52 protein-coding genes and 1 riboswitch are annotated in these 53656 nt (G+C 70.8%); of the genes, 27 read left to right on the top strand and 25 right to left on the bottom strand.

What is annotated here, in order from left to right; translation table 11 throughout:
• Positions 1 to 602 precede the first annotated feature (602 nt).
• Together ACGFW6_RS43845 and ACGFW6_RS43840 are read left to right on the top strand one after the other, a co-directional pair.
• The gene (locus ACGFW6_RS43845) at positions 603 to 1166 is read left to right on the top strand and encodes a dihydrofolate reductase family protein (RefSeq protein WP_393523023.1); all 564 of its coding nucleotides are present in this window, start codon (positions 603 to 605) and stop codon (positions 1164 to 1166) included.
• Positions 1167 to 1325: 159 nt separating this feature from the next.
• Positions 1326 to 1958: a response regulator gene (locus ACGFW6_RS43840; protein ID WP_393523028.1), complete on the top strand. Its 633-nt coding sequence runs from the start codon at positions 1326 to 1328 to the stop codon at positions 1956 to 1958.
• A gap of 57 nt (positions 1959 to 2015) precedes the next feature.
• Here ACGFW6_RS43840 and ACGFW6_RS43835 read toward each other — a convergent pair whose 3' ends face one another.
• Genes ACGFW6_RS43835 through ACGFW6_RS43825 form a run of 3 tightly spaced genes read right to left on the bottom strand, consistent with a single transcriptional unit; the run spans position 2016 to position 4913 of the window.
• Positions 2016 to 2855: a hypothetical protein gene (locus tag ACGFW6_RS43835; RefSeq protein ID WP_393523020.1), complete on the bottom strand. Its 840-nt coding sequence runs from the start codon at positions 2853 to 2855 to the stop codon at positions 2016 to 2018.
• A complete protein-coding gene (locus ACGFW6_RS43830) occupies positions 2852 to 3394 on the bottom strand; it encodes a SigE family RNA polymerase sigma factor (protein ID WP_393523018.1) in 543 nt (180 codons plus the stop codon). Before ACGFW6_RS43830 ends, ACGFW6_RS43835 begins: the two co-directional genes overlap by 4 nt.
• 52 nt (positions 3395 to 3446) lie before the next feature.
• Positions 3447 to 4913, bottom strand: a complete 1467-nt coding sequence (locus ACGFW6_RS43825; RefSeq protein WP_393523015.1) for an MFS transporter — start codon at positions 4911 to 4913, stop codon at positions 3447 to 3449.
• A gap of 210 nt (positions 4914 to 5123) precedes the next feature.
• Here ACGFW6_RS43825 and ACGFW6_RS43820 point away from each other — a divergent pair, with 210 nt between their 5' ends.
• From ACGFW6_RS43820 to ACGFW6_RS43800, 5 genes are all read left to right on the top strand, one after another.
• A complete protein-coding gene (locus tag ACGFW6_RS43820) occupies positions 5124 to 6866 on the top strand; it encodes an MFS transporter (RefSeq protein ID WP_393523013.1) in 1743 nt (580 codons plus the stop codon).
• 125 nt (positions 6867 to 6991) lie between these two features.
• Positions 6992 to 7642, top strand: coding sequence for a class I SAM-dependent methyltransferase (locus ACGFW6_RS43815; RefSeq protein ID WP_393523010.1), 651 nt, complete (start codon positions 6992 to 6994; stop codon positions 7640 to 7642).
• Positions 7643 to 7706: 64 nt separating this feature from the next.
• Positions 7707 to 8654, top strand: a complete 948-nt coding sequence (locus tag ACGFW6_RS43810; RefSeq protein WP_393523008.1) for an N-acetylmuramoyl-L-alanine amidase — start codon at positions 7707 to 7709, stop codon at positions 8652 to 8654.
• A gap of 164 nt (positions 8655 to 8818) precedes the next feature.
• A complete protein-coding gene (locus ACGFW6_RS43805; RefSeq protein WP_393523005.1) occupies positions 8819 to 9595 on the top strand; it encodes a hypothetical protein in 777 nt (258 codons plus the stop codon).
• Positions 9596 to 9696: 101 nt separating this feature from the next.
• The gene (locus ACGFW6_RS43800) at positions 9697 to 10707 is read left to right on the top strand and encodes an LLM class F420-dependent oxidoreductase (RefSeq protein ID WP_393523002.1); all 1011 of its coding nucleotides are present in this window, start codon (positions 9697 to 9699) and stop codon (positions 10705 to 10707) included.
• Positions 10708 to 10722: 15 nt separating this feature from the next.
• Here ACGFW6_RS43800 and ACGFW6_RS43795 read toward each other — a convergent pair whose 3' ends face one another.
• From ACGFW6_RS43795 to ACGFW6_RS43785, 3 genes are read right to left on the bottom strand one after another with little or no spacing between them, the layout of a single operon-like run.
• Positions 10723 to 11496 carry a hypothetical protein gene (locus ACGFW6_RS43795; RefSeq protein ID WP_393523000.1) on the bottom strand — a complete coding sequence of 258 codons (774 nt, stop codon included), beginning with the start codon at positions 11494 to 11496 and terminating at the stop codon, positions 10723 to 10725.
• A complete protein-coding gene (locus ACGFW6_RS43790; RefSeq protein ID WP_393522997.1) occupies positions 11483 to 13045 on the bottom strand; it encodes a substrate-binding domain-containing protein in 1563 nt (520 codons plus the stop codon). Before ACGFW6_RS43790 ends, ACGFW6_RS43795 begins: the two co-directional genes overlap by 14 nt.
• Positions 13042 to 14379 (bottom strand): hypothetical protein, encoded by a 1338-nt coding sequence (locus ACGFW6_RS43785; protein WP_393522994.1) that lies wholly within the window; start codon positions 14377 to 14379, stop codon positions 13042 to 13044. Before ACGFW6_RS43785 ends, ACGFW6_RS43790 begins: the two co-directional genes overlap by 4 nt.
• Before the next feature lie 159 nt (positions 14380 to 14538).
• On the opposite strand from ACGFW6_RS43785, the gene ACGFW6_RS43780 reads away from it, so the two are divergent.
• Positions 14539 to 14826 (top strand): hypothetical protein, encoded by a 288-nt coding sequence (locus ACGFW6_RS43780; protein ID WP_393522991.1) that lies wholly within the window; start codon positions 14539 to 14541, stop codon positions 14824 to 14826.
• Positions 14827 to 14840: 14 nt separating this feature from the next.
• On the opposite strand, the gene ACGFW6_RS43775 is transcribed toward ACGFW6_RS43780, so the two are convergent.
• Genes ACGFW6_RS43775 through ACGFW6_RS43765 form a run of 3 tightly spaced genes read right to left on the bottom strand, consistent with a single transcriptional unit; the run spans position 14841 to position 18105 of the window.
• Positions 14841 to 15911, bottom strand: coding sequence for a prenyltransferase (locus tag ACGFW6_RS43775; RefSeq protein ID WP_393522988.1), 1071 nt, complete (start codon positions 15909 to 15911; stop codon positions 14841 to 14843).
• Positions 15908 to 16669 (bottom strand): class I SAM-dependent methyltransferase, encoded by a 762-nt coding sequence (locus ACGFW6_RS43770; RefSeq protein ID WP_393522985.1) that lies wholly within the window; start codon positions 16667 to 16669, stop codon positions 15908 to 15910. Before ACGFW6_RS43770 ends, ACGFW6_RS43775 begins: the two co-directional genes overlap by 4 nt.
• Positions 16663 to 18105 carry a glycosyltransferase family 4 protein gene (locus ACGFW6_RS43765; protein ID WP_393522982.1) on the bottom strand — a complete coding sequence of 481 codons (1443 nt, stop codon included), beginning with the start codon at positions 18103 to 18105 and terminating at the stop codon, positions 16663 to 16665. The genes ACGFW6_RS43770 and ACGFW6_RS43765 overlap by 7 nt, the downstream gene beginning before the upstream one ends.
• Before the next feature lie 210 nt (positions 18106 to 18315).
• On the opposite strand from ACGFW6_RS43765, the gene ACGFW6_RS43760 reads away from it, so the two are divergent.
• Entirely contained in the window at positions 18316 to 18936 is a 621-nt protein-coding gene (locus tag ACGFW6_RS43760) for a TetR family transcriptional regulator (protein WP_393522980.1), read from the top strand.
• A gap of 297 nt (positions 18937 to 19233) precedes the next feature.
• Here ACGFW6_RS43760 and ACGFW6_RS43755 read toward each other — a convergent pair whose 3' ends face one another.
• Together ACGFW6_RS43755 and ACGFW6_RS43750 are read right to left on the bottom strand one after the other, a co-directional pair.
• The gene (locus ACGFW6_RS43755) at positions 19234 to 19467 is read right to left on the bottom strand and encodes a ferredoxin (protein ID WP_093745839.1); all 234 of its coding nucleotides are present in this window, start codon (positions 19465 to 19467) and stop codon (positions 19234 to 19236) included.
• Between the two features lie 3 nt (positions 19468 to 19470).
• Positions 19471 to 20928, bottom strand: a complete 1458-nt coding sequence (locus tag ACGFW6_RS43750; RefSeq protein ID WP_393522977.1) for an aldehyde dehydrogenase — start codon at positions 20926 to 20928, stop codon at positions 19471 to 19473.
• A 175-nt stretch (positions 20929 to 21103) separates the two neighbouring features.
• Here ACGFW6_RS43750 and ACGFW6_RS43745 point away from each other — a divergent pair, with 175 nt between their 5' ends.
• Both ACGFW6_RS43745 and ACGFW6_RS43740 read left to right on the top strand, forming a co-directional pair.
• Positions 21104 to 22168, top strand: coding sequence for an MBL fold metallo-hydrolase (locus ACGFW6_RS43745; RefSeq protein WP_393522974.1), 1065 nt, complete (start codon positions 21104 to 21106; stop codon positions 22166 to 22168).
• A 53-nt stretch (positions 22169 to 22221) separates the two neighbouring features.
• Complete coding sequence (locus ACGFW6_RS43740; protein ID WP_393522972.1) at positions 22222 to 22698, top strand: nuclear transport factor 2 family protein; 477 nt, start codon at positions 22222 to 22224, stop codon at positions 22696 to 22698.
• Here ACGFW6_RS43740 and ACGFW6_RS43735 read toward each other — a convergent pair.
• Positions 22695 to 23360, bottom strand: coding sequence for a phosphotransferase (locus ACGFW6_RS43735; RefSeq protein WP_393523026.1), 666 nt, complete (start codon positions 23358 to 23360; stop codon positions 22695 to 22697). The two genes, ACGFW6_RS43740 and ACGFW6_RS43735, sit on opposite strands and share 4 nt — an antisense overlap.
• A gap of 71 nt (positions 23361 to 23431) precedes the next feature.
• Positions 23432 to 23563, top strand: a riboswitch (cobalamin riboswitch).
• Between the two features lie 115 nt (positions 23564 to 23678).
• On the opposite strand from ACGFW6_RS43735, the gene ACGFW6_RS43730 reads away from it, so the two are divergent.
• From ACGFW6_RS43730 to ACGFW6_RS43685, 10 genes are all read left to right on the top strand, one after another.
• A complete protein-coding gene (locus tag ACGFW6_RS43730; RefSeq protein ID WP_393522969.1) occupies positions 23679 to 24923 on the top strand; it encodes a prenyltransferase/squalene oxidase repeat-containing protein in 1245 nt (414 codons plus the stop codon).
• Positions 24920 to 25585 (top strand): SCO2322 family protein, encoded by a 666-nt coding sequence (locus ACGFW6_RS43725; protein WP_393522966.1) that lies wholly within the window; start codon positions 24920 to 24922, stop codon positions 25583 to 25585. The genes ACGFW6_RS43730 and ACGFW6_RS43725 overlap by 4 nt, the downstream gene beginning before the upstream one ends.
• A complete protein-coding gene (locus tag ACGFW6_RS43720; RefSeq protein ID WP_393522964.1) occupies positions 25578 to 26825 on the top strand; it encodes an energy-coupling factor transporter transmembrane component T in 1248 nt (415 codons plus the stop codon). Before ACGFW6_RS43725 ends, ACGFW6_RS43720 begins: the two co-directional genes overlap by 8 nt.
• Positions 26822 to 28621 carry an ABC transporter ATP-binding protein gene (locus ACGFW6_RS43715; protein WP_393522961.1) on the top strand — a complete coding sequence of 600 codons (1800 nt, stop codon included), beginning with the start codon at positions 26822 to 26824 and terminating at the stop codon, positions 28619 to 28621. Before ACGFW6_RS43720 ends, ACGFW6_RS43715 begins: the two co-directional genes overlap by 4 nt.
• Positions 28618 to 29454 (top strand): ECF transporter S component, encoded by an 837-nt coding sequence (locus tag ACGFW6_RS43710; RefSeq protein WP_393522958.1) that lies wholly within the window; start codon positions 28618 to 28620, stop codon positions 29452 to 29454. The genes ACGFW6_RS43715 and ACGFW6_RS43710 overlap by 4 nt, the downstream gene beginning before the upstream one ends.
• Before the next feature lie 335 nt (positions 29455 to 29789).
• On the top strand, positions 29790 to 30206 hold the full coding sequence (locus ACGFW6_RS43705) for a transglycosylase SLT domain-containing protein (protein WP_393522955.1): 417 nt from the start codon (positions 29790 to 29792) through the stop codon (positions 30204 to 30206).
• A 429-nt stretch (positions 30207 to 30635) separates the two neighbouring features.
• Complete coding sequence (locus tag ACGFW6_RS43700; RefSeq protein ID WP_393522952.1) at positions 30636 to 31418, top strand: SDR family NAD(P)-dependent oxidoreductase; 783 nt, start codon at positions 30636 to 30638, stop codon at positions 31416 to 31418.
• A 27-nt stretch (positions 31419 to 31445) separates the two neighbouring features.
• Positions 31446 to 32687, top strand: a complete 1242-nt coding sequence (locus tag ACGFW6_RS43695) for a PAS domain-containing sensor histidine kinase (protein WP_393522950.1) — start codon at positions 31446 to 31448, stop codon at positions 32685 to 32687.
• Complete coding sequence (locus tag ACGFW6_RS43690) at positions 32688 to 33182, top strand: hypothetical protein (protein ID WP_393522948.1); 495 nt, start codon at positions 32688 to 32690, stop codon at positions 33180 to 33182.
• Positions 33169 to 33981 carry a hypothetical protein gene (locus ACGFW6_RS43685; RefSeq protein ID WP_393522945.1) on the top strand — a complete coding sequence of 271 codons (813 nt, stop codon included), beginning with the start codon at positions 33169 to 33171 and terminating at the stop codon, positions 33979 to 33981. Before ACGFW6_RS43690 ends, ACGFW6_RS43685 begins: the two co-directional genes overlap by 14 nt.
• Here ACGFW6_RS43685 and ACGFW6_RS43680 read toward each other — a convergent pair.
• Positions 33957 to 34607: a 2OG-Fe(II) oxygenase gene (locus ACGFW6_RS43680; protein WP_393522942.1), complete on the bottom strand. Its 651-nt coding sequence runs from the start codon at positions 34605 to 34607 to the stop codon at positions 33957 to 33959. The two genes, ACGFW6_RS43685 and ACGFW6_RS43680, sit on opposite strands and share 25 nt — an antisense overlap.
• Before the next feature lie 271 nt (positions 34608 to 34878).
• Positions 34879 to 36114, bottom strand: a complete 1236-nt coding sequence (locus ACGFW6_RS43675; RefSeq protein WP_393522940.1) for a cytochrome P450 — start codon at positions 36112 to 36114, stop codon at positions 34879 to 34881.
• A 250-nt stretch (positions 36115 to 36364) separates the two neighbouring features.
• On the opposite strand from ACGFW6_RS43675, the gene ACGFW6_RS43670 reads away from it, so the two are divergent.
• On the top strand, positions 36365 to 37534 hold the full coding sequence (locus ACGFW6_RS43670; RefSeq protein WP_126902369.1) for a steroid 3-ketoacyl-CoA thiolase: 1170 nt from the start codon (positions 36365 to 36367) through the stop codon (positions 37532 to 37534).
• Between the two features lie 196 nt (positions 37535 to 37730).
• Here the strand turns inward: ACGFW6_RS43670 and ACGFW6_RS43665 are convergent, their stop codons facing one another.
• From ACGFW6_RS43665 to ACGFW6_RS43635, 7 genes are all read right to left on the bottom strand, one after another.
• Positions 37731 to 39128: a tryptophanase gene (locus ACGFW6_RS43665; protein ID WP_393522936.1), complete on the bottom strand. Its 1398-nt coding sequence runs from the start codon at positions 39126 to 39128 to the stop codon at positions 37731 to 37733.
• Between the two features lie 57 nt (positions 39129 to 39185).
• Positions 39186 to 40322: a tryptophan dimethylallyltransferase family protein gene (locus ACGFW6_RS43660; RefSeq protein WP_393522933.1), complete on the bottom strand. Its 1137-nt coding sequence runs from the start codon at positions 40320 to 40322 to the stop codon at positions 39186 to 39188.
• A 303-nt stretch (positions 40323 to 40625) separates the two neighbouring features.
• Entirely contained in the window at positions 40626 to 41960 is a 1335-nt protein-coding gene (locus ACGFW6_RS43655; RefSeq protein WP_393522931.1) for a cytochrome P450, read from the bottom strand.
• Positions 41957 to 42562 carry an ATP/GTP-binding protein gene (locus tag ACGFW6_RS43650; RefSeq protein ID WP_393522929.1) on the bottom strand — a complete coding sequence of 202 codons (606 nt, stop codon included), beginning with the start codon at positions 42560 to 42562 and terminating at the stop codon, positions 41957 to 41959. The genes ACGFW6_RS43655 and ACGFW6_RS43650 overlap by 4 nt, the downstream gene beginning before the upstream one ends.
• On the bottom strand, positions 42537 to 42914 hold the full coding sequence (locus tag ACGFW6_RS43645) for a DUF742 domain-containing protein (protein ID WP_030949424.1): 378 nt from the start codon (positions 42912 to 42914) through the stop codon (positions 42537 to 42539). The genes ACGFW6_RS43650 and ACGFW6_RS43645 overlap by 26 nt, the downstream gene beginning before the upstream one ends.
• Entirely contained in the window at positions 42911 to 43312 is a 402-nt protein-coding gene (locus ACGFW6_RS43640) for a roadblock/LC7 domain-containing protein (RefSeq protein WP_393522926.1), read from the bottom strand. Before ACGFW6_RS43640 ends, ACGFW6_RS43645 begins: the two co-directional genes overlap by 4 nt.
• On the bottom strand, positions 43309 to 44466 hold the full coding sequence (locus ACGFW6_RS43635) for an ATP-binding protein (protein ID WP_393522923.1): 1158 nt from the start codon (positions 44464 to 44466) through the stop codon (positions 43309 to 43311). Before ACGFW6_RS43635 ends, ACGFW6_RS43640 begins: the two co-directional genes overlap by 4 nt.
• Before the next feature lie 321 nt (positions 44467 to 44787).
• Here ACGFW6_RS43635 and ACGFW6_RS43630 point away from each other — a divergent pair, with 321 nt between their 5' ends.
• Positions 44788 to 46422, top strand: a complete 1635-nt coding sequence (locus ACGFW6_RS43630; protein WP_393522920.1) for a hypothetical protein — start codon at positions 44788 to 44790, stop codon at positions 46420 to 46422.
• Here ACGFW6_RS43630 and ACGFW6_RS43625 read toward each other — a convergent pair.
• Positions 46376 to 48430, bottom strand: coding sequence for a bifunctional glycosyltransferase 87/phosphatase PAP2 family protein (locus ACGFW6_RS43625; RefSeq protein WP_393522918.1), 2055 nt, complete (start codon positions 48428 to 48430; stop codon positions 46376 to 46378). The genes ACGFW6_RS43630 and ACGFW6_RS43625 overlap by 47 nt on opposite strands.
• A gap of 297 nt (positions 48431 to 48727) precedes the next feature.
• On the opposite strand from ACGFW6_RS43625, the gene ACGFW6_RS43620 reads away from it, so the two are divergent.
• Both ACGFW6_RS43620 and ACGFW6_RS43615 read left to right on the top strand, forming a co-directional pair.
• On the top strand, positions 48728 to 49852 hold the full coding sequence (locus ACGFW6_RS43620; RefSeq protein WP_393522915.1) for a DUF2330 domain-containing protein: 1125 nt from the start codon (positions 48728 to 48730) through the stop codon (positions 49850 to 49852).
• Between the two features lie 94 nt (positions 49853 to 49946).
• Positions 49947 to 50618: an O-methyltransferase gene (locus ACGFW6_RS43615; protein ID WP_393522912.1), complete on the top strand. Its 672-nt coding sequence runs from the start codon at positions 49947 to 49949 to the stop codon at positions 50616 to 50618.
• Between the two features lie 12 nt (positions 50619 to 50630).
• On the opposite strand, the gene ACGFW6_RS43610 is transcribed toward ACGFW6_RS43615, so the two are convergent.
• Entirely contained in the window at positions 50631 to 51023 is a 393-nt protein-coding gene (locus tag ACGFW6_RS43610) for a hypothetical protein (RefSeq protein ID WP_393522909.1), read from the bottom strand.
• 97 nt (positions 51024 to 51120) lie between these two features.
• Here ACGFW6_RS43610 and ACGFW6_RS43605 point away from each other — a divergent pair, with 97 nt between their 5' ends.
• Positions 51121 to 51576 carry a DUF1992 domain-containing protein gene (locus ACGFW6_RS43605; RefSeq protein WP_393522906.1) on the top strand — a complete coding sequence of 152 codons (456 nt, stop codon included), beginning with the start codon at positions 51121 to 51123 and terminating at the stop codon, positions 51574 to 51576.
• Here ACGFW6_RS43605 and ACGFW6_RS43600 read toward each other — a convergent pair.
• Together ACGFW6_RS43600 and ACGFW6_RS43595 are read right to left on the bottom strand one after the other, a co-directional pair.
• Positions 51565 to 51969, bottom strand: a complete 405-nt coding sequence (locus tag ACGFW6_RS43600; protein ID WP_393522903.1) for a hypothetical protein — start codon at positions 51967 to 51969, stop codon at positions 51565 to 51567. The genes ACGFW6_RS43605 and ACGFW6_RS43600 overlap by 12 nt on opposite strands.
• A gap of 5 nt (positions 51970 to 51974) precedes the next feature.
• Entirely contained in the window at positions 51975 to 52622 is a 648-nt protein-coding gene (locus ACGFW6_RS43595) for a hypothetical protein (protein WP_393522900.1), read from the bottom strand.
• Positions 52623 to 52741: 119 nt separating this feature from the next.
• Here ACGFW6_RS43595 and ACGFW6_RS43590 point away from each other — a divergent pair, with 119 nt between their 5' ends.
• Positions 52742 to 53389: a dihydrofolate reductase family protein gene (locus tag ACGFW6_RS43590; RefSeq protein ID WP_393522898.1), complete on the top strand. Its 648-nt coding sequence runs from the start codon at positions 52742 to 52744 to the stop codon at positions 53387 to 53389.
• Positions 53390 to 53656 lie beyond the last annotated feature (267 nt).

Below are 53656 nucleotides of genomic sequence, written 5' to 3'. Positions count from 1 at the left end.
CCGGGGGGAGGTGGGGTCAGCCGGTGGGAGGGAGGACCCAGCCGGTGGGAGGGAGGGCCCAGCCGGCGGGAGGGAGGGCCCAGCCGGTGGGAGGTATGGCCGAGCCCGTGGGGTGGGCGGGTGCGGCGGCGGGTGGGGCGGCGGGTGCGGCGGCGGGTGCGGGTTGTGGGGGCTGGGCGCGCAGTTCCCCGCGCCCCTGGAGGTGGGTCGCCCGGCTGCCTGCTTCGGCGGTCCCCGGCGTACGCGGGTGGCATCCCGCGCCGCCTTGAGATCTCGCCGGCGACGGCATTTCCTCGACGGAACGACGAGTCCGCGCGCCCCTGGAGGTGGGTCACCCAGCTGCCTGCTTCGGCGGTCCCCGGCGTACGCGGGTGGCATCCCGCGCCGCCTTGAGGTCTCGCCGGCCGTGGCATTTCCTCGACGGCACGACAAGTCCGCGCGCCCCTGGCGGCGGGTCGCCCGGCACTTCCTCGTCGGCACGACGAGTCCGCGGCCGAGACACCGCGCACGAGGACTCCATGCGAGTTCAGTTCGCGCACCGATGAGTTTCCCGCGCCGCGCCGGTCTGTACGCGTGAGACCGACTCGCGGAAGGCTGGCGCCATGCGGAAACTGATCTACGGCATGAACGTGTCTCTGGACGGCTACATCGCCGCGCCCGGCGACGACATCGGCTGGAGCGTGCCGAGCGACGAGCTGTTCCAGTTCTGGTCCGACCAGTTGCAGGCGACCGACCTGACGCTGTACGGGCGCAAGCTGTGGCAGACGATGAGCTCCCACTGGCCGACCGGCGACCAGCAGCCGGGCGCCACCCCGGCGGAGATCGAGTTCGCGCGCCGCTGGCGGGACATGTCGAAGGCGGTGTTCTCCTCGACGATCGACAAGGTCGACTGGAACACCCGCCTGGTCACCGGCGACGCGGTCGCCGAGATCACCCGGCTCAAGGCCGAGGACGGCGGCCCGATGGACATCGGCGGCGCGACGCTCGCCGGTGCGGCCATGCGGGCCGGGCTCATCGACGAGTACGTGCTGGCCACAGCGCCGGTCCTGGTGGGCGGCGGCACGCCGTTCTTCGCCGCGCTGGACAGCTGGGTGAACCTGAACCTGGTGGAGACGCGGACGCTTCCCGGCGGTGTGATCCTGACCAGGTACGAGACGAGGCGCTGAGCGCCCGTCACGCGACGCGACCGCCTGCCGGGTGTTCGACGCCGGCGCCGTTTCGCAGATCCGGGGCCCGGCAACCACCGCCGATTCCGGCGGCGACGTGCGTGCGGATCGGGCCGTTCGAAATGGTCCTGCGCGCCCTACGCTTGGTCCGTGAACGAGATGCCGCGGGATCATCGGCCGGCCAAGTCCATTCGCGTGCTGCTCGCCGAGGACCAGGGGATGATGCGCGGGGCGCTCGCTTTACTGCTCGGTATGGAGCCGGACATCGACGTCGTCGCGCAGGTCTCGGCCGGAGACACGATCGTGGACGCCGCTCTCACCCACCGCCCCGACGTCGCCCTCCTCGACATCGAACTCCCCGGTCTCAGCGGCCTCGACGCGGCGGCAGCGCTGCGCGAGGAGGTCCCCGACTGCCGGGTGCTGATCCTGACGACGTTCGGCCGCCCCGGATATCTGCGCCGGGCCATGGAGGCGGGCGCCGCCGGCTTCCTGGTCAAGGACGGGCCCGTGGAGGAACTCGCCGTCGCCGTACGCCGGGTGCTCACCGGGGAGACGGTGATCGACCCCGCCCTCGCCGCGGCCGCCCTGAGCGCCGGCCCCAATCCGCTCACCGCCCGCGAACGGGACGTACTGAGCGCCTCGGCGGAGGGCGCGACGGTCGCCGACATCGCCGGCAAGCTCCATCTGTCCGAGTCCACCGTCCGCAACTACCTCTCCTCCGCCATCGGCAAGACGGGCACCCGCAACCGGACGGAGGCGCTGCGGGAGGCCCGCCAGCAGGGGTGGCTCTGACCGGGAACCACCGCGAGCGGGCCGAGCCGAGCCGCGCGCCCGGCTCCTCACCACCGCCTACTTCGTCACCGCCACCGACTTGTACTCCGTCCCCTTGGGGGCGAGACACACGAACCAGTTCACCGGGGAGCCGTCCGCCGGGCGGATCACGAAGTCGTCGTCGTTGTAGTCACCCGCCTCGGACACCACCGGGACCTCGGTCTTCGAGCCGTCCTGCCAGGTGCAGGTGACCTGCCGGGCGGTCATGGCGACCTGACCGACGACCAGCCGCCGCGGGCCACTCTCGGAACCCGGTGCCAGGGGTACCGCGAAAGCCTCGATGTCCTTGCCGGACATGGTGTCCTCGGCGGTGAACGCGTCCTCGATCAGCACCTGGTCGTTCGCGGAGTCCCCGTACTCGCGCCGCACGAAGTACGAGCTCTTGCCGATCAGATCGGACGCCTCGCGCAGGTCCGACGGGATGTGCCCGAACTCGGCCATCGCGGCCCGCTCGGCCCGCGCCTCGCGCTCGGTGCGCGGCGCCTCCCAGACGTCGAGGTACACCCGCCAGTCCTGGCCGGCGTCGGTCCCCACCCCGAGCAGCGTCCGCGCGGGCGTGCGCACGTCCGGCGCCGGTTCGGTGGGCGCGCCGGTCGCCACCGAGGCTCCCCGGTCGCCGCCCTCGCCCGGCATGCCCGCCACCGCCAGCGTGCCCGCGGAGCCGACCAGCACCAGGGCCGTCGCCGTGGCCACGGCCCAGCGGCGGGCCCTGCGCCGGCGGCCGCCCCGAAGGACCGCGTCGTAGGGGGCTATACCGACCTCCACCTCGTCCGCGGCGTCGGCCAGCAGCAGGGCGATGTCTGTGTGGGTCATGTCGTGGCTGGTCATGCCGTGGTTCGTCTCCCGGTCCGCGCTCATCGGCTGCGTCCTCCCTGCGTCACCATCTCGGCCAGTCCCGGTATGGCGCGGAGTTTCGCGATCCCCTTGGCCGCGTTGCTCTTCACCGCGCCGACGGAACAGCCCATCGCCTCCGCCGTCTGCGTCTCGGTCAGGTCCTCCCAGTAGCGCAGGACCACCGCCTCCCGCTGCCGTGGCGGCAGTTGGGCCAGCGCCGGCAGCAGCGCGTTGCGGTCCTCGGCCTGGGCGATGCGGTCACCGGTGTCCGCCACCTCGCGCGCCAGTCCCGAGTCGTCCCTGGGCGCCAGGAACTCCCTGAGCCTCCGGCGGTGTTTGCGTGCGTGCGCGTTGATCATCACGCGCCGTACATACGCCTCCGGGTCGTCGGCCGAGCCGACCCTGCGCCAGGCCACGTAGACCTGTTCGAGCGTCGACTGGACCAGGTCCTCCGCGGCGTGCTGTTCCCCCGTGAGGAGAAATGCCGTCCGCATCAGGCGTGGCCAGCGGCCGATGACAAAGCTCTGGAACTCCGAGTCCCGAGCCGCCTTGCGATCCCCCATGGGCACCTCCCTAGATATTCAAAGGAGTCCATGGAGCCCCCGGACCGTTGCCTCAGTTCGCGGACGAACTCGCGGAGGGGCTCACGGCGGGGGTCCCGGCGGAGGCCGCGGAGGTCTTCCTCGGCAGCCACACCAGCATCAGCACCGCCCCCACCAGCAGCACCACGGTCGACGTACGGAACACCAGCGCGTAGCCCTCGGTCAGCGCCCCGGGCGTCGCGCTGCCCGCGGAGCGGGCCGCAGCGACCGTCGACATGACGGCGAGCCCCAGGGAACCGCCCATCGTGCGCGAGGTGTTGACCAGCCCCGACACCAGTCCCGCCTCCTCGGGCCGCGCCCCGGACGTGGCCAGGGCCGCGAGCGGGGTCGCCGCAAGGCCCGCCCCGAGCATCATCAGGACGCCGGGCACCATGATCGAGGTCACGAAGGCGCCGTGCTCGCTCAGCATCGACTGCCAGCCGAAGCCGACGGCCGCCACCAGCGTCCCCGCCACCGCCACCACGCGGGGCCCGAACCCCCGCATGAGCCGCGGCGCGAGCTTGGAGCCGATGATCACGGCCAGCGAGCTCGGCACCAGTGCCAGACCGGCCTCCAGCGGGGTGTAGGCGAGCACGTTCTGCGCGTACAGCGTCATGAAGAACCACATGCAGAACATCGCCGAGCCGCTCAGGAACATCGCCACGTTCGCCGACGCCACCGCGCGCCGCCGGAGCAGCCCGAGCGGCATCAGCGGGGCCGCCGTACGCGCCTCCACGGCGAGGAAGGCGCCGATCAGCACGAGACCCGCGAGCAGGGGCACGACCGTCTCCGGCGCCGTCCAGCCGGCGGCCTCCGTCTGGGAGATGCCGAACGCCAGGGTCGCGAGCCCGGCGGTCACCAGCGCGGCCCCCGGCAGGTCCAGCCGCCGCCCCTGACCCGCCCGGCTCTCGGCGAGCCAGAGCGACGCGCCGGCCAGCACCACCGCACCCACCGGCACGTTGATCAGCAGCACCCAGCGCCACGACAGCAGGTCCACCAGCACACCGCCGACCAGCCCGCCGGCGGCGCCGCCGCCCGCGCCGACGGCGGTCCACGTCCCTATCGCCCGCGCCCGGGCCGCCCCCTCGGGCACCGCCGCGGTCAGGATCGTCAGCGTCGAGGGCGCCAGCACCGCCGCGCCCAGCCCCTGCACGCCCCGCGCGGCCAGCAGCTGCCAGTCCTGCTGGGCCAGCCCGCCGGCCAGCGACGCGAGCGTGAACAGGCCGAGCCCGACGAGGAACATCCGCTTGCGCCCGTACAGGTCCCCGGCCCGGCCGCCCAGCAGCATGAACCCGGCGAAGGCGATGGCGTAGGCGTTCACCACCCACTGCAGGCCCTGCGCGTTCAGCCCCAGGTCGGCCCGCATCGACGGCAGCGCCACGTTCACCACGGCCACGTCGAGGACGACCAGGAACTGCCCGGCGCACGCGAGCGCCACCACCAGCCAGGTGGGGGGCACGGTTCGGCGAGGGGCGCGGGTGGTGTCGGCGGCTTCGAGCATGGGTGTCATGCTCTCAACGACGGACGCTCATGGCATCAGGAATTCGGCCTAGGCCGCGCCTCGATGGACCTAGGACCGCGCCGGGGGCGGCCGGAGCCAGGCGGTCCTCCCAGAGCCCGATCCCGGCCGTTCCCCAAGAGAAGGTCAAGAATTCGTTAGTGACCCAAAGCATCGGAATAGTTGCCCAGGCACACGGAGTTCGATGTACACATGACACAAACGACGAACGAACAGCCCACCGGCAGAGCGACCTCCGGCGCCGTCGTCCCGGTCCTCGCCTTCGCGGGCATCGTTGTCGCGGTAATGCAGACCCTGCTCGTCCCGGTCATCAAGGACCTGCCGCAGCTGCTGAGCACCGCGCCCAGCAACGCCACCTGGGTCCTGACCTCCACCCTGCTCTCGGGCGCCGTGGCCACCCCGATCATGGGCCGCCTCGGCGACCTGTACGGCAAGCGGCGCATGCTCATAGCCAGCCTGTCGGTGATGGTGGTCGGCGCCCTGATCAGCGCGTTCACCAGCACCCTGCTCCCCATGATCGTCGGCCGCACCCTCCAGGGCTTCGCCATGGGCGCGATCCCCCTCGGCATCGGCCTGATGCGCGACATGCTGCCCCGCGAGAAGCTCGGCTCGGCCATGGCGCTGATGAGCTCCTCGATCGGCGTCGGCGGCGGCCTCGCACTGCCCGCCGCGGCCCTGGTCGCCCAGCACAGCAACTGGCACGCCCTCTTCTACGGCGCCGCCGCCCTCGGCATCCTGGCCATCGGCCTCACCCTCCTCGTCGTACCGGAGTCCAAGCTCCGCGCGCAGGGCACCTTCGACGTCCTCGGCGCGCTCGGCCTCTCCGTCGGCCTCGTCCTCTTCCTCCTGCCCATCACCAAGGGCAGCGACTGGGGCTGGACGTCGGCCGGCACGCTCGGCATGTTCGCCGGCTCCGCGATCGTCCTGCTCCTGTGGGGCGTGTACGAGCTGCGCGCCAAGGCCCCCCTGGTCGACCTGCGCACCACCGCCCGCCCCGCCGTCCTCTTCACCAACCTCGCGTCGATCATGGTCGGCGTCAGCTTCTACGTCGTCTCGCTGGTCCTGCCCCAGCTGCTCCAGCTGCCGAAGGAGACCGGCTACGGCCTCGGCCAGTCGATGGTCGTCGCCGGGCTGCTCGTCGCCCCGCTCGGCCTGACGATGATGTTCACGGCCCCCGTCTACGCCCGCCTCTCGGCGAAGTACGGCCCCAAGACCACCCTGATCCTCGGCATGCTGATCATCGCGATCGGCTACGGCGCCGGCCTCGGCCTGATGAGCGCCGCCTGGCAGAGCCTGGTCATCGCGGTGGTCCTCGGCGCGGGCATCGGCCTCGCCTACTCCTCCCTGCCCGCCCTGATCATCGGCGCGGTCCCCGCCTCGGAGACGGGTGCGGCCAACGGCCTCAACACCCTGATGCGTTCCATCGGTACGTCGGTCTCCAGCGCCGTCATCGGCATGGTCCTGGCCAACACCGCGAACAACGTGGGCGGCGTCGCCATCCCGACCATGCACGGCTTCCGCGTCTCCTTCCTGATCGCGACCGCCGCCGTCGCCGTCGGCCTCCTGCTCGCCCTCTTCCTCCCGAAGCAGCGCCCGGCCGCCCACACGCAGCTGCGCGCCAGCAGCGAGGAGGACGCCAACCTGGAGCGCGCCGAGGAAGCCCTGCGCGGCTTCCGCGGCCGGGTCCTGGACGCCGCGGGCACCCCGGTCGCCCGCGCCAAGGTCACCCTCATCGACCGCCGCGGCCGCCAGGCCGGCGCCACCCTCTCCGCCGACGACGGCAGCTACGCCCTCGCCGTCCCCACCCAGGGCGCCTACGTCCTGGCCGCCCGAGCCGACGGCCACGCCCCGCTCGCCTCGTCGGCCACCCACACGGGCGACGACAGTCCGGTCGACCTGGACCTGTCGCTGCCGGGAGAAACGGTCACCGCCTGACGCACCGGCCGCCCGCCCACACCCCCCGTCGTCCACATGACGGGGGGTGTGGTGCACGATGGGCGCCCGTACGGTCGTACGTACGACCGAACCCACCGCCCCCGCGCGCAACCGGAAGGACCCCCATGGCCCCGGCCCCCAAGCCCGAGATCCTGGCCGCGTTCGAGGCGGCGAAGGGCTTCATGCCCGCGGGCGAAGGGCACGCGCTGTACGCGGCGGCGGTCGAGGCCGGGCGGCTCGGACTGCCCCTCCTGGAGGTCGGCACCTACTGCGGCCGCTCCACGATCCTGCTCGCCGACGCCGCCCGCGAGGCCGGCGTGACGGCTCTCACCGTCGACCACCACCGCGGCAGCGAGGAGCAGCAGCCGGGCTGGGAGTACCACGACCCGGAGACCGTCGACCCGGCGATCGGCCTCATGGACACGCTGCCGACCTTCCGCCGCACGCTGCACGGCGCGGGCCTGGAGGAGCACGTGATCGCCCTGGTCGGCCGATCCCCGCAGGTCGCGAAGGTCTGGGGCACCCCGCTCGGCCTGGTCTTCATCGACGGCGGCCACACCGACGAGCACGCGAACGCCGACTACGAGGGCTGGGCGCCGCATGTCGCCGAGGGCGGCCTGCTGGTCATCCACGACGTGTTCCCCGACCCGGAGGACGAGTTCACCGGCCAGGCCCCGTACCGGGTCTACCTCCGGGCGCTGGCCTCCGGCGCCTTCACCGAGGTGTCGGTGACGGACTCGCTGCGGGTGCTGAAGCGTACGGGCACGGGAATCTGAACTCCGGCGCGGCTCGACCGTGGCCTTCGCGCCCCGGCCGCGGTCGGCCCGTAAGGTGTCAGGCGTGTCGTACGTAGGTCCGGACTTCGATCCTCCCCAGCCCCGCCGCAACCGCCGCCGCGCCCTCACCGTCGCGGCCGCCGCGCTCATTCCCGGGGCCCTGCTCGGATGGGTGTTGTACGAGGCGGTGGGCGGCGACGGAGGCGGCTCCGGCAACGCCGCCGTGCAGCCGTCGCGGGCGCCCTCGGACGAGACGCCCACGGACGCCACCACGAGCGACGACAAGCCGCCGGGCCCCACGCCGACGACGGACTCCACCTCCGCGCCGGCCGCCTCCGGCTCCCTCGACGGCAAGGTCGTCGTCATCGACCCGGGCCACAACCCGAACAACTTCCGGCACACGTCCGAGATCAACCGCAAGGTGAACATCGGCACGAACTTCAAGGAGTGCGACACGACGGGTACGTCGACGAACGACGGCTACTCCGAGGCCGAGTTCACCCTCGACGTCGCCCACCGCATGCGCACGCTCCTGGAGAAGCAGGGCGCCACGGTCAAGTTCACCCAGGACGGCGACCGTTCCTGGGGCCCGTGCGTCGACGAACGGGCCGAGATCGGCAACAGGGCGCACGCCGACGCCGTCGTCTCCATCCACGCCGACGGCGCGAGCACCGGCCAACGGGGCTTCCACGTCATCCTCCCCGGCAAGGTGGACGAGGGCGCCGCGAACACCGGCCCCATCGTCGCCCCCTCCCGCGCCCTCGGCGAACGCATCGCGGGCTCCTTCGTCCGCGTCACGGGCAACGCCCCCTCCAACTACATCGGCGAAGGCACCGGTATCGTCACGCGCAGGGACCTCGGCGGTCTCAATCTGTCAACGGTTCCCAAGGTGTTCATCGAGTGCGGCAACATGCGCGATAGCAAGGAAGCGGCACAGCTCACCAGCGGAGCCTGGCGCCAGAAGGCGGCGCAAGGGATCTCTGAGGGAATCGTGAGTTTCCTGCGGGGGTAGTGGTCCACGGGCTGATCCCGGCGGACAGCCTCGTCGGTCGGACGATAAGGTCGTCCGTACGATGAGGGGCCACCCCCGCGCTTCACACCGGGGCCTGACGGCGACATGGTGACAGCGACGCCTCCAGCGATGCCGATGTTGAGACGACTGACGAAGGACCTGAAGTGAATATCCGCTCCCTCACTCGAGGCGACGGCGTGGTGATCGGAGCAGCGGTATTGCTGTTCATCGCGTCGTTCCTCCAGCTCTACTCCGCCTCCGGTTTCAACGTTGACATCAACGGATGGGAAAACCTCGGAGTCGGCTTCGGCACCTACCTGGGCGGGGTCATCGGTGCTGCCCTGATCGTTGTCAACCGCATCCTGCCCCAGCCGCGCAAGGTCGCCGGACTGGACCTCGGGACGGTCGGTGTGTCGTTCACGATCCTGGCCGCGTGGAGCATGTTCTGGACTCTGGTGGACGTTCCAGAGGGCGGCAGCGCCGCCGCCGGCCTGATCCTGGGCTTCATCGCCGCCCTCGTTCTCGCCGCCGGCGCAGTCGCCACCCCCCTGGTTCCCGCCCTCCAGGCCGCCCTTCTCCCGGCCCCCCGCCCCTCCGCGCCGCAGCCCTACGGCGGGCAGCCGCAGGGTGGTTACGGTTACCCGGGTGCCCAGCAGCCGCAGCAGCCCTACGGTGGGCAGCCGCAGGGCGGGCAGCCGTTCGGGGGTGGGCAGCCGCAGGCTCCCGCGCCGACGGCCGGCGGGGACTTCTCGCCGTTCTGGTTCGCCGTGCCCGTGCCGCGGCCGCTGTTCGCGGAGGACGGCTCGCCGACGCCGATCGCCGAACTGGCGCCGGGCACCTGGTACCTGGCCGTCGAGCAGCGTGGCGCCACCCTGGTCGCGCAGACGCAGGACGGCCGTCGTGGTGTGCTGCAGGACACCTCGGGCATTCAGCGCGGCTGAGTCGCGCAGCAAGCCGTACCGCGGCCCCTCACCCTTCCCGGTGAGGGGCCGTTGTCGTACAGTCGCCCCCAGCTGACGGACCGTCAGAAGGAGGCAGGCGTATGCGGCTCGGGCTCGCACTCGGGTACTGGGGGCGCGGCCCCTCCCCGGACCACGTACCGCTCGCGCAGGAGGCCGAGCGGCTCGGCTACGACTCCGTGTGGACGGCCGAGTCCTGGGGCTCGGACGCGTTCACCGCGCTCACCTGGATCGCCGCGCGGACGTCGACGATCAAGCTGGGTACCGCTGTTGCCCAGATGGCCGCCCGCTCCCCCACGACGACCGCCATGCACGCCCTCACCCTCGATCATCTCTCCGGCGGGCGCATGATGCTCGGGCTCGGGCTGTCCGGGCCGCAGGTGGTGGAGGGGTGGTACGGACGGCCGTTCCCGAAGTCGCCGCTCACCGCGACGCGGGAGTACGTCGACGTCGTACGGCAGGTGCTGCGGCGACAGGCGCCGGTGGCGTTGGACGGGCGCTTCCACTCCCACCCGTACAACGGGCCGGACGGCACGGGGATCGGGAAGGCGCTGAAGCCGATCACTCATCCGTTGCGGGCGGACCTTCCCGTGCTGCTGGGTGCCGAGGGGCCCAAGAACGTCGCCCAGACGGTCCGGATCGCCGACGGCTGGCTGCCGTTGTACTGGTCGCCGAGCAGGCCCGACGTGTACGGGGAGGCCGTCGCCGAGTTGCCCGCGGGGTTCCTCGTCGCGCCGATGGCCCGGGTCCAGGTCTGCGACGACGTGTCCGAGGGGCTGCTGCCCGTCAAGGCGATGCTCGGGTTCTACATCGGCGGCATGGGGCACGCGGCCCGCAACTTCCACGCCGATCTCATGGCGCGCATGGGGTACGAGGAGGAGGCGCGGCGGATCCAGGAGCTGTTCCTGAGCGGTCGCAGGCAGGAGGCCGTGCTCGCCGTGCCGGACGCCTTCGCCGATGAGATCTCGCTGGTCGGGCCGCGTGAGCGCATCGCCGAGCGGCTGGAGTCGTGGCGCAAGGGGCCGGTGACCGATCTGCTGGTGCTCTCGCCGGACCGGCCCACGCTGCGGCTGCTCGCGGAGCTCAACTCGTAGCGGGACAGGGAGAGTTCACTGGAAGACCGATATCGGGTCCAGGGTGAGTTCGCCCGTGGTGGCGTTCCAGGCGCGGACCCGGCCCAGGCAGGTGGCCGGGAACTCCTCGTCCGCCGAGTAGCGGTCGACCCGGAACTCCTCCTCGCGTACCCAGGATGTCTCGCAGGTGATCTTCACCTGGGCGCGGGGGTCGCCGGTGCCGTAGCGGGCGCGCAGGACGACGTCCTCGCCGTCCCTGCGGACCGTGAACAGGCCGGAGACGGAGACGTAGGTCCCGGTGACGGCGGTCAGCGGGGTGCCTCTGGCCTCGGTGCCGCGCAGTTCGTCGGCGAGGGCCGCGGTGAGGAAGAGCTGCCCGGTGGCGAGGTCGGCGTCGACCACCATGTCCCGTGCCCGCAGCCGGTCCATGATCAGGCGGATCGTCTTCATGGGCGTGTTGGGCTCCCAGTACTCCCTGCGTGTCTGGGTGTTGGTGTCGCGTTCGGCCCGGCCGCCGACGGTGAAGCGGCCGAACAGCCCGAAGCCGGTGGAGACGCTGGTCTCGTGGGAGACGTTCACGTCGGCCTTCGGTATGCCGAGGATGTCCGCGACGCCCTCGACGCGTGTCTCGTGGAGGTAGATGCACATGCCGGAGAACATGCGCCCGTCGCGCACGCGGCGCCGGCGCCGGGCGGCCACCCAGCGGGCCACCACGTACTGCGCCACCACGGCGGCGCACACCGCCGTCAGGAGCCAGACGACCATCCAGGGCCACCGCAGGCTCCACCACTGACTGTCAATGACACCCACGGATCTCCTTGAAGGCGTCGGAGAGGGAGGACTTGCCGGCGTCGACCATTCGGCCTCCGGTCGCGCGAGCGGCCTTTCCCAGGGCTGCCGCGTCGGCCTCGCCGAAGTGGACGGGGAAGGTGGGCACTTGGCGTACGTCGGCGTCGAGGCGCTCGTACCGGCGCAGGAACTCCTCGTAGGAGATGCCCGCGTTGCTCTCGCCGTCCGTCATCAGCACGATGGCGACGGGGCGTTCGGGTGCCTCGCGTACGGCGTCCGCGGCGATGCGGTAGCCGCGGTCGAGGGCGGACCAGACGGCGGTGGAGTCGTCGAAGGAGCCGTCGGCCACGACCTTGCCGAGGGTGCGCAGGTCGCCGTCGCCGCGCACGGTCACCGTGCGTTCCTGCAGGACGCGCCCGCCGAACCGGACGACGGTGAGGTGCTCGCCCCGGTAGAAGCGGGCGAACTTGCCGGTGGAGGTGGGGTCGGCGCCGCTGAGCCCGGCGAAGGCGGCCCGCAGGTCGGCGATCCGTTCGCCGCGCATGGACGTGGAGAAGTCGAGCAGGAACACGACCTGGTCGGTGGTGGTGCTCGCGGGGTCCCCGTAGTCGGCGACCAGGCGCTCCACGATGGAGAGCCGGTCGGGGTAGGACAGGGCGTTGCCGACCGCCGCGCGCAGCGGCTCGGCCGGGGTGACGTCCTGGTTGACGGGGCGGCGCCAGGTGCGCCGCATCAGCTCGCGCTGCACGTCGTCCCGCAGCAGCCAGTCGACGACCCTGCGGTACGCGTCCCGTTCGCCGGTGTCGAGGAGGAGGAGCGGGAAGTCGGACAGCACCATGCCGTCGTCGGGGTGGACGATCCGCAGGGGTTCGCGCAGCTTCTTCGAGGCGTTGAGGGACAGCAGCTCCGACTCGTGGGCGATGAGGGCGTCGGCCTGGCTCTGGTGGCCCGTGTACGAGGCGATGAGCTCGCGGGAGCTGGCGCCGGTGAGGGTCTGGCCGGAGCGGAAGCCGCGCAGCCGGTCGCAGGAGACGTCCTGTTCGCGCAGTGCGCTGCCGGTGCCGGCGGCCGCGGTGGCGACGCCGACGAGGGCCGCGCGTCCGGTGTCGCTGCTGCGCGGGTCGGCCATCCCGAACCGTACGGTGCCGTCGGCCGCCGCGTCCGCGAGGTCCGCCCACGACAGCCGGCCGCCCGGTGCCCGGGCCGTGAGCGTGTCGGCGACCCGTGGGGTGAGGCCGACCACCACGGGTGAGCGCATGATCGGTGTCGACTCGGGGCGGGCGGTCTGTTCGCCCTTGTCCTGGAGCCGCAGCAGGAAGGAGCGGTCGGAGGCCGGCCAGGCCAGGTCGTAGGTCGAGCCGCGGGCGCCGGACAGGTCGGCCGTGGCCCGGTAGTCCATGTCCAGCTCGACGCCGGTGTCGTCCTTCAGCTCGCCCAGCAGTGGTTCCAGGTCGGCGAGTTCGGGGCTGGCGAGGACCCGCAGGGTGACGTTCTCGTCGCCCCCGCCGCAGGAGGTGAGGGTGGCGAGCAGGGCCAGGGTCAGGCAGGCGGTGAGGGTGCGGCGCCTCATGGGGTGTCCCGCACGGCGGGCGGGCAGGTGCCCACGGAGTCGATGATCTCCTCCAGGACGGCCAGGTCGGGTTCGTAGACCTTGGTCTCGTCGCGGTTGGGTCTGGGCACCTGGATGCCGTGCGCGGCCAGATAGCCGTTGAGCTGGTCGCTGGTGCCGTCCTCGCCGGAGAAGCGGACGCGGAAGCCCAGCTCGATGGCGCGCTGGCGCAGTTCGGGGTCGTCCTGGATGACACGGACCAGCCGGTCGCCCTCGCCGCTCAGGGAGATGAGCTGGGGCTCGGTGAGGGCGTAGGGGGTCGGGTAGAGCAGGACGCGGTCGGTGTCCGCCTTGCCGTGCTTGTTCTCGTAGGCGATCTGGTGGGCCAGGTACTGGTGCTCGTAGATCAGGGAGATGGGCGCGATGCTCTCGCCGAGGTCGGAGAGGTAGCTGTCGGCCTGTTCGTCGGCCCACATGCCCTGGAGGTCTATGAGGGGTTTGATCTTCCGGGCGACGGTGCGTGCCTCCTCCATCGCCCTGCTCTCGTCGGCCTGGCCCGCGCCGGGTGTGCTGTCCCCGTTCGCCACGAAGGCGAGGATGCTCAGGTAGGCGCCCGCGGAGTTGGACTCGCAGACGCTGGAGGTGCGCACCAGGACCCGGCCGCTGTTGCTGCGTCCGCCGGGCCGGTCGAAGCCGATGCCGTTCCAGGTGTCGGCGCGTTCGATGTCCTCGTCCCGGTCCTGGTCGCCGGTGAGGCGATCGTCGTTCGCGGCGATCCTGCCGTCGAGCAGGTCCATGAACCGGTCCATGTCGAGGTCGTAGTAGAGCGTCCGGTCGCCGCCGGTCGTGGGCTGGGCGGTGGCCACGCCCATCTTCTCCAGGGTCTCGGCGTAGGCCCGGAACGTGCCGAGGACCAGGGGCGTCACGAAGGGGCGCACCGAACGCACGGAGCGGTCCTGCCGGTTGAGGATCAGCTTGGCCGCGGGCTGGCCGGAGGGGAAGACCGCGTCCATGCCCGCCAGGGACTGGGTGGCGATGCCGCGGGAGCCGAGCCGGTGGATGTCGACGCGCAGGCCGTGTTCCAGCAGCAGCCGCTGCACCTCGGGGTCTTTGAAGTAGTCGGACTTGGAGGCCATCCTGGCCTCGATCGTGACGACGCGGTCGAACGGCCGCAGCGCGTTGCCCGTGACCAGCAGGGCGATCAGCCCGGTCAGGGCGAGCGGAAGGGCGACCAGGACGTGGATCGGTAAGCGTGCTCGGGGGCGGTTCCTGTCGCGGGTGCGCAGTCTCGGTTCCTGCGCGGTGCGTGGTCTGTCCGCTTCGGATGTGGCGTGCGGTCTGTCTGCTTCGGACACCGGCTCTCCTGCCCTCTCCGGGAGGAGATCGTCGGTGATCGTGTTGGCCGGTGAACGACTTTGCGGGGAACGCCAGTTGAACGTAGCGACCCGTTCACGTCTCGGCGTCCCGCCGCACGGGACAGGTTTCGTTCACGCATCAAGGGCAACCCGGAGGGCATGTCCCCTAGATACAGCAACGGTACCGCCGGCCGCGTCATCGCGATCGTCGCCGACGTCATGGCCCTCATTCTGGGTCTGTGGATCCTGATGTACCTGCTGGACGCCAACCGGGCGAACGACTTCGTCCAGTTCGTCCACGACGCGGCCCGCTGGCTGGCCGGCTGGTCGTACGACCTGTTCACGTTCGACGAGGAGTGGGCGCGCGTGGTGGCCGGTTACGGCCTGGCGGCGGTCGTGTACCTGTTCGTGGGTCACGCCATCGCGGGCCGGGTCCAGCGCCACTGAGGCGGCCGGACCCCTCAGCCGCAGCAGTCCGGGTCCAGCCCCGTCGGGAGGCGGTCCCCGCCGAACACGGCACAGGTCGCCTCGTGCCCGCCGAGTGCCGCGACGGCCAGGAGCAGGGAACCGGCGGTCCAGGTCGTGAGTTCGCGGGGCCATATGGCCTTGTCCTCGAAGACGTACCCGGTCCAGTACAGCCCGCTCTCGGCGTCCCGCAGATGCTGGATCGACTGCAGGATGTCCAGTGCCCGGTCGGACTCGCCCATCGCCCACAGGGCCAGGGCGAGTTCGGCCGACTCGCCGCCCGTCACCCACGGGTTCGGCACGACACAGCGCACCCCGAGCCCCGGCACGACGAAACGCTCCCAGCCCTCCTCCATACGGGACTTGGCCTCGGCGCCCGTCAGCGCGCCGCCCAGTACGGGGTAGTACCAGTCCATGGAGTAGCGGTCCTTGTCCAGGAACCGCTCCGGGTGCCGGCGTATCGCGTGTCGCAGGGCGCCCGCCGCCAACTCCCAGTCGGGTTGCGGCTCTTCGCGCTGTTCGGCGATGGCGAGCGCGCACCGCAGGGCGTGGTGGATCGAGGAGGAGCCGGTCAGCAGCGCGTCCTGTGTCGCCGTGCCGTCGTCGTCGCGTCGCCAGCCGATCTGTCCGCCGGGCTGCTGGAGTTGCAGGACGAACTCGATGGCGGCGTAGACGGACGGCCACATGCGGTCGAGGAAGGTGTCGTCGCCGGTGGAGAGGTAGTGGTGCCACACGCCGACCGCGATGTAGGCGACGAAGTTCGTCTCGCGCCCGGTGTCCGTGACGTCGTCGAAGGCGCCGTCCGCGTAGGCCGCGTACCAGGAGCCGTCGTCGTTCTGATGCGTCGCCAGCCAGGTGTACGCCCGCTCGGCCGCCGTGTGTTCGCCGGCGGTGTCCAGTGCCATCGCGGCCTCGACGTGGTCCCAGGGGTCGAGGTGGTGCCCGCGGAACCACGGGATCGCCCCGTCCTCCCGCTGTACCGCGAGGATGCCGGCCACGGTCGCGGCGGCCTGCTCGGCGGTGAGGACCCCGGGCAGGACGAGGTGTTCTGTCCGGGGGGTGGTCACTTGGCGGCCGCCTCGGAGGTCTCGGAGGTCTCGGACAGCCGCGGCAGGTGCGGCTTGGTGGCGTACGCCACGAAGCTCTTGCCGATCAGCGGGTTCAGCGCCTGTTCGGCGACCCGGGTGGCGAGCGGCTTCTTCATGATGTCCCAGACCAGCAGCTTGTGGTACGCCCGTACCGGCAGCGCCTTGTCGTTGTCGACGCCGAACGCGCACTTCAGCCACCAGTACGGGGAGTGCAGCGCGTGGGCGTGGTGGGTGCCGTACGGCTTCAGCCCGGCTTCCCGGATCCTCGCGAGCAGTTCGTCCGCCTTGTAGATGCGGATGTGGCCGCCCTCGACCTCGTGGTACTCGTCGGACAGCGCCCAGCACACCTTCTCGGGGCCGTAGCGCGGGACGGTGATGGCGATCCGGCCGCCGGGCTTGAGCACTCGCACCATCTCGGCGAGGACGCCCTTGTCGTCCGGGATGTGCTCCATGACCTCGGAGATGATCACGACGTCGAAGGACTCGTCGGGGAAGGGCAGCGCGAGCGCGTCGCCCTCCATCGCCGTGGCGGTGGCGCCCTCGGGGGCCTCGCCCGCCTCCTTCATCGCCGCGAACCACTTCGCGACCTCGCGGATCTCCTCGCCGTTCTGGTCCAGCGCCACGACCTGGGCGCCGCGCCGGTAGCACTCGAACGCGTGCCGGCCGGCACCGCAGCCGAGGTCCAGGACGCGGTCGCCCGGGGCGAGCGGGAACCGGGAGAAGTCGACGGTCAGCACGTGGCCCTGCCTTCGGGGTTGGATGCGGCGAGTTGCTCGGTGGCGAATGTGGGGGATGCCGTGGCGCGGTCCGGTGTCGTCTCCGCGAGGGGCGTGGGTGTCCCCCCGCCGGAGCGGATCCGGGACTGCGGGAGCGCGATGGCCTCGCGGTACCGGGCCACCGTCCCCTCGGCCGCCCGCGCCCAGGTGAAGTGCCGCAGCACCCGCTCACGTCCGGCGGAGCCGAGCCGCGCCCGCAGCTCCGCGTCGCCCAGCAGCCGGCTCAGGCCGGCGGCCAGCGCCCCCGCGTCCCCCGGCGGCACGGCCAGGCAGGTCTCGCCGTCGCGCCCGGCGACCTCGGGGATCGCGCCGCCGGTCGTGGCGACGAGCGGTGTCCCGGTGGCCATGGCCTCGGCGGCCGGCAGGGAGAAGCCCTCGTACAGCGACGGCACGCACGCGACCTCGGCCGAGCGGACCAGGTCGACGAGCTCGGCGTCGGAGATGCCCTTGACGAACTCGACGACGCCTTCGAGGCCGTAGCGCTCGACGGCCTGCGCGACCGGACCCTCGGTGGGCCGCTTGCCGACGACGACGAGATGGGCGTCGGGGTTCTCGGTGCGGACCTTGGCGAGCGCCTCGACGAGGAAGACCAGGCCCTTCAGCGGGACGTCCGCGCTGGAGGTCGTGACGATGCGGCCGGGGACCCGCCGTACCGACGGATCCGGCGAGAAAAGGTCGGTGTCCGCGCCGATGTGCACCACGTGGACGCGGTCCTGCGCCACGCCGAGATGGTCGACGATCTCCTGACGCGAGGTGCCGGAGACGGTGAGGACGGACGGCAGGCGGCGCGCCACGCGCTTCTGCATCCGGGTGAAGGCGTACCAGCGCCGCACCGACATCCGCCGCCGCCAGCCGTCGGCCGCGTCCAGCTCCAACTGGCGGTCCACGGTGATGGGGTGGTGGATGGTGGTGACGAGGGGCGCGCCCACGTCGCCCAACAGGCCGTAGCCCAGGGTCTGGTTGTCGTGGACGACGTCGAAGTCGCCGCGCCGGGCGCGCAGCAGGCGGCGGGCGCGCAGCGAGAAGGTCACCGGTTCGGGGAAGCCGCCGGTCCACATCGTCGCCACTTCCAGCGCGTCGATCCAGTCGCGGTACTCGTCGCGTCCGGGCGTGCGGAAGGGGTCGGGCTGGCGGTAGAGGTCGAGGCTGGGGAGCTCGGTGAGGGTCAGCCGGCCCGCGTACTCCGCGCCCTCGTCGAGGACGGGGTAGGGCTGGGAGCCGATGACCTCGACCCGGTGGCCGAGGCGGGCCAGCTCGCGGGAGAGGTGGCGTACGTAGACGCCCTGGCCGCCGCAGAACGGGTTCCCTTTATAGGTGAGAAGCGCGATGTCGAGCGGTCGCTCGCCGTCGGCGGCAGGGTCCTGTGGGGACCCGGCCTCCCTGGCCTCAGCGGTCACTCTGGGCCCCCTTCTCCCTGCACGGTCCCGCGAGATTACGCCGGGACGCTAATCTAGAACAAGTTTCAGACTTGATCGTTCAAGAGGCTCTGAATCTACCGGCAGGTAGCGCCGCTGTGAGCGATGGATCAGGTGATTCACGCCACGACCGACGCGCTGGCATGCTCTGTCCGGTCACTCACCCTCACCGACTGTCACGGAACGGGATCCATGCCTGCGGAAGCCAGTAGCGCGAGCCCCTCCTCCCCGCCTCTCACCGAGCGGCAGGAGGCCCGTCGCCGACGCATCCTGCACGCCAGCGCGCAGCTCGCCAGCCGGGGCGGCTTCGACGCCGTCCAGATGCGGGAGGTCGCGGAGTCCTCACAGGTGGCGCTCGGCACGCTGTACCGCTACTTCCCGTCCAAGGTCCATCTGCTGGTCGCCACGATGCAGGACCAGTTGGAGCACATGCACGGCACGCTGCGGAAGAAGCCGCCGCAGGGAGCGACGGCGGCCGAGCGGGTCGCGGAGACCCTGATGCGGGCCTTCCGTGCCCTGCAGCGCGAGCCGCATCTGGCCGACGCGATGGTCCGCGCGCTGACCTTCGCCGACCGCAGCGTCTCCCCCGAGGTCGACCAGGTCTCCCGCCAGACCACGGTGATCATCCTGGACGCGATGGGCCTGGAGAACCCGACGCCCGAGCAGCTGTCCGCCGTCCGGGTCATCGAGCACACCTGGCACTCGGCCCTGATCACCTGGCTGTCCGGCCGCGCGTCGATCGCCCAGGTGAAGATCGACATCGAGACGGTGTGCCGGCTGATCGACCTGACGAACCCGGAGGGGCGCGCCTAGGGTCCGCGGGCGGATCGGCGCCAGGGGAGCTCGCACCCGGGCACGAGAAGGACCCACGAGACGGGTTCCCTTCGCCGGCATGGTCCGGATCAGGTGCTGGGGGTCGCCTTCCGGTCGTACGCCGCGTACGGCCTTCCGGCCTCTCAGCCCGACCGTCGACGTCGGCACCGGCGGAAACCCTGTGTCTCTCGCCAGAGTCGGCTACTCCGGTCGGACTCCCTCACTCGCCTCGCAGGCCGACTTCCAGAATAGAACGAATGCCCGGAAATGAACCCGTCCCGAGGAAGATTTCTGGCGCTATTCCTCGGGCGGGAACACCGGCTCCCCGCTCCCGAGCAGCGTGATCACGATCGCCTCGACGGGGCAGCTCTCCGCCGCCGCCAGGATCTGCTCGTTCGCGTCGGTCTCCGGGTCGGCCGGATGGGACTGCCGGCCGGTGTCGAGGCGGAAGCCGTCGGGGGCGTGGTGGACGCACTGGGCCGAGCCGATGCACACCGACCGGTCGACCTCGACGTGCCAGCGGTCACCCATCCCCTACGCCTCCCAGCCCGCGGGGAGGTGGATCATCTTGTGCTCCAGATACTCGCCGAAGCCCTCGGGCCCGAACTCCCGCCCCAGACCGGAGTTCTTGTAGCCGCCGAACGGGCCCAGCATGTCGAGGCTGAAGGTGTTCACCGAGTACGTCCCGGTGCGGACCTGCCGCGCGATCTCGATGCCGTGCCCGGTGTCGCCGGTCCAGACGCTGCCGCTGAGGCCGTAGTCGGAGTCGTTGGCGATCTTCACGGCTTCGGACTCGTCGCCGTACGGGAGAAGACAGATCACCGGCCCGAAGATCTCCTCGCGGGCGATCCGCATGGAGTTGTCGACGTCCCCGAACAGCGTCGGCTCGACGTACCAGCCCTTGTCCCTGCCCGCCGGGCGCCCGCCCCCCGTCAGGATCTTCGCGCCCTCCTCCTGCCCGATGCGGATGTAGTCGAGGTTGCGGCGCTGCTGCCGCTGGGCGACCAGCGGTCCCACCTGGGTCGCCGGGTCGAGCGGGTCGCCGACCACCAGTGCGCCGGCCGCCGCGGCGAAGGCCTCGGCGAACTCGTCGTAGCGGGAGCGCGGGAGCAGGATGCGGGTCTGGGCCACGCAGGCCTGGCCGTTGTTCATCCAGGCCGCGGGGACGACCCCGGCGACGGTCGCCTCGACGTCCGCGTCCGGCAGGACCACGGCCGCCGACTTGCCGCCCAACTCCAGGGTGACGCGGGTGAGATTGCGGGCGGCGACCTCCATGACGCGCTTGCCGGCGGCCACGGAGCCGGTGAAGGAGACCTTGTCGACCGACGGATGCCCGACGAGGTACTCGCTGACCTCACGGTCCGCCGGCAGGATCGAGAGCACGCCCTCCGGCAGCCCGGCGTCCTTCGCGATCTCGGCGAGGAGATAGGCGTCGAGCGGCGACTCGGGCGACGGCTTGAGGACGACCGTGCAGCCGGTGAGCAGTGCGGGCGCGAGCTTGGCGGCGGCGACGAACTGCGGGACGTTCCAGGGGACCACGGCGGCGACGACCCCGACCGGCTCACGCCGTACGAGGATCCTGCCGAGGACGCCGTCGCGGGTCTCCTCGTAGGTGAAGTTCCGCGCGACCGTGATCGCCGCGTCCCACACCATCATCGCGCCGAGGGCCTGGGCGAGGACGCTCCAGGAGTAGGGGGAGCCGTTCTCGGAGGAGATCACGCGGGCGATCTCCTCGTGCCGCACCGCGATCCCGTCCTTGATACGGGTGACGACCTCGATCCGCTCGTCGAGGCTCATGCGCGGCCAGGGCCCCTCGTCGAACGCCTTGCGCGCCACGGCGACGGCCCGGTCGACGTCGGCCGGCGAGGCGTGCGGGACGCGTCCGATGACCTCTTCGGTGTGCGGCGAGACGACCTCGATGACGTCCTTGCCGAGGGGGTCGGTCAACTCCCCGCCGATGAACAGCTGTCCGTGTTCCACGAGCTCGGTCATGGCCGACTGCCTCCCCGGAGCGTGACTCTGACGATCCATCAGATCTACCGCACTGATACCAGTTCCGTCCGAAGTAGTCCACGGAGCACACGTAGATGACTCGGGCTCCCATCGGAACCTGTTCTAGTTATAGTGATCCGGTCGGCCGGAACGTGTCGCGGCGATTGGGGAACCCATGACGCAGATGTACGACCACGGCGGCGGTGTCCGATCCATCGAGGTCCCCATCCCCGACAACCCTCTCGGCCACACCCTGGTGTACGTCGTCGACACCGACCGGGGCCCGGTGCTCGTCGACACCGGCTGGGACGACCCGACGTCCTGGGACACGCTCGCCGAGGGCCTCGCGGCGTGCGGCACGGCGCCCGGTGAGATCCACGGCGTGGTGATCACCCATCACCATCCCGACCACCACGGCCTGTCGGGCAGGGTGCGCGAGGCGTCGGGGGCCTGGATCGCGATGCACGCGGCGGACGCGGCGATCGTACGGCGCACCCGCACGACCCGCCCCGACCGCTGGTTCACCTACATGGCCGCCAAACTCACGGCGGCCGGCGCCCCCGAGGCCCACGTCGCGCCCCTGCGCACGGCGCGCCGCCCCGGCACCCTGCCCGGCTTCACCCCGGCCGACCCCGACCGCGAGATCGTCCCCGGCGAACTCCTCGACCTCCCCGGCCGCCGCCTGCGCGCGATCTGGACACCGGGCCACACGCCCGGCCATGTCTGCCTGCACCTGGAGGAGGACCACCCGACGCGCCTCCCGGGCCACGGCCGCCTGTTCTCCGGCGACCACCTGCTCCCCGGCATCACCCCGCACATCGGCCTGTACGAGGACCCCGACGACAGTGGGGGTGCCCCCGCGCGAGCGTATGCGGGCGTGGGGGAGGTCACGGACCCGCTGGGCGACTACCTGGCCTCCCTGGAACGCGTCGCCGCCCTCGCCCCCGCCGAGGTCCTCCCGGCCCACCAGCACACCTTCACCGACGCGCCGGCCCGCGTCCGCCAGCTGCTGACCCACCACGAGGACCGCCTCACCGACCTCCTCACCCTCCTCGCCACCCCCCTCACCCCCTGGCAACTCGCCGAACGCATGGAGTGGAACCGCCCCTGGTCCCAGATCCCGTACGGCTCCAGAAACATCGCGATAGCGGAGGCGGAGGCCCATCTGAGGCGGCTGGTGAAGCTGGGGAGAGCGGAGGCGGTGGCGGGCAGTGGGCCGGTGGCTTATGTGGCGGTGTGAAGCCGACCAGGGCGGCCACGCCCGCAACAGGGGTTCAGGGCACCATGAACGCCATGAACCGCGCTGAGCCTCCGCCCCCGCCGCCCCCCTTGGACCGTCTCCTCGCCGAGCGCGCCTGCGAGCGCGTAGTCATCGAGTTCGTGCACCGCCTCGACCTCGGCGAACCGGCCTCCGTCGCCGAGTTGTTCACCGAGGACGGTGTCTGGGCATGGCCGGCCGGCGACCGGTCGGTCAAGGGGCGGGAGGCTCTTCGTGAGTACTTCGGCTCCCGTCCCGCCGACCGGCTCTCGCGCCGCGTGATGGCCAACATCCTGGTGACGGTCACGTCCGCGGACACCGCGCAGGCGACCTCGTACTTCACGACGTACCGCGTCGACGGCTACACGGGCGGCATCGTCCCGCCCGGCCCTCCGGTCCAGGTCGGCCACTACCAGGACGCCTTCCACCGCACGTCGGACGGCACCTGGCTGCTCACCGCCAGGACCCTCCATCTGCCCTTCGGCGGACCGACCCCGAGGACCGGCGCCTAGTCACGCATGAAGGCGCGGATCAACGCTTCGGCGTCGCCGAGGAGTTCGACCTCGCTCTGCGACATCGTCGGGTTGGCGGCCCGTCGTCGCAGCGCCTCCGTGATGCCGTCGTGTGTGAGGTGGGACGGGTCGGCGAGGAGGGCCGTAAGGATGGCGCGGGCGGGCTCGGCGATGGGTTCGTCGCCGACCGCGACCTGGGCGAGGATCACGGCGGAGGTGCCCCAGTCGAGACCGGCGTCGCCCTCCTCGGTGTTGTTCCAGTCGATGACGTAGGGGCCGTCGGGGGTGAGGATGACGTTGTCGGGGTGGAGGTCCAGGTGCAGGACACAGGCCCCGGGCCGGCGCGCGGGGACTCCGTGCAGCTGCCGCAGCAGCCGGGCCAGGGTGCCGCCCGCCTCGTCCGCGTTCATGGCCCCGGCACTCAGCGCCTCCAGCATCGTCGGCCCGGGCAGCCGCTGCATCACGAGGTCGGTCCTCGAGGAGTCGGCGAGGCGGACGCGGGGCGCCGGGAAGCCGTGGGCGAGGACATGCGCCATCACCGCCCCCTCGGCGAGCGCGTCCCCCCACCCCTCCCGGTCGCGGCGCAGTACCCACGCCCCGTCGATCTCGTACACGTCGGCGGTCCGCCCCGTCCCGAGCAGCCGTCCCACCGGTCCCCGCATCGCCTCTGCCCCCTCCGTCACGGGCCGAAGGTACCGGTCGCACGGGCGGCCCCGAGGGGCCGGGTTACGGGCGGGTAGAGTGTCGCCGTCGTCATCACCCCCGTACATGGGAAAGCCGGTGCAAATCCGGCGCTGACCCGCAACCGTGAACCGGTCGTCGTCGAAGGCCGGTGAGCCGGATCGCCGTGTACGGGAAGTGACCGGCTCACGTGCCCCGGCAGTCGGCCGGAGTGCGGCACCGTCGAGGTATACGGAGCCGAGCCGCCGGGGTCTCCCCTGTGCTGCCCGGTTCCTCTGAGGGAAGGGCACCCGCCGATCATGTACGTCCGCCGCAGCGCCGCGGTCCTGGCCGCCGCCGTCGTGATCGGCGCCGCCGCGCCGGCCATAGCCGCCGACTCCTCCGCGTCGCCCTCCCCCTCCGCCTCGCCGAAGCCGCAGTACCCCGCCGAGCTGTACGGCACCACCGACCCCACCTACGACGGCGTCTGGCGGCAGTCCCTCGCGCTGCTCGCCCAGGACACCGCCGGGGTGAAGCCGGCCAAGGGGGCCGTGGAGTGGCTGGTGGGGCAGCAGTGCGCCAACGGGGCCTTCGCGCCCTACCGTGCCGACGCCGCCACCGCGGACTGCGAGGCCAAAACCCCCGTCGACACCAACAACACCGCTGCCGCGGTCCAGGCGCTGGCCGCCCTCGGTGGACACGACGCCGCCACCGCCAAGGCCGTGACCTGGCTGAAGTCCGTCCAGAACAAGGACGGCGGCTGGGGATACATGCCGGGCGGGGCCAGCGACACCAACTCCACGTCCGTGGTGATCGGTGCGCTCGTCGCCGCCGGTGAGAAGCCGGCGGACGTCCGCAAGGACGGTAAGACGGCCTACGACGCGCTCAACAAGCTCGCCCTGCCCTGCAAGGACGACGACGGCGGCGCCTTCGCCTTCCAGCCCGACAAGAAGGGCAAGCTGCTCGCCAACGCCGACGCCACCGCGGCCGGCGTCCTCGGCTCGCTCGGCAAGGGCCTCGTCGTGAGCCCCGGCAAGGACGCGCCGGCCACTCGATGCGTCAGCGAGGGCCTCCCCGCCTCGCAGCAGGCCGCCGTCAACGGCGCCGCCCACCTCACCGACGCCCTCGCCAAAAACGGCCACCTCACGTCCACCCTCCCCGGCGCCGAGGACCAGCCCGACTACGGCAACACCGCCGACGCGGTCGTCGCGCTGGCCGCCCTCTCCGGTGCCGACGCCGCCGCGAAGCCGCTGCGCTGGCTGGAGCAGAACTCCGCGAAGTGGGCGGAGCAGAGCGGCCCCGCCGCCTACGCCCAGCTCATCCTCGCCGCCCACGCCACCGGCACCGACCCCCGCGACTTCGGCGGCGCCGACCTGGTCGAGCAGCTCAACGCCACGGGTCCCGCACCGCAGGCCGCGACCAAGGCCACGGACGAGGCCGAGAAGAAGGACGCGAAGAAGGACGACAGTCCCTTCGGTGTCTGGTGGTACGTCGGCATCTTCCTCGTCGTCGGCATCGGCATCGGCTTCCTGCTGAGCGGGCGCAAGAAGGGCCCGCAGGCGTGATCCGTCGCGTGCTCGCCCCGCTCCTGGCCGCGCTGGTCCTGCTGACCGGCGCGGCTCAGGGCGCCCACGCGGCCGGCTATCGCTACTGGTCGTTCTGGGAGCGCCAGGGCGGCACCTGGATCTACGCCACCCAGGGCCCCTCCCTCGCCCGTCCGTCCGACGGCGACGTCCAGGGTTTCCGGTTCGCGGTGAGCGAGGACTCCAAGGACGCGACACAGCCCAGGGGCGCGGCCGAGTTCGCGGTGATCTGCGCCAGGACGCCCGCCGAGGACGGCAGCAAGCGGGTCGCCCTGGTCATCGACTTCGGTACGGCGGCCGACGCCCCCTCGGGCGAGACGCCCCCCGCCCGCCGTACGGCCTGTGCCCGGGTCGCGCCCGACGCGACGACCGCGGACGCCCTGGCGGCCGTCGCCAAACCCCTGCGCTACGACACCAACGCACTGCTGTGCGCGATCACCGGGTATCCGCGGAAGGGCTGCGGGGACCAGGTGGCGGGCGACGGCGGGAAGACCGGTGAGCCGGCGCCGACCGGGCGGACGGCCACCGCCGCCGAGGACGACTCGGACGGCGGGCTCTCGCTGGGCCCGGTCGCGGGCATCGCCGTGGTGGTGGTGCTGGGGGCGGCGGCGGTCTGGCAGGCACGGCGGCGCAGGGATGCCTGAGCGCTCCTTCGGCCAGGGCGATGCGCGGCTGAGCCTCGGGGCCGGGACGGGCCGTCGGCCGTCCGCGGCCCCGCCGTCGCGGGCCGCCCGGTTCCCCGCGACGGCGCCCCGTCGCGGCGCCGCCACCCCTTCCCTCCACCCGGGCGCCTGGTGGCTGTGGGCCCTCGCCCTCGGCACCGCCGCCACCCGCACCACCAACCCCCTTCTCCTCGCCCTCCTCATCGCGACCTCCGCCTACGTCGTCGCGACCTGCCGCCCCAACGCCCCCTGGGCCCGTTCCTACGCCGTCTTCTTCAAGCTCGCCCTGGCCGTCCTGCTGATCCGGCTGGTCTTCGCCGTGGTCCTCGGCTCCCCGCTCCCCGGCACGCACGTGATCGTCGAGCTCCCCGAGGTCCCCCTCCCCGACTGGGCCCAGGGGATCCGGCTGGGCGGCAAGGTCACCGTCGAGACCGTCCTCATCGCCTTCTACGACGGCCTGCGCCTGGCGACCCTCCTCATCTGCGTCGGCGCGGCGAACTCCCTCGCCAACCCCGCCCGCCTCCTCAAGTCCCTGCCCGGCGCCCTCTACGAGATCGGTGTGGCGGTGGTCGTGGCCCTCACCTACGCCCCCCACCTCATCGCCGACGTCCAGCGTCTGCGCGCCGCACGCCGGCTGCGCGGCCGGCCCGACCGCGGTGTCCGGGGCCTCCTTCAGGTCGCGCTCCCGGTCCTGGAGGGCGCGTTGGAACGGTCGGTCGCGCTCGCCGCCGCGATGGACGCGCGCGGCTACGGCCGTACCGCCGACGTCCCGCCCCGCGTGCGCCGTACGACCAATGCGCTCACCCTCGGCGGCCTGCTGGGGATCTGCGCCGGAACGTACGGGCTCCTCACCGCCGAGGGCGGCACCTACGGTCTGCCCCTCCTCATCGCCGGAGTCGCCGCCGCCCTCGCGGGTCTGCGCCTGGGCGGTCGCCGGTCCCCGCGCACGCGGTACCGGCCGGACCGGTGGGACGCCCGCGCCTGGCTGGTCGCCGGTTCCGGCGTTTCGGTCGCCGCCCTGCTGACCCTGGCCGCGGACCGCTCCCCCGAGGCCCTGGACCCCGGGGTGATCCCCCTGGTCGCCCCCACCTTCCCCCTGTGGCCCGCGGCGGCGGTCGTCCTCGGCCTGCTCCCGGCCTTCATCAGCCCCACGCCCCAAAACCCCGCGCCTCGCAGCCCCGCACCCCTCCGCACCCCCGCCGCCCCCAAGGAGCCGTCGTGATCCGCTTCGAGAGCGTCTCCGTGACGTACGACGGTGCCGCGGAACCCACCGTCCAGGGTGTGGACTTCGAGGTTCCGGAGGGTGAGCTGGTGCTGCTCGCGGGCCCGTCCGGCGTCGGGAAGTCCACCGTGCTCGGCGCGGTGAGCGGGCTCGTGCCGCACTTCACCGGCGGTACCCTGCGCGGCCGCGTCACGGTGGCCGGCCGGGACACCCGTACGCACAAGCCCCGCGAACTCGCCGACGTGGTGGGCACGGTGGGCCAGGACCCCCTCTCCCACTTCGTCACGGACACGGTCGAGGACGAGCTCGCCTACGGCATGGAGTCCCTCGGCCTCGCGCCGGAGGTGATGCGCCGCCGGGTCGAGGAGACCCTCGACCTGCTCGGCCTCGCCGATCTGCGTGACCGTTCCCTCGCCACCCTCTCCGGCGGCCAGCAGCAGCGCGTGGCGATCGGTTCGGTCCTCACCCCGCACCCGAGCGTCCTGGTCCTGGACGAGCCGACGTCGGCCCTGGACCCGGCCGCCGCGGAAGAGGTCCTCGCGGTCCTCCAACGCCTGGTGCACGACCTCGGGACAACGGTCCTGATGGCCGAGCACCGCCTGGAGCGGGTGGTGCAGTACGCCGACCGGATCGTCCTCCTGCCCTCCCCCGGCACGCCCCCGCTCCTCGGCACCCCGGCCGACATCATGGCCGTATCCCCGGTGTACCCCCCGGTGGTGGCCCTGGGCCGCCTGGCGGGCTGGACCCCACTCCCCCTGACGGTGAGGGACGCCCGCAGAAGGGCGAGCGCCCTACGCCAGCAACTCGACCAACGGCACAGCACCACCCCCCACGGACACGCCGAACCACGGCAACACCCCGAGGAGCCGACCGGCGACGCCCTGAAGGGGCGCGGGGAACTGCGCGACCAGCCACAGACGACCGGCGGCCGCCAGCCCTCCGCACCCCCCGAGCTCTCCGAGTCCTTGGGCACCCGCACCCCCCACCGCCGCCGATGGTTCAGGCGGACGCGGACACGCACCCCGCAGACCACTCCCGCGTCCCCCCACGCCGCCGAAGTACAGGCCCTCTCCGTGACCCGCGACCACATCCGCGCCCTCCGCGGCATCGACCTCACGGTCACCCCCGGAGAGACCGTCGCCCTCATGGGCCGCAACGGCGCCGGCAAATCCACTCTGCTCACCACCCTGGTCGGCCTGGTGGAACCCACCAGCGGCTCGGTCGCCGTAGGCGGCGCCGTACCGCACCGCACGCCACCCCGGGACCTCGTCCGCCGCGTAGGACTCGTCCCGCAGGAGCCCCGCGACCTCCTCTACGCCGACACGGTCGCCGCCGAGTGCACCGCCGCCGACTCCGACGCGGGCGCCGAACCCGGCACCTGCCGGGCCCTGGTCTGCGAACTGCTCCCGGGCATCGCGGACGACACCCACCCCCGCGACCTGTCCGAGGGCCAGCGCCTGACGCTCGCCCTGGCCGTCGTGCTGACCGCCCGCCCGCCCCTGCTCCTCCTCGACGAGCCGACCCGGGGCCTGGACTACGCGGCGAAGGCCCGCCTCGTGACGCTGCTGCGCGACCTGGCCGGCCGGGGCCACGCGATCGTGCTGGCCACCCATGACGTGGAGCTCGCCGCCGAGCTCGCGGACCGGGTCGTCCTGCTGGCCGAGGGCGAGGTGATCGCCGACGGCCCGACCGCGGACGTCGTCGTCTCCTCCCCCTCCTTCGCGCCGCAGGTCACCAAGATCCTCGCGCCGCAGCAGTGGCTCACGGTCACGCAGGTGCGGGAGGCACTGTCATGAGCGACACCAAGAGCTCCCGGCGCCGGACTCGCCCGGTCCACCTCGGCCCCCGCTCCGTCGCCGCTCTCGCCCTCGTCAGCGCCGTCGGTGTCGCCGCCCTGATGTGGCCCTTCCTCGCGCCGCCCGAGTCGGCGGTCGTCGCGCACAGTCAGGACGCCCCCTGGTTCTTCGCCTGCCTGCTGGTGCTGCTCGTCGCGGTCGTCGGGGCGACGATCTCCGAGTCGGGGCTCGGCCCGAAGGCGGTCGCGATGCTCGGGGTACTGGCCGCGACGGGAGCCGCGTTGCGCCCGATCGGTGCCGGAACCGCCGGTCTGGAGCCGATGTTCTTCCTCATGGTGCTGAGCGGCCGCGTCCTCGGCGCCGGCTTCGGCTTCGTGCTCGGCTCGGTCACGATGTTCGCGTCGGCGCTGCTCACGGGCGGGGTGGGCCCGTGGATGCCGTTCCAGATGCTCGCGATGGGCTGGTTCACGATGGGGGCCGGGCTGCTGCCGGACCGGGACCGGCTGCGCGGCCGGGGGGAACTCCTGCTCCTGAGCGCGTACGGCTTCCCGGCGGCCTTCGCCTACGGCGTCGTCACGAATCTGGCGGGCTGGACCTTCATCAAGGGGCAGGCCCTGTCCATCGGCTTCTCCGAGCACGCCTCGGTCTCCGAAAACCTGGCCCACTTCGTCGCGTACTGCCTGGCCACCTCGGTGGGCTGGGACCTGGGGCGGGCGATCACCACCGTCGTGCTGACGCTGCTCCTCGGCCCGGTGATCCTCCGGGCCCTGCGCCGGGCCACTCGCCGCGCCGCTTTCGAGACCCCGGTCACGTTCGACGCACCCGCACGGTGAGGGCTCACGCGCGGACCGTCACCCACCCGGTGAAGCACCCCACATGACCCACGTCACCTACGATTCACCATAGTCGGACAAATCGGATGTCATGCACGCGTCCGCACCGCTTCTGACCTGCACATAGAGAGCCACGTCACACAAGCCGCCGACCCCCCGCATACGACCACAACTAGCAAAAGGGCTCATTGCGGACACCCTTCCGGCCTGTTTCTCTGGATGACGTCGCACGGCGCCGACGTGCCCACTGGGCCGCGGCGCCGACGCATGCCACCACCTCGTATCGCGGGGCGCCGGCACGCACACGACACCTTGTCCCCGAAGAAAGGCTCCCCGTGTCCGCTGTTTCTCTCCTCCGCCGCGCCTCCGCCCCGAAGAAGGCCCTCGCCGGTGTCACCCTGGCCGCTGCCGCCGCCGGCACGCTGTTCGCCGCCGCGCCCTCGCAGGCCGCGACGACCGGGTCCTCCTCGGCGCAGGCGATAGCGAAGAAGATGATCTCGGACTCGGGCGAGTACCAGTGCTTCTCCAAGATCGTGGACCACGAGAGCGACTGGAACGTCAACGCCACCAACTCCTCCTCCGGCGCCTACGGCCTGGTCCAGGCCCTGCCGGGCAACAAGATGGCCTCCGCCGGCTCCGACTGGAAGACCAACCCGGCCACCCAGATCGAGTGGGGCCTGGACTACATGAAGGACCGCTACGGCAGCCCGTGCGGCGCCTGGGGCTTCTGGCAGTCCAACGGCTGGTACTGAGCCGACCCGGCCCCAGCCCCAAGAACCGAAGGCGGCGACCCCCGATCCCCGGGGTCGCCGCCTTCGCCGTGTTCTCCACCCCGCCCCAAGGGCTGTCATGGGAGCCTCTCGGAGCGATGCCGAGGTATCAACCTGGGGAAAGCCTGAAATGACCACCCGGGTCCCCCGAGGTGATCACCGTTAGCTCCGGAGATCCCTAATTCGTCAGAAGGACGTGCCGGCTTGGAAGAGTGCAGTCCGTTTCTCTCCTCGACACCACGACCCTCAGAATCGTCAACTGCTCCATTCGACGGCCACTCTTGCGTACTTGCAGTGTCGAGAGTCAGAGAAATCACGCTAACCTGAGGTGAGAGCGGCCAGACGGGGGCGCATCGTCGAGCTCGTCCGTCCGGAGATCAGCCCGAAGTCCAGCCTCCCAGCGGAGATGTGATGATGAGTCGACTCACGGTAGTGGTCACCGGCGCGGCGACCCCGGGAATCGGCGAGGCAGTCACCCGTCGCCTGCTCAGGGACGGCTATCGGGTGATCGGCACTTACGGGAAGCAGGACAGCGAAAGCGCCGAACAGCTGCTCGAGGACGTGCGAGAGCGGGAGTGGGACTGCAAACTGATCCCCCTCGATCTGAGTGACCGCAACGCTCTGAACGACTTCGTTTCCGACCTCGACGAAGAGGCGTGCAGCGAGAAGTGGAATATCCACGCGCTCGTCAACACCGAGTACTACTTCACTCGCGAGGATCCCGACAAGTTCAATCACGATGAGTGGGACCGGAGCATGGCCGTCAACCTGACGGCTCCCAACTATCTTGTGCGGGAACTGGGTCTGCGGCTCGCGGATCAAGGCGCGATCGTGACGGTCACGAGCACCGAGGCATTCGTCGGTTCGTACGGCGCTTCCGCCTATGCCGCATCGAAGGCCGCCATTCACAATCTGACTCAGTCCTGGGCCAACACGATGCCCCGAGAGATCAGAGCCAACGCCGTGGCCGCTGGGTGGATCGATGGCGCCCTCAATGACAAAGTGAACGACAAATCAAGTGAAGTCACCCCCTTGGGGCGTTCGGGTAAACCGGACGAGGTGGCCGCTGCGGTCGCCTTCCTCCTTTCCGAACAGGCCAGCTTTGTGAACGGCACCGTGCTGACGGTGGACGGCGGGTACACAAGTGCCGACACCGTGTCGAAATTCGAGTATGAGCTGACGCGGCAGCCGTAGAGACCGATCGGGGCACATGGGGGTGGGGTGGCGGAAAACGTCAGTGCTCAGGGTCTTTCGGACGAGGGTGCAGAGCTGATCCATGCCCTTCTGGACCAGGTCCCGGTGAGCTTCTGGATGTCCCGCGGCCGAGACGGCGACTATGAGATCGTCCTCTGGAATGCCGCAGCCGGCCGCATCTACGGCTACAGCAAAGAAGAGGCCATCGGCACCAGCTTTCTCGACCTTTTCGTCGACGAACCCCAGAAGGACCAAGCCCGGGAAGACGCGGATCGCATCATCGCCGGCGTCCCCCTCATCGTTCCGGCCGTGAACTGCATCGCGATCGACCGGGACAGGGAGGGCAACCCCGTCGCACTCCTGACCAACGCCTTCCGGGTCGAGTTCATGGGGGAGTTGTTCCAGGCCGAGCTCGCCGTGGACCTCACTCCCAGCAGGTTCCTGCAGCACACCGATGCCTACTACCGGGCCAAGCGCGAGGGACCCGACCATGCTCCGCTGCGTACCCTCGAAGCCTTTCTGGACCACATCACCGAGCTGAACTCCCGCCAGCTGGCTCTGTGGGGGCGCACCTTTGCCCATGAGATCCGCAGCGAACTCGTGCCCCTGCGGCAGGCGTTGTGGCAGCTGGCGTCGGACAATCCGGCGCTGTCGGAAACGGACGAGTTCCGGGACATCGAGCGGTCCGTGGGTAGCCTGCGCCTGCTGTCGGACAACTTCCTGTCGTTCCAGGCCAGCTTCCAACCAGACCTACGGACGGGCAGGACACAGGACTTCGCCCGTCGTGGCGGCTTCGATCTCCTCGAAACCGTGCGTGAGGTCGTCTCCGAGTTCGCCTACTCCGCCACACAGCTCGACACGGACATAGCACTGCTGCCCGGGGATGCAAGTCAACTGGCACGCACTCGGCTGCTCGGCACCCGTGAAGCCTTCACGAACACCATGCGCAATGTCCTGAGCAACAGTGTGAAGCACTACGACGGTTCGGGCACGGCCGAGGACAAGCGCATCACCGTCTCCCTGACACGCGGCAAGAGTTTCACGGAGATCGCCGTGCGAAACCCCGGCCAGATTCCGCAGTCCCAGCTCGACCACGGCTTCGAGCCGTTCTACAAGGACGCGCAGAACCCGTCGGAGGGCATGCACCTCGGGTTGTCGATCGCGCATCAGTGGACCAAGGAGGTCGGCGGAAGGATCTCCATCGCCAACGAGGCCGACCAGGTTCTGGTCAGCATCATGTGGCCATGCGACTCCCATGGAGACGCGTAGATGTCGACACCGCAAACTCCACTGGCGGGCAAGACCATCGCCTTCATCGACGACAGATACGACATCAACCGATACTTCTTCGCCGCCATCAGGCGGGCGGGGGCGCACCTGCGGCACTGCAACTCACTGCGTCAGGCCTGTGTCCTGTTCGAGTCGCGCGATCAGATAGACGCGGCGGTTCTCGACCTGCACATGAGCCTTCCCGAGCCAGTGCCCGAGGCTCTGGACACCTACGCCGCCATCTTCCGCGGAAGTCACGCCGGCTACCGACTGGGCGTACAGGATCTCAACGCAGGCCAAGTACTGGGCATGTACCTCAGCGCCCAGAACGGCCACCGGCGGATTCCGTTCATCTACCTGTCGGCGGTGGCCGACTCGTTCGTCGCGATGGATGAGGCTCACCCATGGCAAGGTCGGCCTGCGTTCGACAAGTACGAGACCAGTCCTCAGCAACTCATCGCCGTTCTCGAGGAGATGCTGCGTGCCGATCCTTGACGCATCGGCCACTGCGCGGGCGGCCGAACCGGACTATGACTTCACCTGGCTCGGGGAGAGCGAAGCCTGGTACACGTTCCTCTGGCTGACGTCGCTGGTCGTCGCGGCGGTGCTGTGGAGATCCACGCGCGAACGCCTCGCGCGTCGGATTGCCCTGACGATGTGCGCGGTCTTCGGAGTCACACTCGCCGCGCCCGCCCTGTACGGCGTGACCGTCAGATTCACAGAAGCGGAGGCCGGCGGGTCCGACCTTTCCATGGCCATCTTCAGCGTCGTGGCCACCCTGATCTCCGGCTATTCCCTCTACGTCGTCACCGTGGTGGATCGTAAGCGGGACGAGGTCGAGCAGAGCATCCGAGATGTGAACAGGCTGATCGGTGAACTCAGTGCTCAGAACAGCGAACAGCAGCAGGATCTGGAGAACACCCGTCGGCAGTTGGCCTTGCAGGACCTGCGCATCGCCCTGTTCCTCGCCGTGAGTGACGAGATCGAGACTCTCGATGAGGACGGCGCGACCCAGTCACGGAACCGGGCCATGACCCTGCGGCTCGTGCAACGGCTCCTGGCCCGCCATGCGTTCTCCGAGATCGTCTTCGACCTGCGCGAACTGACCTCCATCCTGCATCGCCGTCCCACCATGGTCTCGCCCGAGGTGAAGGTCCGGATCCGCTCCTATCTCGACCTCCTGATCCAGTGTTCAGCGGCGCCGGACGCCGAGCATGTTCCCTCCATACGAGAACTCTCCGATCGGCTGAACCACCCCGGCGAAACCGGTCAGCCCTCGACGGGACTGCCGTAGAGGTAATCGTCGAGATCCGCCGGGCGCGTGGATTCCGGGCATTCCTGGGTGTAGTAGTTCATGGCTACGACGATTCGAGTGGCACCACCCGTCACAGCACGCACATAGTGCGGATGCGACCTGCCGTCGAAGAAGACGAGATGCCCTTTCTGCGGATAGATCACCGAGCAGTCCTGGTCGACCTCGGCCACGCTCCGCGACCGGACATTGTGCGCGATGGCCAGCTCGCCGCCGGCTTCGGGCCAGTGACTGGTCGCGTAGAGCAAGCCCGCTATCGGGTTGGTGTCGACGTGACATTCACTCCTGTCACCACCCGGATCCTGAACGTTGAGGACGACGGCGTAGCGGCGATCGCTCGCCGCCGTCACTGCACGCCGAGCAAAACGCTCTCCCAGCTCCCGGAACAAGCCGCCGTAGAGGTCGACAATCCAGGGAAGCTCCTCCCCGACCACGGCGCCTCGGACCGTGCTTGTCCGCAGTGCAGAAGTTCCGTTCTGTTCCCGGGAAGTGGAATGCGGAGGCGTAAGAAGCCTGTCTGTCTGATTCTTGCGAACAACCTCAGCAATTTCGGTGTCCCAATGGACGGGTAGCTGCGAGGTCACATCGAAGGTGGTCCACCCGAACATCTCCCCCCACCCTTCATGATCGCCGTATCGTCCCCTACGGCGCGGGTTCCAGGGTAGCCGTGCAACGTTACTGAAGTTCCCGTTCTCGGCCTGGTTGTCACGCTTTTCCGAAACGGCGGGCGGGCGGGGCCGAATTCACGCGAACGATGCCGCCCGGCCCGATGCCGGAGCGGCCCGGCCGGAACTCACGGCGCGGCCTGCACGGCGCGTCGCGGGGGAGGCAGGAACGGGGCGTAGGGATAAGGGGTGCTCCTGCCTCCCTCGGGGCGGGTCAGCCGCTGCTGACCTGGAGTTCCTTCACTCCGTTGATCCAGGCGGAGCGAAGGCGGCGAGGGTCGCCGACCAGGCGTAGATCCGGCATGGCGTCGGCCACCGCGTTGAAGATCAGGTCGATCTCCAGCACCGCCAGGGACTTGCCCAGGCAGTAGTGCGGGCCTCCGCCGCCGAAGCCGAGGTGGGGGTTGGGGTCGCGGGTGATGTCGAAGGCGTCCGGGTTGTCGAAGACCTCGGGGTCGTGGTTCGCCGAGGCATAGAAGATTCCTACCCGGTCGCCCTTCTTTATGCGCTTCCCGCCCAACTCCGTGTCCTGGGTCGCCGTGCGCTGGAAGGAGACCACGGGCGTCGCCCAGCGGACGATCTCCTCCGCGGCCGTCTCCGGGCGCTCCCTCTTGTAGAGCTCCCACTGCTCGGGGTGGGTGAGGAAGGCGTGCATGCCGTGGGTGATGGCGTTGCGGGTCGTCTCGTTGCCCGCCACGGCCAGCATCAGCACGAAGAAGCCGAACTCGTCGGAACCCAGGTTGCCTTCGTCCTCGGCCGCCACCAGCGTGGTGACGATGTCCTTCGCCGGGCACGCCTTGCGGTCGGCGGCCATGTTCATCGCGTAGGCGATGAGTTCGGTGGCCGACTCGGCGCCGACCTCCTCGGTGATGGCGTACTCGGGGTCGTCGTACGCGATCATCTTGTTGGACCAGTCGAAGATCTTGGCCCGGTCGTCCTGCGGGATGCCGATGAGCTCGGCGATGGCCTGCAGGGGCAGTTCGCAGGCGACCTCGGTCACGAAGTCGAACGGGCCGGCGTGCTCGCGGGCGTTCGCGGCGATGGCGAGCGCCCGGTTCCGCAGGCGTTCCTCCAGGGCGCGGATGGCACGTGGGGTGAACACGCGCTGGACGATCTGGCGGACCCGGGTGTGCTCCGGCGGGTCCATGTTCAACAGGATCAGGCGTTGCGCGTCGATGGCGTCGCGCTCGATGTGTTCGTTGAAGCGGATGATCGCGGTGTTGAGGGTCGACGAGAACAACTCCGGGTGCGTCGAGACGTACTTGACGTCCGCGTGCCGGGTCACCGCCCAGTAGCCCTCGTCCTGGAATCCGGCCACGTTGGCCGGCTGCGGGATCCAGCGGACCGGTTCGGCCCGGCGCAGCTCGGCGAACTCCGGGAGGGGTACGCGGTGGTGCAGCACATCGGGGTCGGTGAAGTCGAACCCGTCGGGAAGCGCTGGACAGGACATCGGCAGCTCCAGCCATCTGACGGACCATCAGAACAGGGTTGCCGCGAAGGTAGTAACGGGTTCTACAAGTGGCAAGAGGCGCGGCACCCCCAATCCGGTGCGGAATTCGTGCAGATCTCCGCAGATCAAGACTCCGGAGCGTGCACGACCCTTGCGGTGACCGACATCACGTCAGCAGACTGCAAGGGGAACTAGAACACGTACTAGTTCTTGGCGGAAAGCCGAGGAGAGCCGAGAGGACCCCGCACCCATGGCTGCCGAACCCGTGATCGTCGAAGCAGTGCGCACCCCCATCGGCAAGCGCGGCGGCGCGCTCGCCAACCTCCACCCCGCCTATCTCCTGGGCGAGACCTACCGCGAACTCCTGGGCCGTACGGGCATCCCCGCCGACTGCGTCGAGCAGATCGTCGGCGGCACGGTGACCCATGCCGGCGAACAGTCCATGAACCCCGCGCGCACGGCCTGGCTGACCATGGGCCTGCCCTACGAGACGGCGGCGACGACGGTCGACTGCCAGTGCGGGTCCTCGCAGCAGGCGTCGCACATGACCGCCAACATGATCGCGGCGGGCGTCATCGACGTCGGCATCAGCTGCGGCGTCGAGGCGATGTCCCGGGTTCCGCTGGGTTCGGGCTCCAAGCACGGGCCGGGCAAGCCGTTCCCCGACGAGTGGAACGTCGACCTGCCCAACCAGTTCGAGGCGGCCGAGCGCATCGCCCGGCACCGGGGGCTGACCCGGGAGAACGTCGACTCCCTCGGGCTCGTCTCGCAGGAACGGGCCGCCGCCGCCTGGGCCGAGGAGCGGTTCAAGCGGGAGACCTTCGCCGTCCAGGTCCCGACGACCGAGGAGGAGCAGCGGGCCGGGCAGGGCATGTGGCGCCTCGTCGACAAGGACGAGGGGCTGCGCGACACGTCCATGGAGGCGCTGGCGGGCCTCAAGTCCGTCATGCCGACGGCTGTTCACACGGCCGGCAACTCCTCACAGATCAGCGACGGCGCCTCGGCGATCATGTGGGCGTCGAAACGGATGGCCCGCGCGCTGAAGCTGCGGCCGAGGGCCCGGATCGTGGCGCAGGCCCTCGTGGGCTCCGACCCGCACTTCCACCTCGACGGACCGATCGACGCGACCAAGGCCGTGCTGGGCAAGGCCGGGATGTCCCTGAAGGACATCGACCTGGTCGAGATCAACGAGGCGTTCGCGTCGGTCGTGTTGAGCTGGGCGCAGGTCTTCGAGCAGGACCTGGAGAAGGTCAACGTCAACGGCGGCGCGATCGCCCTCGGGCACCCGGTGGGAGCCACCGGGGCCCGGCTCATCACGACCGCGCTCCATGAACTGGAGCGGGCGGACAAGGAGTTCGCGCTGATCACGATGTGCGCGGGCGGCGGACTGGCCACCGGCACGATCATCCAGCGGCTGTAGTCCGGTCCAGGAACGCGGTGAACGCGGTGGGCTCGAAGGTGAGGATCGGGCCCACCGTGAGCTGGTGCGTGACCGGGGTCCGGTCCTGCTGGACGCGGTGGCCGACCAGTGGGGCGTGGACGCCGGCGGGCGTCGGGACGGCAGGACCGTGTGGTTCGAGTGCGGAACCACACGGTCGGGGTTCACCGGCTCACCGTCAGCCCTTGGCGGGCTCCAGCTTGATGCTGAAGTGACGGAGGATCGGTGACTGCTCGGTGATGCGGTAACCGTGCACCGAGCTGGGGTCCTTGGCTATGTCGGCCAGGGTCTGGGCGACGTGGTCGTAGTGGCTGCGGGTGTAGACCCGGCGGGGCAGGGCGAGACGTACGAGTTCGTAGGGCGCCGACTTGACCGGGTTGCCGTGCTCGTCCTCCTCGCCGAGGTAGAGGGAGCCCAGCTCGGCCGAGCGGATGCCGCCGCGCAGGTAGAGCTGGCAGGCCAGCGAGTGGCCGGGGTACTGGTGGGGCGGGATGTGGGGCAGCAGCCGCCCGGCGTTGAGGTACAGGGCGTGCAGGCCGGCCGGCTCGACGATGTCGACGCCCGCGTCCCGGATGCGCTGGGCGAGGTGGCCGGCGATGTCGGCGCGCTCGGCCAGGTAGGAGGGCTCGGTGACCTCCTGCAGGCCCTGGGCCATCATGTCCAGGTCGCGTCCGGCGAGGCCGCCGTAGGTGGCGAAGCCCTCGGTCGCGATGAGGAGGCGCTCGCACTTCTGGGCGAGCTCGGGGTCCTTCAGGCCGATGAAGCCGCCGATGTGGACGATGCCGTCCTTCTTGGCGCTCATGATGCAGCCGTCCGCGAGGCGGAAGGCCTCCTCGGCGACCTGGCGCGGGGTGCGGTCCTGGTAGCCGGGCTCGTGACGGGTCACCAGCCAGGCGTTCTCGGCGAACCGGGCGGCGTCGAGGATCATGGGGACGCTGTGGCGCCGGCAGAGGTCGGCGGTCCGGCGCAGGTTCTCCATGGAGACCGGCTGTCCACCGCCGCCGTTGTTGGTGATCGTCATCACCACGGCGGCCACCGGGGACTCCTGCTGGTTCTGGAGGATCTGCTCCAGCGCCTGCAGGTCGATGTTGCCCTTGAAGGGGTGGGGGCTGTCGAGGTCCTTGGCCTCGGGGCAGGGAATGTCGCGGGCCTGGCAGCCGACGAGTTCCACATTGGCGCGGGTGGTGTCGAAGTGGGTGTTGGACACCACGGTGCTGCCCGGGGTCAGGAGCGAGGTGAACAGGATGCGTTCGGCCGCGCGGCCCTGGTGGGCGGGCAGGAGGTGGGGGTAGCCGGTGAGTTCGCTGACCGTCTCGTGCCAGCGGTAGAACGACCGGGAGCCGGCGTAGGACTCGTCGCCGTTCATACCGGCGGAGAGCTGGGCGGCGGAGATCGCGCCGGTGCCCGAGTCGCTCAGCAGGTCGATGGTGACCTCGTCGGCGCGCAGGTCGAACAGGTTGTAGGAGACCCGTCGCAGGGCTTCCTCACGCTGCTGTGGGGTGGTGAGGGGGATGGGCTCGACGACCTTGATCCGGTAGGGCTCCACGGCTCCTTCTTTCTGATGCTGCTCGGGCATTCCGATACTGCGCGGGCGACCTTGTGACGCTGCGCGGGCTTTCCTGTGACGCGCGGATCACTGCGCGGGGGGACGCACCGCGTAGGCCTCCGAGGAGACGTAGGCGGTGATGCGGGGTCGGCGGTCGCGCTCGTGGGCGAGGGCCAGGTAGGCGATCAGGCCGGTGCCGTCGGAGAGCTGCCGCGTACTGAGGGCGGCCAGAGCGCGCCGCAGTATCGAGGGGTCCATGCCGAAGTGGGTCAGCACGGCGGTGGCGCGGGCCAGCGCTTCCTCGTCGTCCCTGACGTAGTCGCGGACCGGGACGTGCAGGGTGAACCCGCTCGGCCGGCCGGACGCGGTGTCGGTGAAGGAGTGGCAGGTCAGCGCGGGCCGCCGGTCCAGTCGTGACGCGGGCCCGGCGCCTGCCGCGGTGGGCGGGCGCCCTTCCGCGGCGAGGTGGAAGAAGGCTTCCACGTCCTCGCGTGCCGGGCCGGGCTGCGAGCGGTTCAGCGCGTACGCCTCGGAAGCCGCGAGGCGCGGATGCGCGGTGTAGACCTTGACCCGGGGTGTCTCCCAGGTGCCGAGGTCCAGGGCGATGAAGGGATACCCGGTCGTGTCGGGCAGGTTCTCGAACGCCTGCCGGTGACCGAGTCGGTGAAGCGCCTCCCGCACGGTGGCCGTGGCCCGTTCGGGTCCGGCGGCGGAGGGGTTGAGGTAGACCTTGACGCCGGGTACGCCGCCGGGACGTAACTCCAGCGCGTACCAGAGCGCCAGGTGTCCTTGCGGGTTCGAGGGCAGGAACAGGTCCTCGAGACGGTCGAGCTGGGCGGTGGAGAAGTCCCAGCGGCGGGCCATCTCCCGGATGGCGGTGAGTCCTTGGCGGCCGTTCTCGGCCAAGTCGCCCGCGGTGCAGCCGGGTTCGACCAGCACACGCAGGCCGGGGGCCGCGCCCGGGCGGAAGGCCAGGGAGAACTCGACCGGCGTGTGATCGTCGGAGATGAAACTGGGTGTCGCCGGCGGCTGGGACAGCGAGCGGCCGGACGCGTCCCCGAGGGACTCCAGGACCACGTGCGCGTACAGCGCCGACTCGGCGGCCGGGGAGCCCACCACCGAGCCCAGGCGCAGCAGTTGGCCGACGACGTGATCGGCGAGAGTGGGGGTGTACTCGTAGGTGACCGGTGCGTCGGTGACCGGCGCGGTGCTCGCCGTACTCACCGGACCTCCCGGACTGGGGCAAAAAGATACCCGCCGGTGAAGGCGGGTATCCGGCCGGCGGGCCATTCTGCTTGGACGCCTATGAGGCCTATGAGGAAGTCCTTGTCCTGAACGAACGTGGGGAACGACCGGGTGACGGTGACGGGGCGCTGGGCACGAGTGGCAGCGGCGCTGAACTCCACAGCCCCTCCTTCATCATGTGACGACTCAGATACCCTGCGCAGTCATACCCCGGCGCTTTAACGTTCATGCAGTTGCCAGGGGCAGTTGCCTGTTACCTGTGTCACGATCCGGAAGCAGGGATTACGCCCTGACCCACTTCAGGAAGGAACTCCACAGCCCTCCGCGTTCCTTGGTCGCGTCCGTGTCGGCAGCGGTTTCCTGTGCCGTCTGGGACGGCTGGGGCTGCACCGCACGGCGCGGGGTGGTCGGGGTGAAGCGGGCCGGCAACTGCGCCAGGGCGCGGTTGAACGGGCCGGGCCGCCAGGTCAGGCTCTCCTCCGGGACGGCGAGTTCGACGTCGGGCAGCTCGTTGAAGAGGTGCTCGATCGCCGCCAGCGTGATGAGACGGGCCGGCTCCTTGGAGGGGCAGGCGTGCGGCCCGGCGCTCCAGGCGAGGTGGGCCCGGTTGCTGGACTGCCCTGCCGAGGCGCGCGCCGAGGCGGCGTTGGCGGCCTGGAAGCCGACCAGCACCAGATCGCCTGCGCTGAGCTTGCTGCCGGCGAACTCCATGTCCCTGGCCGGGTAGTGGGGCGCGTAGTTGGAGATCGGCGGGTTGTGCCACAGCGTGTCGTCGAGCGCCTCTTCCAGCAGCCCGTTCTGTGCGTACCGGTCGTTGGTCAGCAGCAGGTGCACAGTGTTGGCGATGAGGTTGCGCAGCGGTTCCGCGCCGGCGCCGATCAGCAGCACCAGCTGGTGGATCATCTCCGCGTCGTCCAGCTTGGCCGGGTGCTGCATCAGCCACGAGGTGACGTCGTCGCCGGGCCGCGCCCGCTTCAGCGCGACCAGTTCGCCCACGGCCTGGATCAGGACCTCGTTGGCCCGCTCGGCGTTGATGCCGTCGAAGATGCCGGAGACGCCGAACATGACCCGGTCGCCGATCTCCGCCGGGCAGCCGAACAGTTCGTTGAAGACGAACAGCGGGAGCTGCTTGGCGTAGTCGTTCAGCAGGTCGGCGGAGCCGCGGGTGCTGAACTGGGCGAGGAGGTAGTGGGCGATCCGGTCGACGTTCACGCTCAGCCGGTGGCTGTCGACCCGGGCGAAGCTCTCGGTGACGGCCTGACGCAGCCGCAGGTGCTCGGCGCCGTCGGTGAACATGCAGGTGGGCCGCGGGCCGAGCAGCGGAAGGACCGGGCTGTCGGGGCTGATCCGGCCCTCGTTGAGGTCGCGCCAGCGGCGGGGGTCCTTGCGGAAGTCCCCCGGGTTCTGCAGCAGGTCGAGCGCCGCCGCGTAGTCCGTGACGAGGGTCGCCTCCACGCCCGGCGCCAGCTCGACGGGGGCCGTCGGGCCGTGGTGGCGCATGTAGTCGAAGTAGGCCTGGGGGTCGGCGGCGAACTCCGCCGTGTACATGGGTATCCGTTGCCCGCTGCCGTGCGCCGGGCAGCCGGGCGGCGGTGCGGGGAAGTCTTCGCTGGTCATGCGTGCTCCAGAGCGGCGCGTTCCTGTAGGTAGCGAACGAGAGTGATCAGCGCCTGCGCCGATGAGTTCTCGTCACGTGCGTCCATTACGACGACGGGGGTGTCCGGCAGCAGGTCGAGCGCTTCCCGCAGGGCCGCTTCGGTGCGTTCGGGCGTGTGGTCGAAACGGTTGACGGCGATGGCGTAGGACAGGCCGTACTGCTCGATCAGGTCGATCACGGCGAAGGAGTCCGCCAGCCGTTCGGGGTCCACCAGGACCAGGGCGCCCAGGGCGCCGCGCGCCATGTCCTCCCAGATCTGGATGAACCGCTGCTGGCCGGGCGTGCCGAACAGGTAGAGCACCACGTGGTCGCTGATCGTCAGGCGCCCGAAGTCCATGGCGACCGTGGTGGTGGTCTTGCTCCGCACGCCCTTGAGGTCGTCGACCGCCTCCGCGACCCGCGTCATGTTCTCCTCGGTGGAGAGCGGGGGGATCTCGGAGATGGTGCCGATGAACGTGGTCTTGCCGACGGCGAAGTGCCCGACGACCAGGATCTTCACCGCCGTCTGTGCTTCGCCGCCCCGGACGTAGGCGTCCTCATCCAAAACGCGCTTGGAGTCCATCCAGCACCTCCTGGAGAAGTTGTTGGTCGACGAGACGTGCCCGGGGCACGGGCGCTCGGGTGATCAGGTATCCCCCCTCTGCCAGCGAGCTGAGGAGGATCTTGAGCACACCCAGGGGGAGCTGGGTGTGCCCGGCGAGCTCGGCGACCGAGAGGTAGCCGCCGGAGCACATGTCCAGGACGTGCTGCTCCTCGGGGGAGAGCCGCGTGGGACGCTGCCGCTCGTCACTGACGGTCGTCACCAGGGTGATCAGCGAGAACTTGTCCTCGGCGGGCAGCTCGCGGCCGCGGGTGATGACGTAGGGCCGTACTAACTCTGCGGCTTCTGACTCTTCGGGGGTGTTGTCAGTCATGAGCGGTGGCCGATGTCCTCACGGGGTGATGTGGCCAGTTCCTTGCCCAACTGGCCGACCAGTTGCTGCATTCGGAAGGTGATGTCCGCCATGTCGATGTCGGGGGCCGCCGAGACCGCGAGGTAGGCGCCCTCGCCTGCGGAGATCAGGAAGACCCAGCCGCCGTCGAACTCGACCAGCGTCTGGCGCCACTGCATGTTCTCGCCGTCGCAGAAGAAGCCCAGGGACCGGCTGAGGGACTGCACACCGCTCATCGCGGCGGCCACCGTGTCCGCCGAGTCCCGCCCGAGGTCCTTGGTACGGGCCATCAGCAGACCGTCGGCCGAGACCAGGACCGCGTGCAGCGCCCCGGGGATCTCCAGGGCACTGTCCAGCATCCATGACAGGTCGTTCTTCACGAGGTGGTCTCCGGTCCCTTGCGTCCGTCAGCGTGGCTCCCGCGCATCGCGTCCAGGGGCGCGGCGCGGCCGGTCTGGGTCCCCCGTTGGAAGGCGCTCATGATCGACGCCGTCTCCTCGGTGGAGCGACCCGGTGAGCGCGAGGTGCCCGGAGTGCTCGGGACGACGGCCATCGGCCGCTGCTTGCGCCGGCGCTTGGGCAGCCCGTCCGCGGTCGTCCCCGGCACCTCGGCGCCGGTTTCGTCCGCCTGGCCGTCGGCGTGGAGAGCGGCGTTCGGCACCTTGGGCTCCGGCATGCTGGTCAACAGCTCCTCCGGAACGAGTACGACCGCGCGGACACCTCCGTAGGGGGAGGTGGAGTCGACGGACACGGTGAAGCCGTAGCGCTCGCAGAGCGCGCCGATCACCGCGAAACCGAACTGCGGAGGGTTGCCCAGGTCGGAGACGCTCGCCGCGCGTTCCCCGGACAGCAGCTCCGCCGCCCTGGCCTTCTCCTCCTCGTTCATGCCGACACCCGCGTCGTCGACCACGACGCAGATGCCCTTGGGCACGGACCGGACGTTGATCTCGACCACGGTCTCGGGCGCCGAGTAGCTGGTGGCGTTGTCGAGCAGCTCCGCGACCGCGAGGGCGATCGGCTCGACCGCACGGCTGGTGACGGCGAAGTCCACCTGCGAGAGGATCTCGACCCGCTGGTAGTGGCGGATCCTGCCCTGCGCGCTGCGGATCACGTCGTAGACCGAGGCGGGGTCACGCTGCCGGCCGAGCCAGCCCTGGCACAGCACGGCGATGGACTGCGCCCGCCGCCCGAACTGCGAGTTCATGTGGTCGATCTCCAGCAGATCCCGGAGAATCGGTGAATCTCCGTATTTGGACTGCAACTTGGAGATGACGAGCTGCTGTTCGGCCGCAAGGCCCTGAAGTGTCCGCATCGCGGACTTCAGCACGGTTTTGGTCTCTTCGCCGGCTCGTTCCTCGGTCTGCCGGACGATCGCGTCGTATCCGCCCTCAAGATCGACGTAAGAGGACTTGAGCTCGTCGTTCCGCTTGCGTAACTTTCGTATCGCCTTCTGCTGGCGAACAATGATCGTGGCCGCAGCAGGGGCACCGACAACGAGCCCCCAGATCGCCGGATCCATCACGTATTGCGTCATATGACTCTCTTCGAGCGACAGAAGCCCCGTTGCTGAAAACCCGCCCGGTCATCCCGGACGGCGGCGGTACACACGGGTTCGCCGACAGGGGCTCACCCTTGCCGCCGAGACGTTTCGCCCCGGAGCTTGTGGCCCGCCTGGCAAGTGCTCGGAGCATATCACCGGAGTTGACTGACGCTCCGTCAAATACCTGGTCAATGCCGTCAGTTGGCGGAGATTCGAGTGCCCTGAGATGAAGATTCCGTGTACTCGCCTGTCGCGGGTGGCCAACAGCGGCCGACAACAGTGAACGTGCCGGCCCGAAACGGCGTCTTCGCTCACATGGTCCCTGCCGAACTCACGCGTACCAGACCCGCGCCCCCGGCGTCCGACGCCGAGCAGTCACTCCCGCGCACCCTGTGGCACCGCCACAGGGTGCCGCTGTCGGCCACGCTGCCCGCGCTCCCCCTGTACGCGATCTGGTGGGCGTTCCTCGCCACCGGCGGCGGCGACCTCGCGGCGCAGTACGCCTGGGCCGGCTTCGCGGCCCGGCACGGTGATTCCGCTTACAACCTTTTCTGGTACGGCGGCACCCATACCGCCAACTACAGCCTGATATCCCCGTATCTGATGGCCGCCCTCGGCGTGCGGGCCCTCACCGTCGTCTCCGGGCTCGCCGCCACCTGGCTCGCGGCCGTGCTCATCGAACGCTCGGGCCTGCGAAGACCCCTCGGTCCGGCCCTGCTCGCGGCGTTCGCCCTGTGGTGCAACGTGGCCTCCGGCCGCACCACCTTCGCGCTCGGCGTCGCCTTCGGGCTCGCCGCCTGCCTGATGCTCACCCGCGACCGGCGGATCGTCCTCGCCGCCGCCTACGCCGCCCTGGCGACCATGGCCAGCCCGGTGGCCGGCCTGTTCCTCGTCGTCGTCGGCGCCGCCTTCCTCGTCACCCGCGACTGGCCGCGCGCCCTCGCCCTGCTCCTGCCGCCCGCCCTCACCGTCGGCGTCACCACGCTGCTGTTCCCCTTCAAGGGCGAGCAGCTGATGTTCGCCGGGCGAATATGGCCGCCGTTCATCTTCGGCCTGGCGGTCACCTTCCTCGCCCCGCGCTCCTGGCGCGTCGCCCGCGTCAGCGGAGCCGTCTACGCGGCGGGCACCGTCCTGACGTACCTCATCGCCTCCCCCATAGGCACCAACGTCGAGCGCTTCGCCGAGCTGTTCGCGCCCGCCGCGCTGCTCGCCGTCCTGCTCGCCCAGCCGCAGCTCGCGAAGGCACGCCGGAACCTGCTGATCACCGCCCTGGTCCTGTCCGTCGCCTGGGTGGGCAAGAAGACCGCCGACGACCTGTACGTCTCCACCACCGTGCCGGCCTGGGCCGCCGAGACCAGCGGCGTGGTCCGCGCCCTGGACCACCTCGGCGCCGACCGCACCCGCGTCGAGGTCGTCCCGGCCCGCAACCACCGCGAGGCCAGCGGCCTCGCCCCGCACGTGAACATGGCCCGCGGCTGGAACCGCCAGCTCGACATGGAACGGGCCAGGCTGTTCTACGACGGGTCCTTCTCGGCGGCCACCTACCGGGCCTGGCTGGACCGCTGGGCCGTCGGGTTCGTGGTGCTGCCGCTGGGCAAGCCCGACGGGTACGCCGAGGACGAGGCACGGCTGGTGCGCGAGGACCGGCCCGCCTGGCTGGAGCCGGTGTGGCAGGACGCCCACTGGAAGGTGTTCCGGGTACGTGACGCGCGACCGCTGGTGAGCGAGCCGGCGACCGTGGTGTCGACGTCCAGCGTCGACGTCGTCGTCCGCATGTCCCGGCCGGGCAGCGCCACCGTACGCATCGCCTACTCGCAGTGGCTGCGCGCCGACGGCGGCGGGTGCCTGGCACCGCGGGGCGAGTTCACCCGGCTCACCGTGTCCGCACCCGGCGAGTACCGGATCAGCTCGGAGTACGGTCCCTCACCGGAGCCCGGGAGTCGCTGCTGACCTGCCCGGACCGCGCCGTCACCGTCCTGGCGCGCGGGCCCTGGAAGAGGTACGTCGCCGCGAAGCCGGCGCCCACCACGGCCGCGCCGCCGACCGCGTCCAGCACCCAGTGGTTGCCGGTGACGACGATCGCGGAGACCGTGAACAGCGGATGCAGCAGTCCGAGGGCCTTCATCCACCACCTCGGGGCGAGGATCAGGATGACCAGACCGCACCACAGGGACCAGCCGAAGTGCAGCGACGGCATCGCCGCGTACTGGTTGGTGAGCTCGGTCAGGGTGCCGTAGTCGGGCCGGGTGAAGTCCTGCGGGCCGTGGACCGTGTCGATGAAGCCGAGGCCCGGCATCAGGCGGGGCGGCGCGAGCGGGTAGAGCCAGAAGCCGACCAGGGCGAAGACGGTGGCGAAGCCGATCGCGGTACGGGCCCAGCGGTAGTCGACGGGGCGGCGCCAGTACAGGACGGCGAGGATCGCGAGCGGGACACCGAAGTGGAACGACTCGTAGTAGAAGTCGAAGAAGCCGCGCAGCCAGTCGACCTTCACGACCGCGTGGTTGGCCCAGTGCTCGATGTCGATGTTCAGGGCCCGTTCGATGGAGTGGATCTCCTCGCCGTGCTCCTCGGCGGTGACCCGGCCGGCCGAGTTGGAGCCGCCGGCCGCGGCGAGCCGGATCCGGGCGTAGACGTCGTAGGTGACCCGGATGAGCAGCAGCTCGAAGAGCAGGTTGGGGCGGCTGATCACCCGGCGCAGGAACGGCACCAACGGGATGTGCCGGAAGCGGGAGGGGACCTTGTCCGCGTACCGGGTCGGGATCGGTGTCTGCCAGTACGGCGAGGTACGCGACAGGAACGGCACGACCGCCGCCGTGGCGAGGGCGGCGAGCAGGACCAGGTCGGCGCGCAGCGGATGCAGGATCACCTTGTCCGGCACCATCATCCGCGCCGGCAGGGTCATCACCAGCACGATCGCGACCGGCCAGACGTACCGGTCGGAGGCGCGCCTGCCGACCTGGCCGACGACCGCCAGCAGCACCCACAGCAGCTGGTGCTGCCAGGCCGTCGGCGACACCACGATCGCCGCGCAGCCGGTGACGGCGACGGCGAGCAGGAGCTGCCCGTCGTGCGCGTAGCGCACGGCCCGGCGCAGCGCGAGGACGGCGACGCCGGCGCCGAGCAGCAGGAAGAGGGCGATCTCCAGGGGCCCGGTCAGCCCGAGCCTCAGCAGGGCGCCGTGCAGGGACTGGTTGCCGAGGTCGTCGGCGCGCCCGCCGAGGCCGACGCCGGCCATGTGGTGCACCCAGTAGGTGTACGAGTCGCTCGGCATCGCCACCCAGGCGAGCGCCGTGCACGCCGCGAACGTGGCGCCCGTGGAGAGCGCGGCCCGGCGGCGGCCGGTGAACCACAGCAGCGGGGTGAACAGCAGCAGGGTGGGCTGGAGGGCGGCGGCGACGCCGATGAGCACGCCGCTGGTCCGCTCGCCGCGCACGGCGAAGCAGCCGAGCAGGACGAGCAGGACCGGCATGATGCTGGTCTGGCCGAGGTAGAGGGTGTTGCGGACCGGCAGCGACAGCATCAGCAGGCTGATCGCGACGGGCGCGGCGAGCAGCGAGGTGCGCCGGCTGACGGGCTGCGGCAGGGCGCGGGCGGCGACCAGGCCGAGGACGACCACCAGCAGCAGGGTGCCGAAGGTCCAGCCCCAGCCGAGGGCCTGCTCGGCGGCGCGGGTGAGCGGTTTCAGGACGAGTCCGCCGAACGGGGTACCGGTGAACTCCGTCGAGTCGTACAGCGAACCCTTCACATGCAGGACGCCGTCCGGCCCGACCCAGGTCTCCAGATCCGTCAGCCGCTCCCCGCGCGGCGTACCGAGGACGACGGCGACCTCCCGCAGGGCGAGGATCGCCACGACCAGCCACAGGCCGAGCCGGGCCACACGTACGCGTGCCTGGACCGCGCCGACGGCCGTCGCTCCCAGGGCCTCCGTCGGTCGCCCACCATGATCCGCATTCGCCACGCCTCGTCGGCCTCCCGCCCCGATTCGTCCCACGCGTCCCATGCGACAAGTTCCTTACGCACCCCGTGGGGCTCGCACCACCCCCGGGAGAGACGCAGGCAACCCCCGGTTCACCTGACGTCCGCTCTCCTTTTGTCCGGATGACGATAGTCGGAGTGGGAATCGGACGCCTCCGGTGGACGCGGCGTGGCTCACATCCGTCGGCCCCGGACACGGAACCGGATCATCCGCCGTAGCGTCTGATGCCCTGGCGTCGGCGGGGTGGCGGGGCCGGCGGGGACGAAGGGGCTGGACGCGATGGCGGACCTACTGCGGCGAGGGGCGCGCGGCCGGGCCCTCACGCTCGTCCTGGCGCTGCTCGCCCTCCAGCTCGGCCAGCTCGTGGCGCCCGCGTGGGCGTGCGGCTGCGGGGCCATGGTGCCCGGCGACGAACGGCGGGTCGCCGTCGGCCGGGAGGAGTCCGTGGTCCGCTGGGACGGGGCGCGCGAACAGATCGTGATGCGCCTGACCGTGGGCGGGGACGCCGAGCGGGTCGCGTGGATCATGCCGGTGCCGCAGCGGGCCACGGTCCGCCTCGGCGACCCCGCGCTCTTCGACGAGGTGCACGACGTCACCGCCCCCGTGCACCGCACCCGGTACCACTTCTGGCCACAGGACGGTGACTGGCCCCTGGTGGCCGGCGACGGCGCCGCGGGCGCCCCGCCACCCCCCTCCGCCGGCGCCGGACCTCCGGTGGGCGTGGTCGGCCGGCAGCGGCTCGGCCCGTTCGAGGTGGCCCGGCTGACGGCCACCGACCCGGCCGCGCTGGACGGCTGGCTGGACGACAACGGCTTCGCCCTGCCGCCGCGCCTGGCGGGGGCGCTGCGGCCGTACGTCGACCGGCGCTGGGAGTACGTGGCCGTGAAGCTGACCGCGAGCACCGGCGCGGCCCTCAACGGCGCCCTGGACCCCCTGCACCTGACCTTCCGCACCGACGAGCCGGTCTACCCGATGCGGCTGTCGCGGCTGGCCGCCACCCCGCAGTCGCTGGGCCTGTACGTGCTCGCCGGGCACCGGATGGAGCCGGCGTCCCGGATCGGCGGTGAACGCCCCCGTGTCACCTACGCCGGCCGGGTGACGGCACGCACCGGCCCGCTGGCGGAACTGGCGGCGGGCACGCCGTTCCTGACGGCGATCGGCCAGGAGTTCCCGGTCCCCGAGCGCATCTCCGGCGACCACGTGCTGCGCCGGGCGACGGCCGACGCCCCCTTCCAGCAGGTGATCTACGAGGACCGGCTGCGCACGGTGGCGGGCATCCCGCTGTGGCTGCTGACGGTGGCCCTCGGGCTCACCGCGGCCGTGGCGACAGGGGCGGTGCTCGCCCTACGGCGCACCCGGCCCCGCCTTCCCGACGCGGGCCCGCCGCCTGCGCCGAGCGGCTGAATCCAGCATCCTGGAATTCCGGGGCCGGTGGCGGGGGACGGATAGTTGGCAGTGCTTGTGAGCCCTTCCGACCAGCCATACGAAAGGCAAGGCGATGAGCGAGTCGCAGCTCTGGGACGACGTCGACGAGTACTTCTCCGCCCACCTCTCACCCGACGACGACACCCTCCGGGCGGCCCTGCGCGACAGTGAGGGGGCCGGTCTGCCGGCCATCAGCGTCACCGCGACGCAGGGCAAGCTGCTGCAGCTCCTCGCCGAGATCCAGGGCGCCCGCAACATCCTGGAGATCGGCACCCTCGGCGGCTACAGCACCATCTGGATGGCCCGCGCCCTGCCCGCCGACGGCCGCCTGATCTCCCTGGAGTACAGCGCCAAGTACGCCGAGGTCGCCTCCCGCAACATCGCGCGGGCCGGCCTGGACAAGGTCGTCGAGGTCCGGGTCGGCCCGGCCCTGGAGTCGCTGCCGAAGCTGGCGGACGAGAACCCGGCCCCCTTCGACCTGGTCTTCATCGACGCCGACAAGGCCAACAACCCCCACTACATCGACTGGGCGCTGCGGCTGACCAGCACGGGCAGCCTGATCGTCGTCGACAACGTGGTGCGCGGCGGCCGGGTCGTCGAGACGGACAGCGACGCGCCGGACGTGCGGGGCACCCGCGCCGCCATCGAACTGATCGGCAGTCACCCGAGGTTGAGCGGCACGGCGATCCAGACGGTGGGCGGCAAGGGCTACGACGGCTTCGCGCTGGCGCGGGTGCTGGCGTAGCCCCGCCGGGGCTCAGGCCTCGTGGTAGAAGCCGACGTTGACGCTGCGGGGGGCGGTGCGGTCGTGGATGACGATCTCGCCGCTGCCGCCCCTCGGCAGCGGCACGGTCCCGCCGTACGCGATCGGCTGGGCGTACTCCCCCACGGTCAGCCGCACCTCGGAGGACGGGTCTGGCTGCGAGCCGCGCAGCCAGCTCACCTGCCACCCACCGTCCGGTCCGCACAGGAACTCCAGATGGACCCGCGACACGAACAGCCAGTCGTCCGGCGTCGAGAGCCGGCACACCTGCTTGTCACGGCCCACCCGGAGCACGGCGCCCGGCTCGCTGGGCGCGTCGGCCATGAGCATGCCGGCCGTGGCACCCTCGTCCGCCGCGGACACGGCGGCCATGGTGAGTTCGAGCACGAGCGCCCCTCCTGAAACGTCCTTTGCGGAGGCCGTTTTGGCCGCCGACGCCGCATGATAAATCGCCCGGCACTGCCGCGTCCGGCACAATGAACTCATGACCGAGCGAAAGCCCCCCGGTGTCCCGTTCGAGTCCTGGGTCGACAAGCAGATCCACGACGCGCAGGCGCGTGGCGACTTCGATCAGCTGCCCGGCAAGGGCGAACCGCTGCCGACCGACCTGGAAGCCCCGTACGACGAACTGTGGTGGGTCAAGCGCAAGATGGCCCGCGAGGGCCTGTCGGTCCTGCCCCCCGCTCTGGCCCTGCGCAAGGAGGCGGAGGACGCGCTGACGGCGGCGTACGCGGCGCCGTCGGAGCGGGCGGTCCGGAAGATCATCACGAACGTCAACGCCAAGATCCGCGACATGCTGCTGAAGCCGCCGCCCGGCCCTCCCCTGGGCCGCAGACCGTACGACGTGGAAGAGGTCGTACGGCAGTGGCGGGAGCGCCGGGCGACGGCCGGGTCAGGTGTGCCGGATGGGCCGGACGGTTCGCGTGCGTCAGATGTGTAGCAGCCGTTCCGCCAGCTCGCGGTAGTCACGCAGGGCGAGCCGGAGCTGCTCGGTGTCGGCGTTCTCATCGGTGTCCTGCCAGGACCGGCGCAGGGTGCGACGCCGCTCGCTGATGGTCTCGGTGAACCGGCCCACGAGGGCCTCGACCACCTGGTCCGCCTCCTCGACGGCGGCCCGGGGACCGTCGACGAATCCGGAGACGGCGTGCTGGAGCTTGAGCTCGAACTTGTCGGACTCGTCGTTCGGGACGAGCGGTACGCCCGGGCGCCGGCTCTCCGTGGCGACCGCGCCCGGCTTCGCAGCGCGCGCGGGTGTGCCGCCGGTGTGCGCGACCACGGGCGTGCTCTCGGCCGGTTCGTGTTCGGTTCCCCTGCCGGTCGTGGCGTCGGTCATGTCACTCAACTCCCCTTCGCCTGACGTCCCGTGAACGACCACGGCATGTGGCCGCCGGTGTTCTTCCGGGTCTCGTGGGACTCACGGTGCCGCTCGACGGGGACCGCCACCAGTTCTTCGAACAGCGCCCGGGCCTCGACCATGGCCTCGCGCATCTCCTCCGTACCCGGCCCGGCTTCCGGACCACCGCCGGTCCGGGCGTGGGCGACGCGGTGCACCCGGCGGTAGCCGTGCACCCGGTGCGCGTGGTGCACGGACAGCGCGGAGAGCTGCTCCTCGTACTGAGCGCCCTCCGGGTAGCCCCGCGCCTGCGCGAGATCCGCGAGCAGCCGGTCCGCCTCGTCCACCGCCTCCCTCGGCGAGTCGACGAAGCGCTCCTGGGCCGCAGTCCAGCGAGCCTCGAACCGCTCGGCCTCGGTCGCCTCCAGCGTCCGCTCCCGCAGCCCGCCGTGCCGCTCCACCCGATGGGCGAGTTCACGTTCGGCGGCCTTGGCGTCCCCGTCGTGCCGGGCCACGGTCCGCTCGTACTCGGGCCCGAAGCGCCGCTTCAGGCTCCTACCGCCCTGTGCGCCGCGTGTGCGCAGGGCCATGGCGGTCACGCCGAACACGACGACCGCCGCGATCACGATCAGAATGATCACACCTGTTGACATGCGAGGCGAGTTGCCCGTAAAGGGCGCCTCAAACTGCTGCCGTCTGCGTGTCGATTCGGCGGCTCCCCGATCGACGTCATGGTGAGAGCACCTGAACTCGCGGGAAAGGAATCACTGCCATGTCACTGGTCCGGGTCCACAACTTCACCATCTCCCTCGACGGCTTCGGCACCGGCGAGGGCCTGAGCCTCGACGCTCCCTTCGGCCACGCCGGCGAACGGCTGCACGAGTGGATGTTCGCCACACGCTGGTGGCACGAGCAGGCGGGCGACCGCGGCGGCAACGGCGGCGTCGACGACGCCTTCGCGCGGCAGTTCATGCCCGGTATCGGCGCCGAGATCATGGGTTCCGGAAAGTTCGGCTACCCCGGCTGGCACGAGAACGCCGACTGGAAGGGCTGGTGGGGCCCCAACCCGCCGTTCCACACGCCGACGTTCATCGCCACCCGTCACACGCGCCCGTCGATCGAGATGGAGGGCGGCACGACGTTCCACTTCCTGGACGCCTCCCCCACCGAGGTCCTCGCGGCGGCCCGCAAGGCGGCGGGCGACCAGGACATCCGCATCGGCGGTGGTGTGACGCTCCTGCGCGACTTCCTCTCCGAGCGGCTCATCGACCACATGCACGTCGCGGTGGCCCCCCTCCTCCTGGGCCGAGGCCAACGCCTGTGGGACGGCCTGGAGGGCATCGAACAGGACTACCGGATCGAGTCGGTCTCGTCCCCGAGCGGGGTGACCCACCTGACGTTCACCCGCGCGACCGAGTGAGGCCGACAGTCATCCGCGGGCCGGCGGTGGCCGATCGCGCAGTTCCCCGCGCCCCCAAAGAAGGGCGTTGCACCCGGCCCGCCCCCAGACGTGACCGGCGCCCTGACCACCGTTCGCGCAGTTCCCCGCGCCCCTGGGGGGGGTGCAGGCGCCGACGGTGGCGAGGGGGCGTGCCGGGGGGTGTCCGCCCGCAGCGGCGGGCGTCAACGCAGGGAACCCACTTGAAAGACAGCAACCGCCCGACCGAGGACGGACACCCCCCGATAC

Origin of the sequence: Streptomyces sp. Y7 (assembly GCF_043195415.1) — a bacterium.
Taxonomy (GTDB): Bacteria; Actinomycetota; Actinomycetes; order Streptomycetales; family Streptomycetaceae; genus Streptomyces.
Note: the sequence above shows the minus strand (reverse complement) of the source record. Positions and strands in the feature narration are given on the sequence as shown.

Coding starts and splice junctions, on each gene's coding strand:
- ACGFW6_RS43820 (WP_393523013.1), top strand. CDS start 5,124: ATGACACAAACGACGAACGAACAGCCCACCGGCAGAGCGACCTCCGGC.
- ACGFW6_RS43665 (WP_393522936.1), bottom strand. CDS start 39,128: ATGCCCGAGCAGCATCAGAAAGAAGGAGCCGTGGAGCCCTACCGGATC.
- ACGFW6_RS43755 (WP_093745839.1), bottom strand. CDS start 19,467: ATGGGTGACCGCTGGCACGTCGAGGTCGACCGGTCGGTGTGCATCGGC.
- ACGFW6_RS43740 (WP_393522972.1), top strand. CDS start 22,222: ATGAACCGCGCTGAGCCTCCGCCCCCGCCGCCCCCCTTGGACCGTCTC.
- ACGFW6_RS43780 (WP_393522991.1), top strand. CDS start 14,539: ATGTCCCCTAGATACAGCAACGGTACCGCCGGCCGCGTCATCGCGATC.
- ACGFW6_RS43605 (WP_393522906.1), top strand. CDS start 51,121: ATGACCGAGCGAAAGCCCCCCGGTGTCCCGTTCGAGTCCTGGGTCGAC.
- ACGFW6_RS43720 (WP_393522964.1), top strand. CDS start 25,578: ATGCCTGAGCGCTCCTTCGGCCAGGGCGATGCGCGGCTGAGCCTCGGG.
- ACGFW6_RS43680 (WP_393522942.1), bottom strand. CDS start 34,607: ATGTTCGGGTGGACCACCTTCGATGTGACCTCGCAGCTACCCGTCCAT.
- ACGFW6_RS43670 (WP_126902369.1), top strand. CDS start 36,365: ATGGCTGCCGAACCCGTGATCGTCGAAGCAGTGCGCACCCCCATCGGC.
- ACGFW6_RS43760 (WP_393522980.1), top strand. CDS start 18,316: ATGCCTGCGGAAGCCAGTAGCGCGAGCCCCTCCTCCCCGCCTCTCACC.
- ACGFW6_RS43735 (WP_393523026.1), bottom strand. CDS start 23,360: ATGCGGGGACCGGTGGGACGGCTGCTCGGGACGGGGCGGACCGCCGAC.
- ACGFW6_RS43790 (WP_393522997.1), bottom strand. CDS start 13,045: ATGAGGCGCCGCACCCTCACCGCCTGCCTGACCCTGGCCCTGCTCGCC.
- ACGFW6_RS43630 (WP_393522920.1), top strand. CDS start 44,788: ATGGTCCCTGCCGAACTCACGCGTACCAGACCCGCGCCCCCGGCGTCC.
- ACGFW6_RS43800 (WP_393523002.1), top strand. CDS start 9,697: ATGCGGCTCGGGCTCGCACTCGGGTACTGGGGGCGCGGCCCCTCCCCG.
- ACGFW6_RS43655 (WP_393522931.1), bottom strand. CDS start 41,960: ATGACCAGCGAAGACTTCCCCGCACCGCCGCCCGGCTGCCCGGCGCAC.
- ACGFW6_RS43845 (WP_393523023.1), top strand. CDS start 603: ATGCGGAAACTGATCTACGGCATGAACGTGTCTCTGGACGGCTACATC.
- ACGFW6_RS43645 (WP_030949424.1), bottom strand. CDS start 42,914: ATGACTGACAACACCCCCGAAGAGTCAGAAGCCGCAGAGTTAGTACGG.
- ACGFW6_RS43710 (WP_393522958.1), top strand. CDS start 28,618: ATGAGCGACACCAAGAGCTCCCGGCGCCGGACTCGCCCGGTCCACCTC.
- ACGFW6_RS43600 (WP_393522903.1), bottom strand. CDS start 51,969: ATGACCGACGCCACGACCGGCAGGGGAACCGAACACGAACCGGCCGAG.
- ACGFW6_RS43620 (WP_393522915.1), top strand. CDS start 48,728: ATGGCGGACCTACTGCGGCGAGGGGCGCGCGGCCGGGCCCTCACGCTC.
- ACGFW6_RS43750 (WP_393522977.1), bottom strand. CDS start 20,928: ATGACCGAGCTCGTGGAACACGGACAGCTGTTCATCGGCGGGGAGTTG.
- ACGFW6_RS43650 (WP_393522929.1), bottom strand. CDS start 42,562: ATGGACTCCAAGCGCGTTTTGGATGAGGACGCCTACGTCCGGGGCGGC.
- ACGFW6_RS43730 (WP_393522969.1), top strand. CDS start 23,679: ATGTACGTCCGCCGCAGCGCCGCGGTCCTGGCCGCCGCCGTCGTGATC.
- ACGFW6_RS43825 (WP_393523015.1), bottom strand. CDS start 4,913: ATGCTCGAAGCCGCCGACACCACCCGCGCCCCTCGCCGAACCGTGCCC.
- ACGFW6_RS43595 (WP_393522900.1), bottom strand. CDS start 52,622: ATGTCAACAGGTGTGATCATTCTGATCGTGATCGCGGCGGTCGTCGTG.
- ACGFW6_RS43615 (WP_393522912.1), top strand. CDS start 49,947: ATGAGCGAGTCGCAGCTCTGGGACGACGTCGACGAGTACTTCTCCGCC.
- ACGFW6_RS43835 (WP_393523020.1), bottom strand. CDS start 2,855: ATGAGCGCGGACCGGGAGACGAACCACGGCATGACCAGCCACGACATG.
- ACGFW6_RS43840 (WP_393523028.1), top strand. CDS start 1,326: ATGCCGCGGGATCATCGGCCGGCCAAGTCCATTCGCGTGCTGCTCGCC.
- ACGFW6_RS43675 (WP_393522940.1), bottom strand. CDS start 36,114: ATGTCCTGTCCAGCGCTTCCCGACGGGTTCGACTTCACCGACCCCGAT.
- ACGFW6_RS43745 (WP_393522974.1), top strand. CDS start 21,104: ATGACGCAGATGTACGACCACGGCGGCGGTGTCCGATCCATCGAGGTC.
- ACGFW6_RS43590 (WP_393522898.1), top strand. CDS start 52,742: ATGTCACTGGTCCGGGTCCACAACTTCACCATCTCCCTCGACGGCTTC.
- ACGFW6_RS43830 (WP_393523018.1), bottom strand. CDS start 3,394: ATGGGGGATCGCAAGGCGGCTCGGGACTCGGAGTTCCAGAGCTTTGTC.
- ACGFW6_RS43700 (WP_393522952.1), top strand. CDS start 30,636: ATGATGAGTCGACTCACGGTAGTGGTCACCGGCGCGGCGACCCCGGGA.
- ACGFW6_RS43635 (WP_393522923.1), bottom strand. CDS start 44,466: ATGACGCAATACGTGATGGATCCGGCGATCTGGGGGCTCGTTGTCGGT.
- ACGFW6_RS43815 (WP_393523010.1), top strand. CDS start 6,992: ATGGCCCCGGCCCCCAAGCCCGAGATCCTGGCCGCGTTCGAGGCGGCG.
- ACGFW6_RS43690 (WP_393522948.1), top strand. CDS start 32,688: ATGTCGACACCGCAAACTCCACTGGCGGGCAAGACCATCGCCTTCATC.